The 57,671-nt window shown below is 65.6% G+C and carries 47 protein-coding genes (2 of these 47 only partly in view); 14 read left to right on the top strand and 33 right to left on the bottom strand.

Annotated elements, in window-relative coordinates:
- The 3 genes from H4W26_RS09080 to H4W26_RS09070 all read right to left on the bottom strand — a co-directional run.
- On the bottom strand, nt 1-225 hold the start of the coding sequence (locus H4W26_RS09080; RefSeq protein ID WP_192591730.1) for an ABC transporter permease. Its footprint begins 810 nt before the window's first position; the window shows 225 of its 1,035 coding nt (coding positions 1-225); its start codon is at nt 223-225; its stop codon lies beyond the left edge, outside the window.
- Nucleotides 222-1,751, bottom strand: coding sequence for a sugar ABC transporter ATP-binding protein (locus H4W26_RS09075; RefSeq protein WP_192591729.1), 1,530 nt, complete (start codon nt 1,749-1,751; stop codon nt 222-224). The genes H4W26_RS09080 and H4W26_RS09075 overlap by 4 nt, the downstream gene beginning before the upstream one ends.
- A 297-nt stretch (nt 1,752-2,048) precedes the next feature.
- The gene (locus tag H4W26_RS09070; protein ID WP_192591728.1) at nt 2,049-2,372 is read right to left on the bottom strand and encodes a hypothetical protein; all 324 of its coding nucleotides are present in this window, start codon (nt 2,370-2,372) and stop codon (nt 2,049-2,051) included.
- 149 nt (nt 2,373-2,521) lie between these two features.
- Between H4W26_RS09070 and H4W26_RS09065 the strand changes: the two genes are divergently transcribed.
- From H4W26_RS09065 to H4W26_RS09040, 6 genes are all read left to right on the top strand, one after another.
- Nucleotides 2,522-3,529, top strand: coding sequence for a LacI family DNA-binding transcriptional regulator (locus H4W26_RS09065; protein ID WP_192591727.1), 1,008 nt, complete (start codon nt 2,522-2,524; stop codon nt 3,527-3,529).
- Nucleotides 3,530-3,592: 63 nt separating this feature from the next.
- Nucleotides 3,593-4,726 carry an L-talarate/galactarate dehydratase gene (locus H4W26_RS09060; RefSeq protein ID WP_192591726.1) on the top strand — a complete coding sequence of 378 codons (1,134 nt, stop codon included), beginning with the start codon at nt 3,593-3,595 and terminating at the stop codon, nt 4,724-4,726.
- A gap of 78 nt (nt 4,727-4,804) precedes the next feature.
- On the top strand, nt 4,805-5,473 hold the full coding sequence (locus H4W26_RS09055; protein ID WP_192591725.1) for a FadR/GntR family transcriptional regulator: 669 nt from the start codon (nt 4,805-4,807) through the stop codon (nt 5,471-5,473).
- A gap of 118 nt (nt 5,474-5,591) precedes the next feature.
- Nucleotides 5,592-6,476: a LysR family transcriptional regulator gene (locus H4W26_RS09050; protein ID WP_192591724.1), complete on the top strand. Its 885-nt coding sequence runs from the start codon at nt 5,592-5,594 to the stop codon at nt 6,474-6,476.
- Between the two features lie 194 nt (nt 6,477-6,670).
- Nucleotides 6,671-7,621, top strand: coding sequence for a 5-dehydro-4-deoxyglucarate dehydratase (locus tag H4W26_RS09045; RefSeq protein WP_192591723.1), 951 nt, complete (start codon nt 6,671-6,673; stop codon nt 7,619-7,621).
- A 13-nt stretch (nt 7,622-7,634) separates the two neighbouring features.
- Nucleotides 7,635-9,263 carry an aldehyde dehydrogenase (NADP(+)) gene (locus H4W26_RS09040; protein WP_192591722.1) on the top strand — a complete coding sequence of 543 codons (1,629 nt, stop codon included), beginning with the start codon at nt 7,635-7,637 and terminating at the stop codon, nt 9,261-9,263.
- Nucleotides 9,264-9,330: 67 nt separating this feature from the next.
- Here H4W26_RS09040 and H4W26_RS09035 read toward each other — a convergent pair whose 3' ends face one another.
- From H4W26_RS09035 to H4W26_RS08915, 25 genes are all read right to left on the bottom strand, one after another.
- Entirely contained in the window at nt 9,331-11,484 is a 2,154-nt protein-coding gene (locus H4W26_RS09035) for a beta-galactosidase (protein ID WP_192591721.1), read from the bottom strand.
- A complete protein-coding gene (locus H4W26_RS09030; protein WP_192591720.1) occupies nt 11,481-12,569 on the bottom strand; it encodes a serine hydrolase domain-containing protein in 1,089 nt (362 codons plus the stop codon). The genes H4W26_RS09035 and H4W26_RS09030 overlap by 4 nt, the downstream gene beginning before the upstream one ends.
- A 142-nt stretch (nt 12,570-12,711) precedes the next feature.
- Entirely contained in the window at nt 12,712-14,268 is a 1,557-nt protein-coding gene (gene arfA, locus H4W26_RS09025; RefSeq protein WP_192591719.1) for an arabinosylfuranosidase ArfA, read from the bottom strand.
- 96 nt (nt 14,269-14,364) lie between these two features.
- Nucleotides 14,365-15,294, bottom strand: coding sequence for a carbohydrate ABC transporter permease (locus H4W26_RS09020; protein ID WP_192591718.1), 930 nt, complete (start codon nt 15,292-15,294; stop codon nt 14,365-14,367).
- Nucleotides 15,291-16,265 (bottom strand): carbohydrate ABC transporter permease, encoded by a 975-nt coding sequence (locus H4W26_RS09015; RefSeq protein WP_225939656.1) that lies wholly within the window; start codon nt 16,263-16,265, stop codon nt 15,291-15,293. Before H4W26_RS09015 ends, H4W26_RS09020 begins: the two co-directional genes overlap by 4 nt.
- Nucleotides 16,262-17,587 (bottom strand): extracellular solute-binding protein, encoded by a 1,326-nt coding sequence (locus H4W26_RS09010; RefSeq protein ID WP_192591717.1) that lies wholly within the window; start codon nt 17,585-17,587, stop codon nt 16,262-16,264. Before H4W26_RS09010 ends, H4W26_RS09015 begins: the two co-directional genes overlap by 4 nt.
- 111 nt (nt 17,588-17,698) lie before the next feature.
- Nucleotides 17,699-18,760 carry a LacI family DNA-binding transcriptional regulator gene (locus tag H4W26_RS09005; protein WP_192591716.1) on the bottom strand — a complete coding sequence of 354 codons (1,062 nt, stop codon included), beginning with the start codon at nt 18,758-18,760 and terminating at the stop codon, nt 17,699-17,701.
- An 87-nt stretch (nt 18,761-18,847) separates the two neighbouring features.
- On the bottom strand, nt 18,848-19,957 hold the full coding sequence (locus tag H4W26_RS09000; RefSeq protein ID WP_192591715.1) for a Gfo/Idh/MocA family protein: 1,110 nt from the start codon (nt 19,955-19,957) through the stop codon (nt 18,848-18,850).
- Nucleotides 19,954-20,646, bottom strand: a complete 693-nt coding sequence (locus H4W26_RS08995) for a ThuA domain-containing protein (protein ID WP_192591714.1) — start codon at nt 20,644-20,646, stop codon at nt 19,954-19,956. Before H4W26_RS08995 ends, H4W26_RS09000 begins: the two co-directional genes overlap by 4 nt.
- Nucleotides 20,647-20,678: 32 nt before the next feature.
- Nucleotides 20,679-21,836, bottom strand: a complete 1,158-nt coding sequence (locus H4W26_RS08990) for a Gfo/Idh/MocA family protein (RefSeq protein ID WP_192592106.1) — start codon at nt 21,834-21,836, stop codon at nt 20,679-20,681.
- Between the two features lie 168 nt (nt 21,837-22,004).
- Nucleotides 22,005-22,508: a DUF421 domain-containing protein gene (locus tag H4W26_RS08985; RefSeq protein ID WP_192591713.1), complete on the bottom strand. Its 504-nt coding sequence runs from the start codon at nt 22,506-22,508 to the stop codon at nt 22,005-22,007.
- A gap of 14 nt (nt 22,509-22,522) precedes the next feature.
- Nucleotides 22,523-23,794, bottom strand: a complete 1,272-nt coding sequence (locus H4W26_RS08980; RefSeq protein WP_318779820.1) for an FAD-binding protein — start codon at nt 23,792-23,794, stop codon at nt 22,523-22,525.
- Between the two features lie 87 nt (nt 23,795-23,881).
- On the bottom strand, nt 23,882-24,859 hold the full coding sequence (locus tag H4W26_RS08975; RefSeq protein WP_192591712.1) for an SMP-30/gluconolactonase/LRE family protein: 978 nt from the start codon (nt 24,857-24,859) through the stop codon (nt 23,882-23,884).
- A 116-nt stretch (nt 24,860-24,975) separates the two neighbouring features.
- On the bottom strand, nt 24,976-26,262 hold the full coding sequence (locus tag H4W26_RS08970; RefSeq protein WP_192591711.1) for an ABC transporter substrate-binding protein: 1,287 nt from the start codon (nt 26,260-26,262) through the stop codon (nt 24,976-24,978).
- A gap of 191 nt (nt 26,263-26,453) precedes the next feature.
- Nucleotides 26,454-29,135, bottom strand: coding sequence for a glycosyl hydrolase (locus tag H4W26_RS08965; protein ID WP_192591710.1), 2,682 nt, complete (start codon nt 29,133-29,135; stop codon nt 26,454-26,456).
- A gap of 153 nt (nt 29,136-29,288) precedes the next feature.
- Nucleotides 29,289-30,572: an ABC transporter substrate-binding protein gene (locus H4W26_RS08960; protein WP_225939655.1), complete on the bottom strand. Its 1,284-nt coding sequence runs from the start codon at nt 30,570-30,572 to the stop codon at nt 29,289-29,291.
- A gap of 253 nt (nt 30,573-30,825) precedes the next feature.
- Complete coding sequence (mmsB, locus tag H4W26_RS08955) at nt 30,826-32,007, bottom strand: multiple monosaccharide ABC transporter permease (RefSeq protein ID WP_192591709.1); 1,182 nt, start codon at nt 32,005-32,007, stop codon at nt 30,826-30,828.
- 3 nt (nt 32,008-32,010) lie between these two features.
- Nucleotides 32,011-33,552 (bottom strand): multiple monosaccharide ABC transporter ATP-binding protein, encoded by a 1,542-nt coding sequence (gene mmsA / locus H4W26_RS08950; protein ID WP_192591708.1) that lies wholly within the window; start codon nt 33,550-33,552, stop codon nt 32,011-32,013.
- Between the two features lie 133 nt (nt 33,553-33,685).
- A complete protein-coding gene (gene chvE / locus H4W26_RS08945; protein ID WP_192591707.1) occupies nt 33,686-34,843 on the bottom strand; it encodes a multiple monosaccharide ABC transporter substrate-binding protein in 1,158 nt (385 codons plus the stop codon).
- A 79-nt stretch (nt 34,844-34,922) separates the two neighbouring features.
- Nucleotides 34,923-36,446, bottom strand: a complete 1,524-nt coding sequence (araA, locus tag H4W26_RS08940; RefSeq protein WP_192592103.1) for an L-arabinose isomerase — start codon at nt 36,444-36,446, stop codon at nt 34,923-34,925.
- A 14-nt stretch (nt 36,447-36,460) separates the two neighbouring features.
- The gene (locus H4W26_RS08935) at nt 36,461-37,198 is read right to left on the bottom strand and encodes an L-ribulose-5-phosphate 4-epimerase (RefSeq protein WP_192591706.1); all 738 of its coding nucleotides are present in this window, start codon (nt 37,196-37,198) and stop codon (nt 36,461-36,463) included.
- Nucleotides 37,195-38,892, bottom strand: a complete 1,698-nt coding sequence (gene araB / locus H4W26_RS08930) for a ribulokinase (RefSeq protein ID WP_192591705.1) — start codon at nt 38,890-38,892, stop codon at nt 37,195-37,197. The genes H4W26_RS08935 and araB overlap by 4 nt, the downstream gene beginning before the upstream one ends.
- 184 nt (nt 38,893-39,076) lie before the next feature.
- Nucleotides 39,077-40,105: a LacI family DNA-binding transcriptional regulator gene (locus tag H4W26_RS08925; RefSeq protein ID WP_192591704.1), complete on the bottom strand. Its 1,029-nt coding sequence runs from the start codon at nt 40,103-40,105 to the stop codon at nt 39,077-39,079.
- Between the two features lie 132 nt (nt 40,106-40,237).
- Entirely contained in the window at nt 40,238-41,512 is a 1,275-nt protein-coding gene (locus tag H4W26_RS08920; RefSeq protein ID WP_192591703.1) for an ABC transporter substrate-binding protein, read from the bottom strand.
- Between the two features lie 193 nt (nt 41,513-41,705).
- Nucleotides 41,706-42,722: a LacI family DNA-binding transcriptional regulator gene (locus H4W26_RS08915; protein WP_192591702.1), complete on the bottom strand. Its 1,017-nt coding sequence runs from the start codon at nt 42,720-42,722 to the stop codon at nt 41,706-41,708.
- A 143-nt stretch (nt 42,723-42,865) separates the two neighbouring features.
- Here H4W26_RS08915 and H4W26_RS08910 point away from each other — a divergent pair, with 143 nt between their 5' ends.
- The 6 genes from H4W26_RS08910 to H4W26_RS08885 are packed head-to-tail and all read left to right on the top strand — an operon-like array spanning nt 42,866 to nt 49,915.
- Nucleotides 42,866-44,032, top strand: a complete 1,167-nt coding sequence (locus tag H4W26_RS08910; protein ID WP_192591701.1) for a Gfo/Idh/MocA family protein — start codon at nt 42,866-42,868, stop codon at nt 44,030-44,032.
- Between the two features lie 17 nt (nt 44,033-44,049).
- Nucleotides 44,050-45,264 (top strand): dihydrodipicolinate synthase family protein, encoded by a 1,215-nt coding sequence (locus tag H4W26_RS08905; RefSeq protein ID WP_225939964.1) that lies wholly within the window; start codon nt 44,050-44,052, stop codon nt 45,262-45,264.
- The gene (locus H4W26_RS08900) at nt 45,261-46,157 is read left to right on the top strand and encodes a sugar phosphate isomerase/epimerase family protein (RefSeq protein ID WP_192591700.1); all 897 of its coding nucleotides are present in this window, start codon (nt 45,261-45,263) and stop codon (nt 46,155-46,157) included. The genes H4W26_RS08905 and H4W26_RS08900 overlap by 4 nt, the downstream gene beginning before the upstream one ends.
- Nucleotides 46,154-48,271: a DUF6807 family protein gene (locus H4W26_RS08895; RefSeq protein WP_192591699.1), complete on the top strand. Its 2,118-nt coding sequence runs from the start codon at nt 46,154-46,156 to the stop codon at nt 48,269-48,271. Before H4W26_RS08900 ends, H4W26_RS08895 begins: the two co-directional genes overlap by 4 nt.
- Nucleotides 48,261-49,430: a M24 family metallopeptidase gene (locus H4W26_RS08890; protein ID WP_192591698.1), complete on the top strand. Its 1,170-nt coding sequence runs from the start codon at nt 48,261-48,263 to the stop codon at nt 49,428-49,430. The genes H4W26_RS08895 and H4W26_RS08890 overlap by 11 nt, the downstream gene beginning before the upstream one ends.
- 56 nt (nt 49,431-49,486) lie before the next feature.
- Nucleotides 49,487-49,915, top strand: coding sequence for a universal stress protein (locus tag H4W26_RS08885; RefSeq protein ID WP_192591697.1), 429 nt, complete (start codon nt 49,487-49,489; stop codon nt 49,913-49,915).
- 128 nt (nt 49,916-50,043) lie between these two features.
- Here the strand turns inward: H4W26_RS08885 and H4W26_RS08880 are convergent, their stop codons facing one another.
- The 5 genes from H4W26_RS08880 to H4W26_RS08860 form a co-directional block, all read right to left on the bottom strand.
- Nucleotides 50,044-51,330, bottom strand: a complete 1,287-nt coding sequence (locus tag H4W26_RS08880; RefSeq protein WP_192591696.1) for an ABC transporter substrate-binding protein — start codon at nt 51,328-51,330, stop codon at nt 50,044-50,046.
- Between the two features lie 184 nt (nt 51,331-51,514).
- Nucleotides 51,515-52,438, bottom strand: coding sequence for an NAD-dependent epimerase/dehydratase family protein (locus tag H4W26_RS08875; RefSeq protein ID WP_192591695.1), 924 nt, complete (start codon nt 52,436-52,438; stop codon nt 51,515-51,517).
- Entirely contained in the window at nt 52,431-53,789 is a 1,359-nt protein-coding gene (locus H4W26_RS08870) for a Gfo/Idh/MocA family protein (RefSeq protein WP_192591694.1), read from the bottom strand. The genes H4W26_RS08875 and H4W26_RS08870 overlap by 8 nt, the downstream gene beginning before the upstream one ends.
- 166 nt (nt 53,790-53,955) lie before the next feature.
- Nucleotides 53,956-54,804, bottom strand: coding sequence for a carbohydrate ABC transporter permease (locus H4W26_RS08865; protein WP_225939963.1), 849 nt, complete (start codon nt 54,802-54,804; stop codon nt 53,956-53,958).
- A gap of 124 nt (nt 54,805-54,928) precedes the next feature.
- Nucleotides 54,929-55,858: a carbohydrate ABC transporter permease gene (locus tag H4W26_RS08860; protein WP_192591693.1), complete on the bottom strand. Its 930-nt coding sequence runs from the start codon at nt 55,856-55,858 to the stop codon at nt 54,929-54,931.
- A 414-nt stretch (nt 55,859-56,272) separates the two neighbouring features.
- Here H4W26_RS08860 and H4W26_RS08855 point away from each other — a divergent pair, with 414 nt between their 5' ends.
- Complete coding sequence (locus H4W26_RS08855; protein WP_192591692.1) at nt 56,273-57,412, top strand: mandelate racemase/muconate lactonizing enzyme family protein; 1,140 nt, start codon at nt 56,273-56,275, stop codon at nt 57,410-57,412.
- A gap of 34 nt (nt 57,413-57,446) precedes the next feature.
- On the top strand, nt 57,447-57,671 hold the start of the coding sequence (locus tag H4W26_RS08850) for a glycerate kinase (RefSeq protein WP_192591691.1). Its footprint extends 966 nt past the window's final position; only the first 225 of its 1,191 coding nucleotides appear in the window; its start codon is at nt 57,447-57,449; the stop codon falls past the right edge of the window.

Here is a 57,671-nt window from a genome sequence, read left to right as displayed (position 1 = left end):
CACCACCGCGGACCCGACCGCCACCACCATCAGGATTGACGGTGTGAGCAGCAGGTCCCGCCAACCCTGACCAGTGAAGAGGAAGGATTGGTTGAAGGATGTAGCCACGGCGATGATCACCAGGATGACCAGCACGATTGCCGTTTCGCGGGAGGCGAGCAGCGATCGGACGGCGCGCATCGACGAGTTCTCTCGCTTGGCGGGGGTGAGAGTCTCGGCGGTCATGCGGCTGCCTCCTGTCGGTTCTTCTCATGTCGCGCCGTCGCGGCGTGCATGACCTTCTCAGCGGTGGCTTCGTCACGGTCGAGCTCCGCACTGATGCGTCCCTCACCGACGACCAGGATGCGGTCGGCCATGCCCATGACCTCGGGAAGCTCCGAGGAGATCATCAGGATGGCCATGCCCTCCCCTGCCAGCTGGGACAGCAGCCGGTGCACCTCCGCTTTGGTGCCCACATCGATGCCGCGGGTGGGCTCGTCGATGATGAGCAGGCTGGGCTCCGTGGCCAGCCATTTCGCGATGGCAACCTTCTGCTGGTTGCCGCCGCTCATCGTGGCGGCGTTCATGGACAGGGCCGAGGTCTTGACCTCCAGCTGGGATGCCCATGGTCCGGCGGCGCGGTTCTCCGCCGAGGTGGTGATCAGTCCGAAGCGGGAGAGCCGACGGCGTATCGCGGCACCGATGTTGCGCGCCAGCGAGGCATCGACCACGAGGCCCTGCTGGCGTCGATCCTCCGGGACCAGCGCCATTCCTGCGCGGATGGCGACCGAGGGCTGGCCTTTCGGAACGGGGCGCCCATTGAGCTTCACCGTGCCTGAGTCATAGGAGTCGACCCCGAAGACGGCCCGCACGATCTCGCTCCGACCAGCACCCACCAGACCTGCCAGACCGACGATCTCCCCGGCACGCACCGTGAAGCTGACATCGGAGAAGGTTCCTGCCGAACTGAGCTCCTCCACCTCCAGCACGACCTCGCCAAGCTCGGCGGGAGTCTTCGGGTAAAGGTCTGCGACCTCTCGCCCGACCATCATCGTGACCAGCTCATCGTTGCTGGTCTCGGCGGTCGGAGTGGTGGCCACATAGGAACCGTCGCGCATCACCGTGATGGTGTCGCAGAGGCTGAAGATCTCATCGAAGCGGTGGGAGATGAAGACGATCCCGCGCCCCTCGTCACGCAGGCTCCTCGCCACGGCGAAGAGGCGTTCCACCTCCACGCCGGAGAGTGCTGCAGTGGGCTCGTCCATGATGAGCAGGTGCGCGTCCAGGGAGATGGCCTTGGCGATCTCGATGATCTGCTGGTCCGCGATCGAGAGTCCGTCAGCAGGGCGGTTGAGGTCCAGGTTCACGCCGAGTCGGTCGAAGATTTCGGCAGCCTCCTGTTGCATCGCATGCTTGTCGATGCGCCCTCCGCGGGATCGCGGCTGCCGGCCCATGAAGATGTTCTCGGTGACGGAGAGGTCTGGGAAGAGCGTGGGCTCCTGGTAGATCACCGCGATGCCGGCATTCTTCGCTTCGGCGGTGGAGTTGAAGGCGGCGTCCGCGCCGCGGAAGCGGAAGGTGCCGCGATCGCGGCGGTGCAGTCCGGCGACAATCTTGATCAGCGTGGACTTGCCAGCCCCGTTCTCCCCCACGAGCGCGTGAATCGACCCGGGATAGACCGTGATGCTGCCGTCAGCGAGTGCTGTGACGCTGCCGAACGTCTTGCGCACGCCGGCGAGTTCCAGCACGGGCGTGGAATCGCTGAGCGACATGGGACCTCCAGAGACTGCAGAAATTAAATCGTTTCAATCTGTAGGTAGATCGTATGACTCGCATCACAAACTGTCAATGGCTCTGGAACGACAAGCGCAACTCACCAGACCAGGTAGTTCGGGCCATCGACGAGACGCGGGAGTCGGGCGTGGACTGACGTCATGGCGCGTTCGACGGGGAAGTGACACCACGTCATCATGAGGTCGACCGTGGTGCTCGCGAGCGAAATCGGAGCGCTAGCGCGGGATGGGCGACCTCGAGCCGCCCATCAGCACCCTTGCCAGGACCGCGGCAGCTCAGGCATCGTCGCGGGCGAGCTTCTTGTCCACCCGGCGGCCCGCGAGCGCCGCACCTGCTCCGATGAGGATGATCCAGCTGATCTGTGCCCAGGCCGCGAGCGGTGCCCAGAGCAGCCCGAAGGTACAGACGGCGCCGACGCCGGCAGCCGTGACGCCCGCGAGGACCGAAGTCCCGACATCTCCGGTGCCGGTTGACCAGCGCGAATAGGCCGCCACCCCGCCGCCGAGGGCACCAGCCACGGCCCCGACCGGGATCATGGCCACGGCGTAGGCGCCGACCGCCCCGAGCAGATCGCTTGCCTCGACAAACCCTTGCGCCACGTCGACGGGAATTGCGACCAGAAGTACCAGCACAGTGGCGAGGGCCGCGCCTGCTGCACAGGAGAGAACTCGTCGGCCGGGCGCGGGGGGTTGAAGCGGAGCATCCATGGCCCTCATGATGCCTGAACCTGCGATGTATTCTGAATCGCATGGCTCTGGCTCAAGTCCGGGACGTCGCGGCACGCGCGCAGGTCTCCCCGGCAACTGTCTCGAATGCGCTCAACCATCCCGACAAAGTCTCCGAAGCGACTCGGGAACGCGTGCAAGCCGCCATCTCCGAGCTCGGCTACGTGCGCAATGACGCCGCTCGACAGCTGAGACAGCAGCAGAATCTCGCCGTGGGCATGATCGTCCTCGACATCGGCAATCCCTTCTTCGCTGATGTCGCGCGTGGTGCCGAAAACAGCCTTGGGGCGCTCGAGCGCCCGCTGCTGCTGGGCAATTCCAGCCAGAGCCCCCAGCGCGAACTCACTCAGCTTCGCCTCTTCGAGGAGCAACGCGTGTCGGGAATCCTGATCACTCCCGTCGGGGACATCCTGGACCGGCTTCGCCAGATCAAGGACCACGGCATCTCCGTGGTGATCGTGGACCGCGAAGCCGGCGCAGACGAGATCTCGTCTGTCTCCACCAACGACGTCCATGGCGGTCAGGTGGCCGCCGAACACCTGCTCGAGCTGGGGCGGCGCAGGATCGCCGTGATCGGCGGACCGCAGAACATTCGCCAGGTGGCGCACCGATTCCAGGGCGCCCAGACCGCTGCCGAGACTCACGGCGACGCCGAGGTGCGCCTCTGGGACACCGGCGCGATGGACGCGAAATCAGGCCGCGAGGCCACCCGGGCGCTGCTTGAACTGCGCCCCGGACAGCGCCCGGACGCCATCTTCGCCGCCAATGACCTGGTCGCGCTCGGGGCGCTGCAGGAGCTTTCCCGCGCCGGAGTGCGGGTCCCGGAGGACATCGCGCTGATCGGGTATGACGATATCGCTTTCGCCGCTACAGCGACCGTCCCCATCAGCTCGGTCCGGCAGCCTGCGGAGGAGATGGGCGTCCACGCCGCCCAGCTCCTGGTCAAAGCCATCCAAGACCCGGAGTCCGCTGTCGGTCACGAGGTGTTCACCCCGACCCTGGTCGCGCGAGAGTCCACTCTGGGGCGCTGAACCCGTCGAACAGACTCGACTCGAACACTTGTTATACAAGTAGCTTACTTATACGATCACCGTATGACCTATGCTCCCGACACCATCCGGCACATCATCCTTTCGGCCGCCACACTGCCGCTGGCAGGCCCTATCTCGGACGCTAAGGTCTTCACCGGAAGACAGAAGCCGATGACCGAGGTCGAGATGCTCTTCGCGGAGATCACCACCGAGCAGGGATTCACCGGCCTGGGCTTCTCCTACTCCAAGCGCGCGGGCGGCCCCGCCCAGTACGCCCACGCCAAAGAGGTCGCAGAGCTGGCCATAGGCGAGGACCCGAACGACATCGCGAAGCTCTATGACAGGCTGCTCTGGGCCGGCGCCTCGGTGGGGCGCTCCGGGGTCGCCACACAGGCGTTGGCGGCGATCGACATCGCTCTCTACGACCTCAAGGCGCGCCGGGCCGGCCTGCCGCTGGCCAAGCTGCTCGGGGCCCACCGCGACTCGGTGCGCACCTACAACACCTCCGGCGGCTTCCTCCACGCCTCCATCGAGGAGATCCAGCACAACGCCTCACGCTCCCTGGAGGCGGGCATCGGAGGCATCAAGATCAAGGTGGGACTCCCCGACACCCGCGAAGACCTCCGTCGGGTCACCGCGGTCCGCGAACACCTCGGTCCCGACGTGCCGCTGATGGTTGACGCCAACCAGCAGTGGGATCGTGCCACTGCCCTGCGGATGGGTCGAGCGCTCGAGGAGTTTGATCTGGTCTGGATCGAAGAGCCCCTGGACGCCTACGACGTCGAAGGCCACGCGCGCCTGACACAAGCCTTGGACACTCCGATCGCCACGGGGGAGATGCTGGCCTCGGTCGCCGAGCACGAGAAGCTCATCCTGGGCCGCGCCTGCGACATCATTCAGCCGGACGCACCGAGGGTCGGGGGCATCACCCAGTTTCTGCGACTCTCCACCCTGGCCCACCAGGCAGGTCTCGCGCTGGCACCCCACTTCGCCATGGAGATCCACCTGCACCTGGCCGCCGCCTACCCGACAGAGCCCTGGGTGGAACATTTCGACTGGCTGGACCCGCTCTTCGAGGAGCGGCTCGAGATCGCCGATGGTCGGATGCTGGTGCCGGAGCGCCCCGGTCTGGGCGTCACGCTGAGTTCCCGGGCCCGTGAGCTGACCCATGCCAGTGCCGAGTTCGGACGGCCGTGAGCTCGAGCTGCACGAGGCTGCCGTGCAGTTGAATGCGGACGGACCCGAGCGCAGCCCGGCCTGAGGCAGAATCGAGGCATGACCCTGAATCGCACGGCCAGCCTCGTCGCCCGGCTGCGTCAGCAGATCCTGGAGGACATCCTCCCGATCGGCGCAAAGCTGCCCAGCGAGTCTGATCTGATCTCCATCCATGGCGTGAGTCGCACCGTGGTGCGTGAGGCGCTCCTTCAGCTGCGCACCGAGGGATTGATCCACACTCGACGCGGCACTGGAAGTTTCGTGCTGACCGCGCCGACCGAGTCCACCAGCAGAGCATCATCGCCGCCGCGGACCCCGGCAGAGCGACTTGAGCTCATCGAGTTTCGCATCGCCGTGGAGTGCGAGGCGTCCGCACTCGCGTCCCAGCGACGAAGCGCGTCGCAGCTCACGAGCCTCGGTGACGCGGTCGCAGCCTTCAGCGACGCCGCGGAGCATCCCGCCTCTGCCGTGGAACATGACTTTGCTTTCCACCGAGGCATCGCCGAAGCGTCCGCGAACCCCTATCTGCTGGAGGCTGTCACCACCATGGGGCCGACCATGATCTCCATGCCGCGCACGCGGCTTCAGTCCAGCAGCTCACGCCATCAACTGGCTGCACAGGAGCACCGCAGCATCCTTGAAGCCATCCGCGAATCCGACGCCACAGGTGCCGCCGCAGCGATGCGCGCGCACCTGTCAGCGTCTCGCCGCCGGGCCCTAGACCTATGAGGCAAGGCGTGATCCACTTTGCGCATGACCCACACCCTCACTTGAGCGGCTGTGAACCGCGTGACACGATGATGCTCAAACAATCTCTTTAAGCCCAAACTGATACTCGGAGCGCATTGTGTTCACGTTGGACCAGACCCGCAGCTTTGTCGCCGTGGCCGAAGAGCTTCACTTCGGACGCGCCGCCGAACGCCTCAACATGACCCAGCCCCCGCTGAGCCGCCAGATCCAGAAGCTCGAGAAATCAGTGGGCGTTCGCCTGATCGAGCGTGACAACCGCAAGGTATCGCTCACCACGGCGGGCCGGGCATTCCTCAGCGACGCTCGCAAGCTGCTCATCGCTGCGGATCAGGCTCCACTGACCGCACGCCGGATCGCACGCGGCCGTGCCGGGGTGCTGCGCATCGGATTCACGGCGACCTCGGCGCTGAGCATCCTGGGACAGGTCCTCGGCACGGCGGCGGAGCACCTTCCCCAGGTCGACGTCGACCTTCGTGAGATGGTGACCCGCGAGCAGCTTGCCGCACTGATCAGCGGCGGAATCGACCTTGGACTGGCACGACCCCCGATCGACCCTGAGCATTTCGACTCTCGACTGGTGCAGACCGAGTCGCTGCGCCTGGCCGTCCCGGCAGACCACGCGCTGACCCTGCTGGACCGCCCGGTCGAGGCCGCCGACCTCAGGGAGACACCCTTGATCATGTACTCGCCGCTCAAGGCGCGGTACTTCTATGACCTGGCAATCAGGCACATGCCGATCCAGCATGGGAACGTGGTCCATACCGTGAGCCAGATCCTCACCATGGTCTCGTTGGTCAGCGCCGGTCGTGGCGTCGCATTCGTCCCAGAGTCGGCTTCACGTCTCGGGATCACTGGAGTGACGCACCTGGACCTCGCCGAGAACGCCGAGGATGTGGTGGAGCTGCACGCCATCTGGCGCAGGAATCATCGCAACCCCGCGCTCACAAGCCTGCTCGAGGTCCTGGAAGACGCTCCCCGCTGAATCACCCCGGGGCAGCATCGACGATGCGTTCAGAGTATTAATCCATACGAAAGTAAGCTTAGACGGGTATCGCCTGCGGTATCTACAGTGGCTATGACTATGTCTTGAGCTATGGCTCAACAGCATTCCACCGCACCGCGAGCATCGCCTCCTCAGGCGGCCTGCGACCCAGAACCATGTTTAGGAAGGTCACCGTGGCCAAGTACACCCCTCAAGAACTGGCGGACCAGCTCAGGGACGGACTGCTGTCCTTCCCGGTCACCGCGTTCACCTCGGATCTTCAGGTCGATGAAGAGGCCTACCGCAAGCACCTGAACTGGCAGGCCCGCCAAGGTGTGGCTGGCCTCTTCGCAGCCGGAGGCACGGGAGAAGGCTTCAGCCTCTCGCCGGAGGAGAACGCCCAGGTGGCGCGCATGGCCGTGGAAGAAGCCGGTGAGGTCGTTCCAGTCCTCGGGTCAGCCGGCGGAGCCACCTACCTCGCGGTGGCCAATGCCCGGGCCGCGCAGGCGGCCGGCTGCGAAGGCGTGCTGCTGCTGCCGCCATATCTGACCGAGTGCGATCAGCTGGGTCTCGAGGCCCATGTGGACGCGGTCTGCTCCGCAGTCGACATCGGCGTGATCGTCTACAACAGGGCAAATGCCATCTACCGCGCGGACACGGTCGTCCGACTCGCAGAGAAGCACAAGAACTTCATCGGCTTCAAAGATGCCACGGGCGATATCGAGGCCGTCACGCGGGTGGTCGCCACCGCCGGGGACCGGCTCTTCTACCTGGGCGGTCTGCCCACGGCCGAGACCTTCGCGCTGCCGATGCTGCAGCTGGGCATGAGCACCTACTCCTCCGCGATGTACAACTTCGTCCCCGAGTTCGCCCTCGAGTTCTACGCGGACGTTCGCAGGCAGGACCGCGTGGCGGTGACCGAGAAGCTCAATCGTTTCGTGTTGCCCTATCTGGACATCCGCGATCGAGTGAAGGGCTATGGCGTGTCCATCGTCAAGGGGGGCCTCAAAGCGGTGGGGCGAGATGCCGGATCGGTGCGACCACCGCTGCAGGACATGACAGAACAGGACATCCAAGACCTGTCCGACCTGATCGATGCCGCCGGGATCCGGCCGGCAGAAGCGCCGGCTCTGGCCAGCGCCTGAAAGGAGCACACTCATGACCGCAGAAACCATGCAGACTCAGGACCTCACAGGACGCTCCATCATCGCTGGAGAAAGCGTGACCGGAGCAGGCAGGAGGGTCAACGGCTACAACCCCGCCACGAACGAGGCCCTGGAGCCGGAGTATTCGCTGATCGATGAGGCTCAGCTCGCCACCGCAACCTCGGCTGCGGCCGAAGCCTTCGAGACGTTCTCCCAGCTGGACCCCGAGACTCATGCCGCTTTCCTGGAGAAGGTGGCGGAGAACATCGAGGCCGCGGCTGAGCCGCTGACCGAACGGGTCATGGCGGAGACAGGTCTCCCGCAGGCCCGGGTCCAGGGCGAGCGGGGTCGCACCGTGAACCAGCTGCGCCTCTTCGCCTCGGTCATCCGGCAGGGCGACTTTCGCGGAACCCGCTGGGACACCGCGGACCCTGAGCGCAAGCCGCTGCCCAAGCCGGACGTGCGCCAACGCATGATCCCGCTGGGCCCAGTGGCAGTGTTTGGTGCCAGCAACTTTCCGCTGGCCTTCTCCGTGGCCGGTGGCGACACCGCCTCGGCCCTGGCGGCAGGATGCCCGGTCGTGTTCAAGGCACACAATGCCCATCCCGGCACTTCGGAGATCGTCGGAACTGCCATCACTGCGGCGGTCCGTGAGCTTGGGCTGCACCCTGGCGTCTTCTCACTGATCTACGGACCAGGTGCCTCCATCGGGCAGGCGCTGGCGAGCGACCCTGCGATCAAGGCCGTGGGCTTCACCGGATCCCGGGGGGCAGGCATCTCGCTCATGCAGGCAGCCGCGGCCCGTGAGGTCCCGATCCCGGTCTATGCCGAGATGAGCAGCATCAATCCGGTCTTCTTCTTCAACGGCCTTCTCGAAGACACCATCGCGCAGGGTGATCAGGCGCTCACCGATCTGGGCCAGGCCTATCTCAGCTCGGTCACCGGGTCCTCCGGACAGCTCTGCACCGCCCCGGGCCTGGTCTTCGTTCCCTCGGGCGCGCACGGCGATGCCTTCCTGGAGGCAGTGGCTGACGCCGCGAAGCCGGCACCCGGCCAGACCATGCTCACCCAATCCATCGCAGCCTCCTGGAACGAAGGCGTCGAGCAGCTCTCCTCCCAGGAGGGCGTGGCGCTGGTGGGCCGCGGCACCGACGGAGCTGGCGAGAACGCCCCAGCTCCCGTGGTCTTCCAGGCCTCCACCGCAGCGTTCCGCGACAACCCGGTGCTGCATGAGGAGATCTTCGGTGCGGCGTCGCTGGTCATCCGCTACGACTCGGCCGGGGACCTGGTCTCCGCGGCGCAGAACCTGGAGGGTCAGCTCACGGCCACGCTGCATCTGAGCGAGTCGGATCACGCCCGGGCGGCACCGCTGATCCCGGTGCTGGAGGGCAAGGTCGGCCGCATCCTCGCCAACGGCTGGCCCACCGGCGTGGAGGTCAACCACTCCATGGTCCATGGCGGGCCCTTCCCCGCCACCTCGGATTCACGCAGCACCTCCGTGGGCACGCGAGCGATCGAGCGGTTCCTGCGCCCTGTGGCCTACCAGAACCTGCCGGAGTCCCTGTTGCCGGCACCGGTGAAGACAGAGAACCCCTGGAAGCTGAACCGACGGGTCAACGGCACCATCACACTGGCTGACTGAGCCTGCGGAGCACTTCCGTGCAGCGTCGTTCGGCCCCGGTCCTCCTAGGACCGGGGCCGAACGCGTCTCATGCCTCGTGCACCACCGCCACGCCTCCGGCGGGAACCGTCAGCTTCCCGCGGACCTTCTGTCCGCTCAGCACCTCGAGCCCTCTGACCCTGAGCCGGACGTCGGTGCTGGTGTGGTTGAGCGCGAAGAGGAAGCTCTTCGGCTCCTCGCCGGAGGCGGCGCTGCGGCGGATCACCTCAACCCCCTCGGGGGCGTCCTCATGCACCGGAGACACTCCGGCCTCGATCAGCAGCTCCGCGGTCAGGGCACGTACTCCAGCATCGTCGGGCCGGGTCCCGACATACCAAGCGGCTCCTTCACCGACCTCGCGGCGTGTGACCGCGGGCCAGCCGGAGAGGGCGAACTCCCCCGTGGGCGCCGCTGTGGGTGCGACCGCCTCTGGAACGCCTCCAGGACCGACTTCGCCCGTGAGCCGGAGTGAGGCGAAGCGCCGCAGCGCCTGTGCGGCTCCCGCGCCGTCGTCGTGCAGGTGGATCTTCTCGCTCCACAGTGACCCGCGCGTGCCGTCGTCCAGGTGCACCTGCTCCTGGGCCTGGAGCGGCCAGAACTCCTCGGTGCGGATGCCCAGCAGCTCGCGAAATGCTCCGGGGTACCCACCGAGTCGAACGGCGTCGTGCTCGTCCACGATCCCGCTGAAGCAGGTGATCAGCACCGAGGCGCCGGCCTCCGCCGCCGCGGCGACATTGGAAGCATCGGCGTCGGTCACCAGGTAGAGCGTGGGCACGATGATCGCGCGGTAGCGGCTCAGATCAGCCGAGGGGTGGACGACGTCGACGCTCACCCCGGACTCCCAGAGGCCCCGGTACCAGTGCAGCACCTCCTGCGGATAGGAGAGGTCGTTGACCGGATGGGAGTCCAGCTCCGCGCCCCACCAGGCCGCATAGTCAAAGAGGACGGCGACTTCAGCCTCCACCCGTGACCCCTTGACCGGGGCGAGGCGGCGCAGCGCCTCCCCCAGGCTCACGCTCGTCCGCCACACGTCACTGTCGGTGCCTGCATGGGGCACCATCGCGGAGTGATACTTCTCCGCGCCTGCCCGAGACTGCCGCCACTGGAAGAACATCACCGCGTCGGCGCCGTGGGCGACATGGCTCAGTGAGTCGCGCAGCATCTCGGCAGGGCCCTTGGTGTGGTTGCGTGGCTGCCAGTTCACAGCAGAGGTGGAGTGCTCCATCAGCATCCAGGGCTTTCCCTGGGCGACGCCGCGGGTCAGGTCTGCGCTGAAGGCGAGCTCGATGTGCCGGTGCGGGTCATCGGCCACGGTGTAGTGGTCGGTGGCGATCACGTCCATCTCCGCCGCCCAGGAGAAGTAGTCCATGTTCTTGGACCGCGTGGTGCACATGAAGTTGGTGGTCACCGGCACGCCCGGGGTGAGCTCGCGCAGGATCGCCTTCATCTCCCGAAAGTAGTCGAGCAGCTCGTCCGAGGAATATCGGTGGAAGTCCAGCTGCTGGGTCGGGTTCACGAACATCGGGGCGGTGCGCGGCGGGAGGACCTCCTCGAAGCTCGAATAGCGCTGGGACCAGAAGGCGGTGCCCCAGGCCTTGTTGAGCTGTTCGACTGTGCCGTAGCGGGCGGTGAGCCACGTGCGGAAGGCGGCCGCCGCGTCCTCGGAGAAATCATGGGAGTTGTGGCAGCCCAGCTCGTTGTCCACATGCCAGAGCGCCAGCGCGGGGTGCGTGGCGTAGCGCTGCGCCACCGCCCAGGTCATCCGCAGCGCGTACTCGCGAAAGACCGGGTTCGAGACCGAATATGCCTGCCGCGCGCCGGGCCACAGCGTGACGCCCTCAGCCGTCTCCGGCAGGATCTGCGGGTGCTGGTGGGTGAGCCAGGGCGGCGGGGAGGCAGTTGCGGTGGCCAGTGCGACGCGGACCCCGGAGGCGTGAAGCCGGTCCATGGTCTCGTCCAGCCACTCCCAGTCATACTCTCCTTCGCGCGGCTCGAGCATGGCCCAGGAAAAGATCCCCACGCTGACCAGGTTCACGCCTGCGGCGCCCATCAGCTCCACATCCTCCGCACGGGTGGACTCAGGCCATTGTTCCGGGTTGTAGTCTCCGCCGTAGGCAAGCCCGGGGACCGAGCTCGGCCACTCCAGCGGATGGGGCCCCTGCGCGGCTGAGGGTGCGTCGGACGTGTTCTTCGGCGTGGTCATGAGGTGGCCCTTCCTGGGGCGTCCGGGTGGTCGAGTCTCAGTGTGGTCTGCGGTGCAGCCACCGGTTGCAGCGCGGGGAGCATCTCTTCCCAGACGGCATCCAGGATGATCTGGTGATCGTCGCTGCGGTCGAAGGTGCTGCCCAGTGTCACCAGGGCGAAGTCGCACCGGGGCAGGCACAGGACGATCTGGCCGCCTATCCCCCACGCAAGGAATCCGTCATGGCGAGTGCGCCAGAACTGGAAGCCATAGCCCTGGCGGTTGTCGAGACAGCGGAAATTGTCATCGGCGGTGGGCGTCTGCCAGCCGGTCGCAGCGGCCATGTACTCGGCGGAGATGATCTGCCGGTCCTGGTGACGTCCGCCCGCCAGACACAGCTGGGCGAAGCGCGCCAGGTCGCGGGCGGTGCAGAACATGGCCGATCCACCGTGGGTGACGCCGCGGGGGTTGGTCGGCACCGGCTCCCAGCTGGGATGACCGTCCAGGTCCTGCAGAGACATCCCCAGCGGACTGCGCCAGGCGTTCAGCGCGGGTCGGACCCCCCGCACCTCGTCGCCGAAACCGATCGGTCCGAGCACCCGCTCCAACAGATGCTCCTCCAGCCACCTGCCGGTGAGCTTCTCCACCAGCGCGCTGAGCACCACCGAGGCGGAGGTGTCATAGCTGAACGCGGTGCCAGGCTGCTGCGTGGGCGCCACGGTGAAGAAGGTCCGCACCCAGTCGGTGTCCTGGACCTGGGTGAAGCTGGTGGTCCGATGGGCCGTGCGCATGGTCAGCAGATCCCGCACCGTCATCGCCGCGATCCACGGATGCACCTGAGCCGGAAGCTTCTCCGGGAAGTGATCGACGATCCGGTCTTCGAGGCGCAGCAGTCCGTCATCACAGAGGGCGCCCACGGCGAGCGCGGTGAAGGACTTCGCCACTGAATACAGCCGGTGCGCGTCGGTGCGGCCGTGGCCGGGCCAGTAGCGCTCGGCCCTGAGCTCACCGCGGTGCAGCACCAGCAGCGCGTGCAGATTCAGCTGCTCAGTCTCGACCCGGTCCAGGAGTCTCGCCAGGGCGGCATCGAAGGAGGGAGAAGCCATCGCCGCCCTTCCGCCCGCCAGCGGGCAGGGTGTCTGTCGTCGGTAGAGTAAATCGTTTTACAGGCTAATGTGACCGGCCTCACCCGTCAATCCTGGCGACGATCCCCGGATGCCTCGCGCCCCCCTCATGGAGAGGCAGTCCTCAGCTCACCTTCAGCTGCACCACCGACCAGGACAGTGCTGGCAGGCTCAGCTGCACGCCGGCACCCTCGGCGAAGTCCTCGATCCGGACCCCTTCCAACGCCACCAGACCCACGGCATCCTGACTCGCCAGGTCATTGGCAGTGTGCCGGTCTCCCCCCTCGGGAATCCGCAGCACCTCGGCCCGCAGAATCTCCTTCGCCTCCAGTCCGCGCAGGTCCAGAGTCACTTCGGCGTCCTCGTCCAGCCCGCGGTTCGCCACGAAGATCGACACCGTCCCGGCCTCCGCGTCATAGGTGCTCGCGGCGTCGATGACGTCCACATTCCCGTACCGCTCGGTGTGCACCTGATCGGCCTGCACCGCAAGCCGCATGATCTCCCCGGTGGCCAGCTCCGCAATCCGCGCGAAGGGCCAGAAGATGGTCTGCCGCCAGGCGGGTCCGCCCTCCTCGGAACGGATCGGAGCGATCACGTTGACCAGCTGCGCCTGATTGGCGATCCGCACGCGATCCCCGTGGCGCAGGAGTGAATGCATGAGCGTCCCGACGACGACGGCGTCCGTGACCGAGTATCTGTCTTCGATGAGCCGCGGGTGGGTCTTCCACCCCTTGGCCACCTGGTCCGGCTGATCTTCGGAATCGAGTCCCTCCTGGTACCAGACGTTCCACTCGTCGAAGGAGATGTCGATCTGCTTCGAATGCTTGCCGGCCGCCTTGACGGCGTCGACGGTGGCAACCACGCCTTCGATGAAGCCGTCCATGTCAACCGCCTCTGCCAGGAACGAGGCGGCGTCGCCGTCGTGCTCCTGGTAGTAGGCATGCATGGAGATGTAGTCGACCTCCTCATAGGCGTGGGTGAGCACCGTGTGCTCCCAGGACCCGAAGGTCGGCATCCGCCGGTTCGAGGAGCCGACGGCGACCAGCTCGATGTCCGGGTCCACGAGCTTCATCGCCTTGGCCGCCTCCTGGGCGATCCTTCCGTATTCCTCGGCGGTCTTGTGACCGATCTGCCACGGGCCGTCCAGCTCATTGCCCAGGCACCACAGCTTGATCCCGAAGGGCTCCTCGCTGGTGCCCATCGCGGCGGCGTTCTTGCGGCGCAGATCAGACCAATAGGTCCCGGAGGGGTGGTTGGCGTACTCCACCAGCGCGCGTGCCTCATCGACCCCGCGCGTGCCGAGGTTGATCGCCTCCATGACCTCCATGTCAGCCCGCCGAGCCCATTCCACGAACTCATGCAGCCCGAAGGCGTTGGTCTCGATGGTGTGCCAGGCGCCGTCGATCCGTACAGGGCGGTCCTCCCGCGGTCCGACCCCGTCCTCCCAGTTGTAGCCCGAGACGAAGTTGCCGCCCGGGTAGCGCACCACGGTGGCCCCGAGCTCCTTGGCCAGGGCCATCACGTCCTTGCGGTATCCCTGGTCATCGGCCTCCGGGTGTCCCGGCTCATAGATCCCGGTGTAGACGCAGCGGCCCATGTGTTCCACGAAGGAGCCGAACAGGCGGGGCGGGACGTCGGCGATGGTGAAGTCGCGGTCAAGGGTGATGCGTGCGTGAGACATGAGGCTCCTTGGATCGGCGCTGATGAAGAGGGCAATGCGGTGAAGCGGGCGGTGCTGGTGATGAAGGGAACGTGGAATTCGGGAAGCTTCGGGGGCTCACTGTCCGCCGAAGCCGGTGGTGGCGACTCCCTTGACGATCTGGCGCTGGTAGAAGAGGAAGACGATGACCAGCGGGAGGGCCGCCAGCACTGCCTGGGCCATCACCTGGGAGTACTGCACCCCGTAGGCGCTCAGCACGGTCTGCAGACCCACCGGCAGCGTCATCAGCGTGGTGTCGTTGATGATCAGGAAGGGCCAGAGGAAGTTGTTCCAGGCCTGGATGAACACGAAGATCGAGACCGCCCCGAGGATCGGACGCGACAGGGGCAGCACCACGGAGAAGAACACTCGCAGCCGTCCGGCGCCGTCGACGCGCGCTGCATCTTCGAGCTCCACGGGGACGGCGTCGAAGAACTTCTTCAGGATGAAGATGATCGGTGCCATCACGATCTGCGGCAGGATCAGCCCCCAGTACGTGTCCACCATGTTGAACGTCAGCATCTGGTGATACAGCGGGATGATCAGCGCCTGCGGGGGCACGATGATCGAGGCGATGACCGCCAGGAAGATCCAGCGGCTGCCCTTGAAGTCCAGCCGGGAGAACGCATAGGCGGCGAGTGCGGAGATGGTCACCGTGATGAGCGTGATCACCGCGGATGTCCACAGGCTGTTGAGCGCCCAGACGTAGACGTTGCCCTCGGCGAGGATCGCTTCGTAGGCCTGAGTGGTGACCCCGTTGGGGCCGATGAGCTCCAGACCCCCGGACGCGGCGTCGGTCTCTGTCTTGAAGGAGGTGACGATGGCCCAGAGCATCGGCAGCAGCCAGAGCAGCGCCATGAGCGCCAGGGCGAGGAAGGCCAGGATCCGCGCCGGGCCCAGCGGCTTCTCCCCCGGCATCCGGTTCGTGCGTCTGACCTTGGTGACATCAATCGGCGCGACGTCGACCTGCGGGTCGTCGGTCCTCGTGGCGGTGGCTGTGGAACTCATGAGTTTCCCTTTCGATTCCGAAGCACGACCATCTGGAAGATGCCGACGATGAGGATCAGCACGAAGAAGATGTACGAGATGGCGGAGGCGTAGCCGAATCGGTACCCGACGAAGCCCGCCTCAAAGATGTACTGGACGATGGGACGGGAGGTCTCCGAGGAGCCGCCCTCCATCATCTGATAGGCCTGGTCGAAGAGCTTCAGCGAGGCCAGCATCTGCAGCACCAGGATGACTCCGGTGACCGGTCCCAGCTGGGGGATGGTGATCGAAAACAGCTGACGCCAGCGGCCCGCGCCGTCCACGGCCGCAGCTTCGTACTGCAGATCGGGGATGTTCTGCAGCGCCGCGAGATAGAGCAGGAAGTTGAACCCCACGGTCCACCAGATCGTCGCGATGGCGATCGAGATCAGATCGACGTGCGCAGTCTGCAGCCAGGCGATCGGCTCGAGGCCGACGGCAGAGAGGATCTCGTTGGCCGCGCCGATCTGTGGGTTGAAGATCCACACCCAGATCTGCGAGATCACCGTGGAGGCGAGCAGGAAGGGCATGAAGAAGGACAGCCGCCAGAGCCACTGTCCCGGGAGTCCGGTGTTGACCAGCAGCGCCATGATCAGTGCGAACAGCACCAGTGGCACCGTGGTGATGAGCGTGAACCAGACGGTGTTCCCGATGGAGGTCCACATGACCGGGTCGGAGAGCGCCTCGGAGTAGTTCTCGAGTCCGATGAAGCTGCCACCCGCTCCGGTGAGCGACTGGTCGGTCAGAGAGAGGTAGATTCCGTGGATCAGCGGCCAGATCACGAAGAGCAGGAAGGCCGCCATGAACGGGCCCAGGAAGGCCCAGGCGACCAGCTGCCCACGTCGACTCGCCTGCCCTCGGGTGGGTGAGGTGCGACGCCCCTTGGAATCCTCTCCTGGAGTCGCGCTGGGCTCGGGACCCGCAGCGCTGCGACTTGCCATCACGTCGGTCATGACCGTCCTCCCTGTGGATTGGCGGGATTGGGCTGGGCAAGAAGGTTGTTGACGTAGCGACGGAACTCCTCCAGCGCCTGGTCGTACCCGCTTCCGGAGGTGATCGCACTGCCGACGATCTGACCGAACTGCTGGACGAAGTTGGACCCCGAACCCGTGAACCAGGCCACCGGGTCATAGACCAGGTAGTCCGCCGCCTCGGCGTACTCCGCCTGCGGAGTGAGGTCGGCGTAGTCCTCGTTCTCGGTGACGGGAAGGTAGGCGGGTATATGCCCGGCTCCGGCCCAGGTGATCGAGTTCTTCAACAGCTCTGCGACCACGGTGTAGGTGTCGCGGCGCATCTGTTCATCAGGATCGGCCTGGTGCGGCAGGACGAACGAGTGTGAGTCCGCATAGACCGCCTCGTCTCCGAAGATGGGAGGGATCATGGTCGCCCCCAGCGGGACCCCGGCCTCCTTCATCGGGGGAAGTTCCCAGACGCCTGTGAAATGCATTCCCGTCCGCTGCGCGGCGAATTCGGCGACGGCGGCGTCGATGGTCCCGCGTTGAGAGGCGACCTCACCATCGACAAGTCGGTGCATGAACTCCAGCACAGCGACGAACGCGTCGCCGTCCACTTCGACAGATCCTCCCTGGGGGAAGGTCATCTGTTGCCCGTGCTGACAGTAGAGCGTGTAGAAGAGCCGCCACATCTGGTTTCCGTCCCCGATGAACCCGTAGGACAGCCCATAGGTGCCGGTGACGCCGGCGATCTCCCGACCCATCTCGAGGAAGTCCTCCGGATTGTCGGGCCGCATGAGCTGCCCGTCGGAGTTCAACACTCCGGCTTCCTCGCAGATCTCGGTGTTGTACAGCGTGATGAAGGGGTGCGCATCCAGTGCGACACTGTAGAGCTCCCCATCCACCACGCTGGAGTTCCAGACGGGATCCGTGAAAGTGGACTCCGAGACCCCCAGCTCATTCAGCTGTGTCAGGTCCCAGGGGTCGAGAAGTCCGCCGGGGACATACCCGGAGACCCGGGAGGAGTGCATGACTGCGAGATCCGGTGCCCGCCCACCCGCACCGGCCATGGCCAGCTTGGTGTAATACGGGGCACCCCAGGCCAGCACGGTGGGCCGCACGTGGAAGCCACCGTGAGCCGCATTGATGCGGTCGATCATGCCCTGCATCGTGATGCCGTCACCGCCGCTGAGCAGATGCCAGAACTGCAGTGTCGTGGTCTGTGAACCCTGCGCCGGAGTGCAGCCCGCGAGGGCCGCCAGACCTGCTGTCGCCAGGCCCCCGGCAAGGACGCTTCGGCGGTTGATGCGTGTGTCGATCATGAGTCACCACTTATGGACGAACGCGGAGTCAAGCTCCGCCACCCGGAGCCTGTGCCTTTTACATCGTTGTAAAGACTGCGCCCATCCTACATAAATGTGTGCTGAATCACACTACTTCTGAGATTTTCTTCTGCCGGATCCCGCGGGAGGGCCGAGCGTGCTCGATCGGATCAGCAGCTGGTGGGGGATCTTGTGCGCCCGGGGCTCCAGGGTTCGGTCCCCCATCCGCGAGGAGAGCAGATCCAGGGCGGCGCTGGCGTAGCGCTCGTGATCGAAACCGATGGTGGTCAGTGGCGTCCCCGCGTATCGGGCATGTTCCACGTCATCAAACCCGCAGATCAGGACGTCCTCGGGCACGCGGATGCCGGCACTGTTGAGCTCATGCAGCGCCCCCAGGGCGATCGAGTCGGTGAAGGCGAGCACTGCGTCGAACTCGACTCCGCTGGCAAGGAACTCGCGCATGCCGATCGCACCGCCAGAGATCGTCCAGTCCGGCACTTCCAGCTCCAGCGCAGGGCTGGAGACCAATCCCGACTCCCTCAGCGCGTCCCGGTAACCCTGGAGACGCTGCCCCACCGTGGCTTTGCCCAGCACCGCCCCGGCTTCCGCGCCGCCGAGCGCCAGGATGCGCTGCGCCCCACTGGACACCAGGTGGAGCACCGCCTCCCGGGCGGCGGCCCGGGAATCGATGAACACGCGGTCGGTGCGGTGCTGCTCCACCTCACCGATCAGCACGATCGGGGGCAGATGGTCCAGATGCTCGACCACGCTGTCCTCGAGCCGCACCGGGTTCAGGATCATCCCGTCGATCTGGTGCGTGCGTGCGCGCGTGACGAGGTCATGCTCACGGGCAGGCTCGGCCGCGGTCTCCTCCACCTGGACCACCCATCCACGCGCGTGAGCGGCCTCCACCACCGCGTGGGTGATGCTCGCGGAGAAAGCCGTCGCCAGATCAGGCAGCGCGAGACCGATCACCCCGGTCTTGCCGTTGCGCAGTCCGCGAGCGCTGAAGTTCGGGACAAAGTCCAGCTCCCGCATCGCCTGCTCCACCCGAAGTCGAGTGGGTTCGCGGACCTGCGCGGTGCCGGTGAGCACATTGGAGACCGTCTTGGGAGAGACTCCCGCACGCTCGGCAACATGGCGCATGGTCGGCCGAGCGCTCGGTGGAGTCATGGGCTCAAGCTTATGCGCGTGCGACGGCGCCAGCGACGCCAGCCCGCTGCGTCACCACTGGCGCACGGATCACCGTTGGTCGCTGCCTCACCGCTGATCCAGCGGCACCGCGCTCGGGCGCTCCGCGCGGGAGGTGATCGCCACGGAGGCCCCGGTCTCGGCGGCGGTGAGCACGCCGGCCATCACCTCGAGCACATGCAGTCCCAGCGCCCCCTGTGCCCGGCCGAGCCTGGGGTCGCCGTCGAAGGCTCCCGACCACAGCAGATCCGCGAGACCGTAGCCGCGCGCAGCGCCGACATAGCCTCCGGCCACCTCGAGCGACTCCCATGCACCCCGTTCCTGGGCCAGCTGCACCTCCCCGGCGAAGTGGTTGGGATCCGGGACCGCCAGGGAGGCCTCGGTGCCATGCACCTCGATCGGCGGAGCCTGGCTGGCAGTGCCGTCGAAGCTCATCACCAGTGTGGAGATGGCGCCCGACTCATGGATCAGTGCACCGGTGATGTGGCTGGGAGTGGAGACCGGCAGGCGTTCTCCGGCGCGCGGGCCGGAGCCGATCTCGCGTTCGGTGCGCAGGGCACTGGCAGCACCGATGACAGAGACGACAGGGCCGAGCAGGGTGACCAGACTGGTGACGTAGTACGGCCCCATATCCAGCAGCGGACCACCCCCGGGCTGGTAGTAGAAGTCCGGATTCGGGTGCCAGCGCTCATGGCCCGGAGTGACCATGGTGGCCACCGCGCTCATCGGTGTCCCGATCCGGCCGGCATCCACAGCGGCGCGGGCGGTCTGGATGCCCGTGCCGAGCACGGTGTCCGGGGCGCTGCCCATCACCACGCCGGCAGCCTCTGCTGCGGCGAGCATCGCCTGGCCCTCGGCCACGGTGGCGGCGAAGGGCTTCTCCACATAGACGCCCTTGCCTGCAGCGATCGCGGCAAGCGAGGTTTCGGCATGGGCGCGTGGGATCGTCAGATTGATCACGGCCTCGACCTCGGGGTCGGCCAAGAGCTGATCCACGCTCACCCCGCGGGCTCCCCCGGTCTCCGCGACCTGCCGGGCCCGGTCGAGATCCAGGTCCGCCACGGCGAGCAGGTTCAGATCCTCCACCCGGTTCAGCGTCTCGATGTACTGGCTGCTGATGTTGCCGGCGCCGATGAGACCGACGTTGAGCCGCCGTGCGGCTGAGGCTGCGCCGCTCATCGGCTCGCCCACAGCATGCCGCGCTCGATCATGGTGCGCACATTCGGGTTCTCCAGCACCTCGACCCGGTGGCCCGGGGTGGAGACGAACACTCGACCGCTGCCCCAGCGTCGGGTCCAGATCGCCGGGTTCACATGCGGCTTCTCCCATTCATCGAACTCGCGCTTGGGCAAAGTGGTGGTGGCGAGCACGTCGATGAGCTGATCGTGGAGCACCCAGTACTGTTCGGTGACCAGATCGAAGCTCTCGATTCCCCGGGTGATGGGATGATCCGCAGCCTCGGGAAGGATGTCGATGCGGTGAGGGGTGTAGTAGTCGGACTGCTCACCCGTGCGCTCATCGGGGTGCACGGCAGGATGGTGGGCGAACTGCCCGCCCACCAGCTGCAGGTACGCATCGCTCGCACGGTAGGAGTCAGCGATTCCGCCATGCCATCCGGCCAGCCCGGCACCACCGGCCACGGCGGCACGCAGCCCCGCGACCTGGTCTTTCTCAATGGTGGACATGGTCATGCACTGCACGATCAGATCGACCGAGTCCATGGTGGAGGCGTCGGCGTAGACCTCCGGGGACTCGTGGATCTCTGTCTCGTAGCCGTTCTCCTGCAGGAATGGCAGGAACATCTCGGTGGCCTCCACGGGCTGGTGCCCGTCCCAGCCGCCGCGGACGATGAGTGCTCTCTTGGTCATGTTCTCTCTCAGTGTCGTGTTCTCGCTGCTGATCAGTTGCCGGCTCGTAGCTCTGCGGTCTGGTCCACCGGGGTGTATCGGCTGCCGTCGCCGGCGCTGGCTTCCACGGCGTGGAGCACGCGCTGCACGGTCAGCGCGTCGCTGAAGTCCGGGCGTGGGCTGGCGTCTGACTCCAGTGCGGCGACGACGTCGGCCACCTGGTGCACGAAGAGGTCTCCGTAGCCCAGGCCATGTCCCACCGGCCACCAGTGATCGGTATAGGGGTGGACCGCGTCGGTGACCTGGATCGTGCGGAATCCCTGTGCCGCCTGGTCATCGCGACCGTCGAAGTATTCGAGCTGGTTCATCCGCTCGAAATCGAAGGCGATGGAGCCGAGGCTGCCGTTGATCTCCAGGCGGTTGGCGTTGCGTCGTCCCAGCGCGAAGCGGGTGGACTCAAAGACGCCGATGGCTCCGCCGCTGAACCGTGCGGTGAAGGCTGCGGCGTCGTCGACCGTCACCGGGCCGCGCTCCGCTCCTGCCGCCGCGCTGCCGCCGAGGCCTTCGGCGGTGCCGGCCACGGGACGAGACTCGACGAAGGTGTGCATCATGGCCGACACGCCCTCGATCTGCTGCCCGCAGACCCACTGGGCGGCGTCCACCGAATGCGCGCCGATGTCACCCAGCGCGCCGCTTCCTGCCTTGTCCTTGTCCAGCCGCCAGTTCAGCGGGGCGTCAGCGTCGCTGAGCCAGTCCTGCAGATACTGCGCGCGCACGTGGCGGATGTCGCCGAGCCGGCCTTCCTCCACAAAGCGCTTCGCCAGGGCCAGCGCGGGGGTGCGGCGGTAGCTGAATCCACAGAAGCTGCGCACACCGTGGACGGCGGCCTTCTGAGCCGCGGCGGTCATCGCTTCGGCCTCGCTGACAGAGTTCGCCAGCGGCTTCTCACAGAGCACATGCTTGCCGGCCGCCAGTGCCGCGAGCGCGATCTCCGCATGCGTGTTGCCCGGGGTGCAGATGTCGACGATGTCGATGTCCTCGCGTTCGACGGCGCGGCGCCAGTCGGTCTCGATCTCGGCGATCTGAAGCCGCGCAGCGGCCTCACGGGTGCGCGCCTCGTCGCGACCGACCAGCAGCGCCACTTCCGGGGTGCGGGTCATCGGGAAGAAGCGTGGCGCGGTGCGCCAGGCGTGGGTATGCGCCACTCCCATGAACGCATGACCGATGATCGCGACGCGCAGGCCTGATCCTTCGGCTCGTGCGCTCGACGACTGGTCTTTGATGTGGTCAGTCACTCAGACTCCCTTGCAGCGGCAGAACTGTTCTCTGTTTCAACCTTACGCTGTGTGGCGCGAGACACGTCGCCCCGAAACCCAGACTCAGGCCAGGTCCTCCAGCGCCGAGCCGTCGCCGAGGTTCTGCGCTGAGATGACGCTGAGTCTGCCGTTGGTCTCGAGCACCACCGCGGCGACCGAGGAGAGATCGCCGGCACCGCTGCTGCGCACCGCCTGGTAGACCTCGGACTCCGCCAGCCGGTTCCTGCGCAGCGCGTCGTGGCGCAGCTCTCCGCGCCAGAGGACCACCGCCGGCCGCGCCGTGATGACAGTGCGGAAAGCAGGTACCCGGGAGGAGATCCACGCCAGCACGAACTGCAGGCCGGCGAGCAGGATCAGCGCGAAGGCGCCTTCGGTCCAGGAGACGTCGCTGCTGAGCAGGATGGTGGCCAGCGTGGAGCCCAGGGCGACCGTGACGATGAAGTCGAAGGCGTTGAGCTGGCTCAGGGTTCGCTTGCCCGAGAGCCGGATCACCAGGACGAGCACCGCGTAGGCGGCGACTCCGACGAACAGGATCCGTCCCAGATCCGCCCAGGTGTCAAACCACATGGTGCCCCGTCCTTCTAGTCTGTGGGCCCGGAGCTGAAGAGCATCCGCTCCAGGAACTCATTGCGGAAGGTGCCGGTGGGATCCAGGCGCCCCGCGAGTTCCGTGAACTGATCCAGCTTCGGGTACAGCGCGGCGATGTCGGTGGTGACGAAGCGCTTGCCCCAGTGCGGCCGTGCGCCCAGCGGAAGCAGCTGCTCCTCGATCTTCACCAGCACCTCGGCGACCTCCTCCGGCAGCAGGCGCCAGGTGAAGTGGAAGCCGACCGTGTCGCGGCCCGAGGCCCCGCTCATCCACTGTTCATCGGCAGCCATCGTGCGGATCTCGGTGATCAGCAGCAGGGGCTCGATCTCCGCGGCGAGCTGGCGGACCTTGCGCAGCCCCTCGGTCGCGTGCTCGCGCGGCAGCAGGTACTCGCTCTGCAGCTCCTCGCCGTTGCTGGGCGTGAAGTCCAGCCGGAAGTGCGGCAGGCGCTGGTCCCAGCTGCCCCACTGACCGCACTGATCCGTGGCGTATTCGGCGGGTCCCTCGGCGAGACCGATGTCCTGGGTCAGAGCCGAGACCCCGAGCACCTCGGCGGGCGGCTCCTGGGTGGACTTCATCCACACCATTCCGAAATCCTCACCGGTCCACCGGGTGAACAGACTCACGCTGTACGCCGAGCTGGTCAGCGCATCGAACTCGGCCAGCACGCCGTCCCAGCTGACTCCGGCATAGACGTCCTGGCGCACCTCGAAGCTCGGGATGACATAAAGGGTGAGCTGGGTGACCACGCCCAGGGCGCCGAGGCTGACCACCGCGCCGTCGAAGTCTGGTTCTCCGCGGGTGAAGGTGCGCACGCTGCCATCGGCAAGGACCATCTGAAGGCTGCGCACGGAGGAGGCCAGCGGCTGATTGCCATCCCCGGAGCCGTGGGTTCCGGTGGCGACGGTGCCCGCCACGGTGATGTGCGGGAGGGAGGCCATGTTCGGCAGCGCCCAGCCTTCGGCCTGCAGCGCGGCAGCGAGGTCGCCGTAGCGCGTGGAGGCGTCCAGGGTGACCGTACCCGCAGCCGCGTCCAGTTCGAAGATCCGCGGCATGTCGATGAGCTCGATCAGCGTGCCGGTCGTGTCAGCCACGGAGCTGAAGCTGTGCCTGCTGCCCAGGGCCTTGACCCGGTCGCAAGCGGCGACGATCTCGCTGAGCTCGGCCACGGAGCGCGGCCGCTCGAGTCGGCTGGCGGAGTACGTCAGGTTCTTCGCCCAGTTCATCTGGGTCTGCTGCGGGTCCTGGCTGCTGCTCTTCTCCACGCGGTTCCTTCCTGGAACGTTCTGCTCGTCTGGTGCGTCAGGCCGACCGCCGCTCATCTCCGGGACCGAGCCGGGGGTGCGGCGGATCTACTGCGGTCTGCGGTTGTAGCTTACGGCGGGCAGGCCCCCGACGCTGACCTCGGCCGTGATCACGCGCCCATCATGACGCGTGGCGGAATCGAGATGCTGCGTGGCGGAGGTGACGATGGCTCGGTAGGGAGCCACGGAGCTGATGGCGATGCTGGTGGGCTGACGCACCGGCACCTCGATGCGCTCGAGAAGCTCGCCCGCCGGAGAGTACCGATGCAGGCAGGATCCGCCCCAGACCGCGGACCACAGGCAGCCCTCGGCGTCCACGGTCATTCCGTCGGGTCCGCCCTCGCACACGTGGACGAACTTTTCACCCGGGCCGAGGTCACCGGTGGCCGGGTCCACGGGGAAGCGGCGGATCCAGCCAGTGGTGGTCTCCGCGAGGTACATCGTGGCTCCGTCGGCGGTGAAGGCCGGCCCGTTCGGGATGGCCAGGTCCTCCAGCATGATGTGGATCGAGCCGTTCCGGTCCAGACGCAGCAGGAATCCATCGCCGGGGTCGCCGTCGTAGGTCATCGCGCCGGCCCAGAACCGTCCGTGCGGATCGGCGACGGCGTCGTTCATGCGCAGCGGAACCTCGGCGCGGCCAGCCGCTGGCTGGCCGAGTCGCTGCACGATCTGCAATCCTGCGGCATCCCGCTGACCCAGCAGCACGAGACCCGCTCCGAGCGCGGCCACCCAGCTCGCCGACGATTCGGTGGGGGCACCCTCCTGGTGCACGGGCGCGACGGCGCCGAGCGACTCACTCAGCGCGGCGAGCTGCGTGAGCCCGGATCCCGGCAGACCGGTGGTGGAGTAGAGGCCGCCGTCGATGATGTCGACGACCACGAAGTGATGTTCTTCGCCGGCACCAGCGTCCTGCCCCGGGAGGCCGACCTCGAGGAAGCGTGCGCCCTCCCCGAGGTGGAGCCGTCGGTCATCCACGGGCGACCATTCCCCCACCATTACTGACCGGTCTGCATCTTGAGTATTCACATGGCCATCTTTGCAGACGCGAGGGAGACCGAGGACACATAGGTGAGGGGATGGCCCTGTGGGCCACCCCCTCACCACCACTGCGCCTCTTGAGGTTCAGCGAGCCTGCCTTCGGATCACTGGAGTTCCTGTTCCATCTCTCCGATCATGGCCTCGGCAGCCTCCTCGGGGGTCATCCGCTCGAAGAAGACTTCAGACTCATAGCGGTAGAGGATCTCCTGCAGGGAGGAGAAGCCCAGTGCGGGAACCGGCTCCACCTCCTGCGCCTCCACCTCAGACTCGATATCCGTGATGAAGTCGGCAGTCTTCTGATCCGGCTCCGAGGCATCCTCGAGAACGTATTCCCGGATGGAGGCGTTCGCTGGCAGGCCTCGGTCGAAGCCGTTGAAGTCTGCGGCCTCCTCGGAGTTCACGAACCAGTCGATGAAGGTCTGCACCTCCTCGGGATGATCAGTGCCGGCGTAGCCGGAGAGCATCATCGAGGACTTGTACCACATGCCGCTCTCCTCAGGATTGCCACCCTCGGTGGGGAAGCGCAGCAGTTCGAGCTCCGCACCGGAGGCCTCGGTGAGACCGCCCAGCTGGTTGGTCCACCAGGAGGCCATGGCTGCCTCACCGGTGCCCATCATGGACTGGTCCGGTCCGGCGCTCTGATTCTCTGCCAGCTCCGAAGCCGACGCCATGCCGTCACCGACCATGTCGAGCCAGTACTGGAAGTACTCGGCAGCCTGGGCCTGATCGAAACCGAGCTCACCCTCAGCAGTGGTGAAGTTCGTGCCCTGCTGGCGGAGCCAGATCTGGAAGGAGCCGGGCTCGTTGGGGTTGTTCGTGCCGTAGACGCCGTCGCCGCTCTCGCTGATCTCGGCCGAGATCTCTGCGAAGTCCTCCCAGGTCCACGAGGTGTCATCAGGCATCTCCACCCCCGCCTCCTCGAAGATGTCGGGGTTGGTCACCATGGCCAGAGAGTTGATGCCCGTGGTGATGCCGAAGAGACCGTCCTCCGTGCGACCGTTGTCCAGAGTTCCCTGGTCGAACTCGGCGGTGTCTACATCCGAGAGGTCCAGCAGGCTGCCGCGGTCGGCGTACTCGCGCAGGTACTTGTCGTCCATCTGGATGATGTCGGGGGCATCGTTGCCCGCGGCCTGGGTGGCCAGCTGATCCCAATAGCCTCCCCAGTCCCCGTACTCACCTTCCACGGTGATGCCGTCGTGGGATTCGTTGAACACTTCGATGGCTTCCTCGGTGGCCTGGTGCCGCGAGTCTGAACCCCACCAGCTGAACCGCAGGGTGACCTCGCCATCCTCGCCCTCGCCTCCGCCGTCGGCGTCCCCGCCGCAGGCGGTCAGTGCCACTGCGCCGACCAGTGCGGCGGCGGCAAGCTTGGTGTACCGAAAGTTCTTCATGGTGTCCTCTTCATTGAGTGAAACGGTGCGAATGCTGCGCCCACCCAGATGCAGAGCATTTTGTGAGTCACATCACTGGGCAAGCGGTTGCCATTGACTGTAGGTCTGTGACTCAAGACACGTCAACGCAGTTTGGGCCCATCACGTGACCGGTTCGACATGCGTTGATACCGCAGACGTATCACTTCAGCTCAAGTGATGCTCAGAACAGGTTCGCCGAGAAGTCCCGATGCGACATCTGCGAGCGCCAGGTCCAGAGTCTGGATGCCGAAGCGTGCCCCGTAGGCCTCGTGAGACTCAGCGACCATACACGGGAGGCCAGCGTCTGCGGCCAGACGATGGCTGGTCACATTGGAGACCACGAGCGAGAGCAGGTGCATCCTCCCGGGCATCACGGCGGCGCTGAGATCAAGCCGGTAGGGGGTCTTCCACAGCAGGCCGACCGGCTGATCGTCGATCAGGACCCTTGCCACCGCACCGACGGGAGGCAGCACCTCGGCGCTGAAGGAAGCTTCCATCAGCCCCGCAGCCTCAGGGTCCACGAGCTGATGCGCCCGCACTTCCCCGAGATCCAGCACCACGCTGTCGGCGCCCTCGGGGACAGAGATCTCTGCCGTGTAGGTCGCTGTTCCAGAGAAGTGGCTGCGGGATGTCTCCTGCTCCCACTGGTGCGGGAGGCCCACCTCCCGCGGCTCATGCTCGTCGGAGAACTGCACACGCCACCCCTCGATGCCGAGCCGGAGAGTCTCGCGACGGCGCCCCGGCGCGGCGACCAGCTCCATCTTCAGGCGCGCTGGGTCTTCGTGCTCCACGAAGACGGCAGCCTCATAGGGCTCCAGCTCGAGGTCGATCCCGCCGGTGAGGGCGCGCACTTCTCGCACTGCACCCGTCTCGGCGTCCCAGCGCTCCAGCACGCGCGGGCCAGCCTGCCCCTCCGGTGCTCCCTCGCCTTCGCCTGCGCCTTCTCTCTCGCCGGCGAAGTGCAGCGTCACCGCTGCGGGATGCTGACCGGTGTTGGCGACGAAGTGGATGCGCGCCCCGTCCAGGGCGCGCGTGGTGACCGCGACGGTCTCGTTCCCGACGGTCCCGCTCTCTGTGTCAGCCCATCCGCTCAGGCGCACCGGAACCTCCGCCGCGGAAGGCAGACGGTCGGGGACAGTCTGCGGGTCCATGACGGGCTCCCCCAGTCCTGCGGTGCCCCCGAGGTCCAGCACGACGCCGCCGGCATTCTGGACGGCATGCAGCCAGCTGAACGTCTCGGCAGGGATGTCGACGGCATGGGGCAGCACCACCAGGGGGAAGCGCGCGGGGTCGAGGACCGCGGCGGCGTCGTCGTCGAAGAGGTCGAAGTCGAGCCCGGCCGTGCGCAGAGCGTGGGGCAGCTCCTCGCCGATATGCAGCCGCGATTCCTTGTAGAGGTCCACCCTGCCCGCGTCACCGAACCCGGTGGAGATGTCTCGGGCCGGGAGATAGATGCCCACCTGGGAGAGCCGGCCCCCCTGGCGCATGAGCCAGCAGAGCCGGTGCAGCGTGCCCCAGAGCGAGGGAGCGGCGTCCCACCAGGCGTTGCGCGAATCAAGGGCTGCCGAGGCGTAGAAGACGCGCCCGAGCTCGGCGGGCTCGGAGGAACTCGGGGAGGCCTCCGGGCGAGGCGAGTTCGGCCATCCGTGGCCGAAGAACTGGTTGATGCCCATCAGCAGGTGGTCATGGGCCTCACCGAGGATGTCCAGCGGCGTGGAGCGGAACGACGGGGAATGGTTCCAGGTCCAGGTCTCCGAAGAGACCACATCCCTGCCGTAGATCTGTGCCGCAGAGCTCGCCCAGCGGCACGCGGTGATGGCATCCCAGCCCCATCCCTCACCTTCAAAGGCATCCGCATGGCGATAGGAGCTGATCGTCACGGGCGGCTGCCCGTAGCACTGGAGTCGGAAGCTCAGTCCCTTGGACCGGGCCCAGTCTCCGAAGACCCGGATGAAGTTCTCTTCCACCAGCTCGGTCAGTGTGCGATGGAAGTCGGCTTGAAACTCTCGCCCGGCCTCCTGGTTGGTGGTGAGCCGCCAGAGCTGCGGCAGCGGGTCATATCCCCGTCGCGCCTCGAACTCTCGCGGCAGCATGCCGGTCCAATCGGCGTTGAACACCTCAAGGCTGTCGCAGAACACTGTCCCGAGCCGGTGCACGCCGGCGGCCGCCACGAGGGGTTCGGCAACGGCCTCGATATGCGCACGCGCAGCGGCAGGATTCATGTGGTCGAGAACCCACCCCTCGGCGCCGCTGGCTGCGCGCTTGAGCGTCTGCCCGCTGAGCCGACTGATCGCCAGCAGCAGCACCCGCGGCCCACGGCCCGCCGGGACGATGAGGTGATCGCCCTCGCGCTGGAGCTGGACATAGTTCTCCGCAGGCTCCGCGCCGGTGCCCTCACCGATATAGCCGGCGATGAACTCGTCACGGGGCCACAGGTGCGGGATGGGAATGCGCTGAGGCTGCATCAGGACCTCATGGCGCTCCCAATGCAGACACCGGGAGGCGGTGGACTCATCGATGTGCGGTCCTCCGTAGGGCCATCCCGATCCCAGCGTGAGATCAAAGCGCAGATCACGGTCCTGGGCGGCCTCCGCCGCGAACTGCACATCGCCGAGGAAGGTCTCGGAGAGAAAGGTGTCGCTGTCCGATCCCATCGGATAGACGAAGGAGCACTCGACTCCACCGAGGCCCGCAGCCGCCATGTCATCGAGATCGCGCAGCAGATCGCCGCGCTGGACGTCGGGGCCGAACCACCACCACCGCATCATCGGTCGGGCCGCAGGGTCGGGCTCGCGGAACCCAGCGTGGAGCATCTCCACTGTGCTCATCATCATCCCGGTCTGGGTCTCCATCGGTGATGTCTCCTCACGTCGGCCGCTGGGACAGCCGGTCACTGACACGTCGGCCTCGGACAGAGCCGCCGTCGTCCCCTCCGGTGGCGCCGGAGGGGACGACGGCGGACTGCTCAGCTGGATCTGCCGATCAGATGCTCAGCTGCTCATTCGTCACTCGTTGTTCGCGAGGATGTCCTCGACTTCGGTGACGAAGGACTCGGCCGCCTCCGCGGGAGTTGCTCGATCGAAGTACACGTCCTGCTGGCGGTTGGTCAGCGCATCGGAGATACCAGTGAACCCGACTGGTGGGAGCACCTCGGAGTCAGTGATCTCTCCATCCAGGTCCGCCACGAACTCAGCAGCCACGAGGTCTTGTCCCTCGACCTGCTCGATCACGCTCTCTCGGACATCGGCGTTGGAGGGAAGGCCGCGGTCCATGAGGTTCGCCTGGCCAGCTTCCTCGGAGTTGACCATGAAGTCGATGAACATCTGGGCCTCTTCGGGGTAGTCGGTGGAGGCAGTGGCAGCGACAAGCATCGTGTTCTTGAACCAGAGACCGTTGTCCTCGACATTGCCGGTCGGGCTCGGGAAGCGCAGCGGGATCAGATCATTGCCGGAGGCTTCGGACATCACGGGAAGCTGGTTGGTCCAGGACATGCCCATCGCCGCCTGGTTTGTCGCTATGAGAGCCGCTTCGAGATTGGCTGACTCTTCCTCCACCAGCTCTGAGGCGCTGGCCAGGGCATTGGAGTCCATCATGTCGCTGAGTAGGGTGAAGTACTCTTCAGCGTCCTCCTCGTTGAAGCCGATGCCTCCATCCTCGGTGAACATCGACTTGTCATGCTGGCGCAGCCAGATCATCATGGTCTGTGCAACCGGCTTGTTCGTGCCATAGGCGCCGGTCTCCTCGTGGATCGTCTCACTGATCTCCAAGTAGTCATCCCAGGTCCAGGTGGTGTCATCCGGGATCTCCACGCCTGCCTCCTCGAACAGCTGCGGATTCGCCATCATAACGAGGGCGTTGACACCGGTGGGGATGGCGTACTGCGTGCCGTCAGCCTGGCCGCCTTCGACCACAGCAGGGTCGATGTTCGAGGTGTCGACGTCGGTGAGCTCCAGCAGGGAACCGCGGTCGGCGTACTCGCTGATGAACTCGTCGTCGAGCTGCACGATGTCGGGGCCATCGCCGGAGGCGACCTGGGTGGCGAGCTGGTCCTGGTAGCCGGTCCAGTCGTTGTAGCTGCCCTCCACGGTGATCCCTGGGTTCTCCTCTTCGAATGCCTCAATGATCTCCTGGGTGCTCGCGTTGCGGTCTTCGGAGCCCCACCAGGCGAACCGCAGCTCCACGGGATCTTCTTCGGTCCCCTCAGCGTCGCCGCCTCCTCCGCAGGAGGTCAGGGCGAGTGCGCCGATGGTCGTGGCAGCTGCCAGCTTGGTGAACTTCTTGATTCTCATCAGATCCCTCATATCGGTGGGCAAGTGGTAAATCGATTCAATTTCCAGGTGCACATTTCCTTGAAACCTCTGCAGATCAGACTACGTGTGATCTGGGACACGTGCAATAAATCGATTCAAAGAATGTCAGATGGCTATCATCTGATGCTTCTCGGGCATGAATCAGGGACAAATTCGTCCGCGCGCAAAGAAGGCCGCCGCCCCGACGACGAGATCGGGACGGCGGCCTTCTTCTGGTGAGAGCGCTCACTGATCAGCTGCTCACAGATGCCCTCTTCTTGCTCCAGACGTCGTAGGCCACGGCGAGCACCAGGACCACGCCGCGGACCACGTTCTGCGTGGACTGGTCGATGCCCATGATCTGCATGCCGTTGGACATCACGGCCATGATCAGGCCGCCGATGATGGCGCCCTGGACCTTGCCGACACCGCCGGTGACCGCTGCGCCGCCGATGAAGGCCGCCGCGATCGCGTCCAGCTCGAACATGTTGCCCGCCGCAGGCTGCGCGGAGTTCGACCGAGCCGAGTAGACGATGCCGGCGATGGCGGCCAGCACGCCCATGTTGACGAAGAGCAGGAAGTTGACCCGCTTGGTCTTCACACCGGAGAGCTTGGCGGCGTCGAGATTGCCGCCCATGGCGTAGATGTGGCGGCCGAAGACGGTGCGCTGGGTGACGAATCCGTAGATCAGCACCAGTGCGGCCAGCAGGACCAGCACGTAAGGCATGCCGCGCGAGTTGGCGAGCTGCCACCCGAAGGCCATGATGACCGCGACCACCAGCAGCACCTTGACGGCGAAAAGCCACAGGGCCTCCACCGGCTGCTTGTATTCGAGCTTGCGCATCCGTGCCCGCCACTGCTGCACGGCGAAGCCGACCGAGGCAAGCGCGAAGATCACCAGCGTGAAGAGGTCATAGCCGGGTCCGCCGAGCAGCCCGTTGGAGAAGCCGCCGGCGATCTGCCGGTACTCCTCGGGGAATGGGGAGAGCGAGACGTTGTCCAGCACCTGCATGGCGAGGCCACGGAAGATCAGCATGCCTGCGAGGGTCACGATGAACGCGGGAATTCCGACGATCGCCACCCAGAAGCCCTGCCAGATCCCGACCAGCACACCGGTGATCAGCGCGGCGATGATGCCGACCCACCAGGGCATGCCCTCTCGGATCACGACGACGGCCGCCACACCGCCGGTGAGTGCGACCACCGAGCCCACCGAGAGGTCGATATGACCGGCGACGATGATCATCACCATGCCGATGGCGAGGATGAGGATATAGGAGTACTGCAGCACCAGGTTCGTGATGTTCCCTGGGCTCAGCAGCGTGCCGCCGGTGAGCACCGTGAAGAGCAGGACGATGAGCACGAAGGCGATGTAGATGCCGCTCTGACGCAGATTCCGCGTCAAGAGCTCGATGATATTAGATGTACCGGTCATGCCTCAGTCCTTCTCCATTGTCATGAGCTCCATGAGGCGCTCCTGGGTGGCATCTTCCACGGGTACCTGCCCGGTGATGCGGCCAGAGGACAGCGTGTAGACGCGGTCGCACATGCCGAGCACCTCGGGCAGCTCGGAGGAGATCACGATGATCGCCTTCCCGGAGGCCGCCAATTTATTGATGATTGAATAGATCTCGTATTTCGCGCCGACGTCGATGCCGCGGGTGGGTTCGTCGAGGATCAGCAGCTCGGGCTCGGTGTAGAGCCATTTGCTCAGCACCACCTTCTGCTGGTTGCCTCCGGAGAGCTTGCCGAGGACCGACATGACCGTGGGCGCCTTGATGTTCATCGAGCCGCGGTAACGCTCGGCCACCGCGATCTCTTCGTTCTCATTGATCCATCCGCGGGGGGCGACGCGCTTCAGCGCCGAAGAGCTGATGTTGCGGCGAATGTCATCGATCAGGTTCAGCCCGTAGCGCTTCCGGTCCTCACTGACATAGGCGATGCCCGCCTTGATGGCATCCGAGACGCTCTCGATCTTCACGGGCTTCCCGTGCATGTACACGGTGCCGCTGATGTCACGGCCATAGGATTTCCCGAACACACTCATGGCCAGCTCGGTGCGTCCTGCGCCCATGAGTCCGGCGATGCCGACCACTTCGCCCGCGCGGACGTTCAGCGCGGCTCCGTCGACGACTTTCCGCTCGCGCTGGGTGGGATGGCTGACATGCCAGTCCTCGATGCGGAACACCTCTTCGCCGAGGGTCACGTCACGTGCCGGGTACATGTTCTCCATGTCGCGCCCGACCATGTCGCGGATGATCCGCCGCGTGAGGTCCTCACCATTGCGGGAGGCTTCGGCCATGTCGATGGTCTCCACCGTGCTGCCGTCACGGATGACAGTGGTGGAGTCCGCCACGGCGGCGATCTCGCCGAGCTTGTGCGAGATGATGATGCAGGTGACGCCCTCCTCGCGCAGGTCTCGGATGAGGCCGAGCAGGTGAGCGGAGTCATCGTCGTTCAGTGCGGCGGTGGGTTCGTCCAGGATCAGCAGCTTCACATCCTTGCTCAGCGCCTTGGCGATCTCCACGAGCTGCTGCTTGCCGACGCCGAGGTGGCCGACCGGTGTCACCGGGTTCTCGTGGAGCCCGACCTTCTCCAGCAGGGCTGCGGCCGCCAGGTTGACCTCGTGCCAGTTGATGATGCCGCCGTGGCTCTTCTCATTGCCCAGGAAGATGTTCTCCGCCACCGAGAGATGCGGCACGAGCGCGAGCTCCTGGTGAATGATGACGATCCCCAGGTGCTCAGAATCATTGAGCGAGGAGAAGCTCACCGCCTTGGATTCGAAATGGATCTCCCCCTCGTAGGTGCCAGCGGGGTGCACGCCGGAGAGCACCTTCATCAGGGTGGACTTGCCTGCTCCGTTCTCCCCACAGACGGCGTGGATCTCTCCGCGGCGAACCTGCAGGTTCACGTCTTGAAGCGCCACCACACCGGGGAATCGCTTGGTGATGGAGCGCATCTCAAGGATGTTCTCATTCATGGGCCCTCCTTAGGACCTCTGCCGAAAGTCGGGCCCGGGGCTTTCACCCCGGACCCGACCGGCGAAACTGGTGAGCAGTGCTCAGCTCAGTGATGGATCAGGATCCCTGCCTGAGCAGGGGCGCTGATCGGAATCACTGCTGACCGGACTCGACCTGCTCCTCGGTGTAGAAGTCGGATTCCACGAGGATCTCCTCGTAGTTCTCCTCGAGGATCATCTCCACCGGCAGCAGGTAGGAGGGGATCACTGCGGAGCCGTTGTCATAGCTCTCGGTGTCGTTGGCCTCAGGCTCTTCCCCGTTGAGGAAGGCGTCGGCTGCGTTGACAGCTTCGTCCGCGAGGTTTCGGGTGTCCTTGAAGATGGTGGAGTGCTGCACGCCCTCCGCGATCAGCGAGACAGACGCGATCTCAGCATCCTGGCCGGTCACGATCGGCAGGCCGCTTTCGATGTCGTCACCCATGCCCGCGCTGCGCAGCGCATTGATGATGCCGCGTGAGAGCGGGTCTGCTGGGGAGAGCACACCGTCAAGCTCGGCATCCGAACCGCGGTAGTCACTGGTGATCAGGTTCTCCATGCGCTCCTGGGCGGTCTCCTGCTCCCAGCGCTGGGTGGCGGCCTGTTCGATCGTGGTCTGGCCGGAGGGAACTGCAAGCGTTCCATCCTCGATGTAGGGCTCCAGCACATCCATCGCACCGTCCCAGAAGAAGCGGGCGTTGTTGTCATCCAGCGAGCCGGCGAAGAGCTCCACGTTCAGCGTCTCCTCAGGAGCATCCTCGGCTTCCTCGAAGTTCTCGTCGAGGACCCCGAGGCCGTAGAGCAGCGCCCTGGCCTGCTCCTGGCCCACCGCGAAGTTGTCGAAGGTGACGTAGAAGTCGACGTTCTCGCTGTTGGTCAGCAGTCGGTCATAGGAGATCACCGGGATGTCTGCCGCTGCCGCGGCATCGAGCTGACTGGTCAGCGCCGAGCCGTCGATGGAGGCGATGATCAGCGCGTCATACTCCTGGGTGATCATCTGGTCGATCTGCTGCTGCTGGGTGGGGATGTCATCATCGGCGAACTGCAGGTCGGCGGTGTAGCCGAGCTCCTCCAGGCCCTCCTCCACGGAGGCGCCGTCGTTGAGCCAGCGCTCGTAGGTCTGCGTCGGCATCGCGACGCCGACTGTCATGTCCTCCGGTGCAGCGTCCCCTCCGCCGTCACCCTCGTCGCTTCCGGCCCCTCCGCCTGAACAAGCGGTGAGTCCCAAAACCAGGGCAGCCGAGGCGCCCAGCATCTTCATTGATCGGTTTTGCATCGTGTTTTCCTCCTGATTTGGTGCCTGCCCCTGCGGTAGGCACTTGGTGCGAATGAGTGGGTCTGTGGTGCGCGAGGGGTCAGAGACCCTGCGCAAGTCGGTAGTACGCCGCGTTGTGTCGCAGCTCCCGGGCGAAGCCGCGGGCGGTGGTGTCGGCATCGATCACTGCCAGCTCCATTCCGGCGATCTCGGCCAGATCTTCGAAGGCTTCAAGTCCGGCCGCAGTGGAGAGCACCGTGTGGTGCGCCGCCCCTGCGGTGAGCCAGCAGGTCGCTGAGGTCGCGAAGTTCGGCCGCGGCTCCCAGACCGCGCGCGCCACGGGAAGGTTCGGCAGCGGCTCATCCGGGGCCACCACGTCGACCAGGTTCGCGGTGAGCCGGAAGCGTTCGCGCAGGTCAGACATCGCGACGACGACTCCCTCACCGGGGTCCGTGTCGAAGACCATGCGGACCGGGTCCTCGCGGTCGCCGATGCCCAGCGGGTGGATCTCGATCCGGGGAGTGGTGGTGGTCAGTGAGGGGCAGATCTCGAGCATGTGCGCACCGAGGATCTTTTCCTTGCCCGGCGTCATCTCGTAGGTGTAGTCCTCCATCAGCGAGGCACCCCCAGGAAGACCGTGTCCCATGACCTTCGCGGCGCGGACCAGCAGGGCCGTCTTCCAGTCGCCCTCCGCGCCGAAACCGTAGCCGGCGGCCATGAGTCGCTGCACTGCCAGTCCGGGAAGCTGACGCAGTCCGCCGAGGTCCTCGAAGTTGGTGGTGAAGGCCTCGAATCCGCCCTCCTGGAGGAAGGACCGCATTCCGGCTTCCTGGCGGGCCGCGTAGGCGAGCGCCTCGCGGCGGGCGCCGCCTTCCTGCAGCTCCTCGGCGACGTCGTAGTCTGCGTCGTATTCAGCCAGCAGCGCGTCCACCTGGTCCTGGCTGACCGCCTCGACCCGTTCAACCAGGTCGTTGACCGCCCAGGTGTTGATGGAGGTGCCCAGCCGGATCTCGGCCTCGGTCTTGTCTCCCTCGGTGACCGCGACGTTGCGCATGTTGTCCCCGAACCGGCACACCCGCATGTTCTGCAACGCGTTCCATCCGGCGGCCGCACGTGCCCAGCTGGCCACTTCGCCGTGGACCCGCGGGTCGGTGCTGTGCCCGACCACGGTCTTCCTGCGCACCCCGGTGCGGGTGGCGATGTAGCCGAACTCGCGGTCGCCATGGGCGGCCTGGTTCAGGTTCATGAAGTCCATGTCGATGTCCGCCCAGGGCAGCGTCATGTTCGCCTGGGTGTGGAAGTGCAGCATCGGCTTGGCCAGGGCTTCGAGTCCGCTGATCCACATCTTCGCCGGAGAGAAGGTGTGCATCCACACGATCACGCCGAGGCAGTTCTCATCAGCGTTGGCTTGAAGGGCGGCGGAGCGGATCGCGTCACGCTCGGTGAGCACCGGCTTCCAGACGATCTCGACCGGCACCTCGCCGGCAGCGTCGAGGGCAGCGGCGACCTGCTGGGACTGCTCGGCGACCTGATCCAGCGTCTCGGGCCCGTAGAGACCCTGCGATCCGGTGAGGAACCAGATGGTCTTCGCTTCGAACGGAGAGGTGCTGGGGTTCGTGGTCATGGGGGTGCCGGCGCTCATGTGTTGTCTTTCTGTCCATAGACGTTCTGATACCGCGCATAGAGCGCGTCGATCTGATGCTGGGCGATGCGTTCGGGTTCCCCGTAGGCACGGGCCAGGTGCACGGTGCGCGCGACCTCTTCGCAGAGGACCGCCGCCTTGACCGCGTCCTTGGCATCTGTGCCGATGGTGAAGGGCCCGTGGCGGTCCATCAGCACCGCGCGGGATCGGGAGTCCTGGAGGGTCTCCACGATTCCGCGACCGATGGAGTCATCCCCGATCAGCGCGAACGGCCCGATGGGGATGTCGCCGCCGAACTCGTCGGCCATCATGGTCAGCACGCAGGGGATGGGCTCGCCCCGGGCCGCCCAGGAGGTCGCATAGGGCGAGTGGGTGTGCACCACACCGCCGACGGCTGGCATGTTCCGATACACGTAGGCGTGGGCTGCCGTGTCCGAGGAGGGCGAGAGGCCGATGGAGGTGTCGTCGTCGATCTTGGTGCCGTCCAGCGTGCAGACGACCATGTTCGCCGCGGTCAGCTCGTCATAGCTGACACCGGAAGGCTTGATGACGAAGACACCCGCCACGGGTTCCTCGGCTCCGGGGAACTCGACCTTCTGGGAGACGTTGCCCGCGGTCCAGGCCACCAGGTCGTTGCGCGGCAGCTCGGCATGCAGGGCGGCCACGGTCTTCCGGGACGCCGCGATGGCCTGGCTCGCCGAGTCGGAGAAGTTGTTCAGATGCAAGGTGCTCATGCGGCCACCGCCTTGTCGTGGGTCCCACGGTTGTTGTGGGCGTTGCGACGGATCGCCTTGAGTCGACGCATCACGTCATTGGTTCCGCGCCCGAAGTAGTCATGCAGGGCGCGATATTCAGCGAAGAGCTCGTCATAGGCGGCCTCCGCCTCGGGCTGGGGCGTGTAGGCATTCTTGCGCCGTCCGCCCATGAGTGAGCCGGCGGTGGGGACGTCCGGGTGGGCGCCTGCTGCCACAGCGGCATGGATGGCCGAGCCCAGCGCTGGTCCCTGCGTGGAGGTGATGGTGGAGATCGGAAGTCCGGTGATGTCGGCGTAGGTCTGCATCAAGAACGAGTTCTTGAGCAGTCCTCCCGCGACCACCAGCTCGGTCACCGGGACGCCTGAGGCGTTGAAGGCTTCGATGATGGTGCGGGTGCCGAAGGCGGTCGCCTCGAGCAGCGCCCGGTAGCCGTCCTCGGGCTTGGTGGCGAGAGTGGCGCCGAGCATCAGCCCGGAGAGCTCATGGTCCACCAGCACGGAGCGGTTTCCGGAGTGCCAGTCCAGCGCGATCAGGCCGTGTGCTCCCACGTCCTGTGTCGCGGACTTCTCGGTGAGCAGCTCATGGATGCTCATGCCGCGGGACTCTGCCTCTGCGCTGTAGCTGCCCGGGACCTGATTCTCCACGTACCAGGCGAAGATGTCTCCGACGCCGGACTGGCCAGCCTCGTAGCCCCAGAGTCCCTCCGTGATGCCGCCCTGTACGGCGCCGCACATCCCGGGCACCTCGGCGAGGCGCTCTCCATTCATCACGTGGCAGGTGGAGGTGCCCATGATCGCGACCATCTGGCCCGGGGCGACGGCATCGGCCGCCGGTGCGGTGACGTGCGCGTCGACGTTGCCCACCGCCACGGCGATGCCCTCGGGGAGGCCTGTCCATCCGGCGGCCTCGGCGGAGAGCCCGCCGGCGCGTGCACCGAGCTGACCGATCTCGTGGTCCAGCTTCTCGGCCACGAAGCCGGAGAACTCGGGGTTCAGTGCGCGCAGGAAGTCGGCATCCGGGTAGGACCCGTCCTGGTAGATGCCCTTATAGCCCGCGGTGCAGGCGTTGCGCAGGTATTCACCGGTGAGCTGCCAGACGATCCAGTCGGCTGCCTCGACCCAGTGATCCATCGCGGCGTAGATCTCTGGATCTTCTTCCAGGATCTGCAGGCCCTTGGCGAACTCCCACTCGGAGGAGATGAATCCGCCGTAGCGCCCGATCCAGGGTTCGTTTCTGGAATGGGCGAGTTCGTTGATGCGGTCAGCCTGGGCCTGCGCCGCGTGATGCTTCCAGAGCTTGACGTAGGCGTGGGGCCGGTCGGCGTATTCGGGCAGTTCGCTCAGCGGCGTGCCGTCCGTCGTCGTCGGCACCATGGTGCAGGCGGTGAAGTCCGTGGCGATGCCGATGACGTCCCCGGGGTTGACGCCCGCTTCGCGCAGCGCCTCAGGCACTGCGTTCTTCAGCACATCGACGTAGTCGCTGGGGACCTGGAGGGCCCACTCAGGGGGCAGCGCCTCCCCGCGATGAGCGGTGAGGCGATCATCCATCACCGCGTGGGAGTAAGGGTGCACGGCCGAACCCAGCTCTGCGCCATCGCTGACCCGGACCACAAGTGCGCGTCCGGAGAGCGTCCCGTAGTCGACTCCGATGACGACCGCATCCGCAGCTGGCATTGAACACCGTTCTTCCTTGCACTGAATCAGACCGCGGACGGCCCTGCGTGAACTGACTGTTTGACGTGTGGCCTGGGACCTTGAACTCCCCCTGCCGACATCGTGAGCTGAGTCACGTGATTCACGTCTCAGTCATGTTAACGTTAACATCACAGGTTTCGTCAAGCCACGCCCAAGTTTTTTTTCAGCTGCGGAATGCGGTGGAACCACGCTCGATGAGTTCGGGTGAGATGAAGTTCGGCACATGGGTCAGGCCGTCACTGACATCGAGCAGCAGCTCCAGGGCGGCCCGCCCCGCTTCTTCAAAGGGCTGACGCACGGTGGTCAGCGGCGGAGAGAAGTAGCCGGCGGCGTCGACATCGTCGAATCCGACCACGGAGATGTCATCCGGGACGCTGAGGCCGTGTTCCTGCAGCGCCCGAATCAGCCCCAGCGCGATGAAGTCGTTGGCCGCAAAGACCGCGTCGGGCAGCTCGTCGACCTCGAGGAGCCGTTGGGCAGCTTCGTAGCCGGCTTCGGCGGTCCACCCTCCGGCGCGGATCATCTGTGGCGCGCTGAGATCCGCGACGGCGAGCGCCTGCCGCCACCCGACCACTCGGCCGCGCGCATCGAACCAGTCCATCGGCCCGGCGATATGGGCGATCGAGCGGTGGCCGCGGTCGATCAGGTGCTGGGTGGCGCGGCGCGCACCGAGCTCCTGATCGATTCCGGCCACGTTCATGTTGTCCGCAGGCCACAGCCCGGAGGTCACCAGGACCAGCGGCAGCCGGGTGGAGAGCTGTTTCGCGGCCTCCGCCAGGGCTGGGACCGGGGTGATGACCACGATCCCGTCGATCCCATGGCTGAGAAAGAAGTCGAGGGTGGAGTCGATGGTCTCCGGACGCGGATCGCGCACCACGCTCAGCGCGGTGGCGTAGCCCCGCTGCCGGGCAGCGTTCTCGATGGCCCAGGTCATCCGGGTCGGTCCGAAGTCGGTGTCCCCCTGACCGACGACGCCGATCAGTCCGTTGCTCTGCGTCTTCAGCGCCCGGGCCTGGCTGTTGCGCCGGTAGCCCAGCGCCGCCATCGAGCGTTCGATCCGTTCGCGGGTGTCGGGAAGCACCGCCTCAGGGGTGTTCAGCACCCGGGAGACGCTCTGATGAGAGACGCCAGCATGCTTGGCGACGTCGACCATCGACGGCCGCCTGGCACCTTTGCGCTTCGCCCCACTCACCGGCGGCTCCTCTCCCTCGCTGCTGATGATCCTGCCATACGCTCAGCGAGGGAGAGGGCCGCTGCATCCCGGTAGGACACCCGCACCGAAGACCGTGGCGGGGCACCACTGCGAGGGCGCTTGACAGCGGGCCTACTGAAGCTGTGACTGCATCTCTGAGTACATCGCCTCAGCGGCCTCTGCCGGGGTGACCCTCTCGAAGAACAACTCATCCTGGTAGCGGTAGAGGATCTGTGAGAATGAAGAACCGCCCTGCGCAGTCGCCGGCTCGGCTGGACCCAGCTCAGGCTCTATGGCTTCGATGTACTCCGCGCTCACGGCCTCCATGCCCTCGAGGTCTTCAGAGAGATCCGCAAGTATCTCGGTGTTCGGCGGGAGGCCTCGTTCCACGCCCAGGATCTCTCCAGCCTCCGGGGAGTTCACGAAGAAGTCGATGAACTGTTGGACCTCTTCTGGGTGATCGGTTCTTGAATACCCCGAGAGGTACTGGGAGGACTTGTACCAGGGCTTCGCATCTTCGGGCGAGCCGGATTCCGTGGGAAACCTCAGCAGGTCAAACTCGACCCCAGCGCCGTCGGAGAGGGCCACGGACTCATTGGTCCACCATGTCCCCAGAGCCAGCTGACCACTGCCGCTGAGGGACTGCTCGGTCCCGATGTTCTGGTCCTCGCTCATGGCCGATGCCGGCGGGGTGCCACCGGCATTCATCAGCTCCAGATAGAACTCGAAGTACTCTTCGGCATCCTCGGGCTCGAAGCCCAGTGTCCCCTCATCTGTACTCAGACTCTTGTCGTGCTGACGCAGCCAGGACTGGAAGCCGGAAGGCTCGCGCGGCGCGCCGGCCCCGTACGCACCCTCCAGATTGTCGCTGAGCTCCACAGCGATGTCTGCGTAGTCATCCCAGGTCCACGAGGTGTCATCGGGCATGTCCACACCCGCCTCCTGGAAAAGTTCAGGATTCGCCACCATGACGAAAGAGTTCACTCCGATGGTCACTCCATACTGCGCATCATCGAGACGCCCGTTGGCCGCCACCGTCTCATTGAGGCCAGAAAGGTCGACCTGATCCAGATCCATGAGTGCGCCGCGGTCCGCGTACTCCCTGATGTACTGCTCGTCCATCTGAATGATGTCGGGAGCATCTCCGCCGGCCACCTGGGTTGCCAGCTGATCCCAATACCCGTCCCAGTTTCCGAACTGGGCCTCCACGGTGATTCCCGGGTTCTCCTCCTCGAAGAGGTCGATCACGTCCTGTGTGATCTGCTGGCGCGTGTCCGAACCCCAGAACGTGAAGCTCAGCGCGACATCCTCACCCTCGCCGCCGCCATCCCCGCCTCCACACGCACTGAGGCCGAGAGCGCCGATGAGCAGCAGGGCCGATACCGATGTGGGTCTTGAATGCCTCATGGTGAATCCTTTGACTATGGGCGGCTTCCTGCAGGGCTCCAGGCCCGGACTGTTGAAGCTCGACGCGAAAGCTGATCACCTGAGGTTATGACGTGATCCGAATCACGGACCCACAAAATCCACCAGGTGACCATGCCGGCTCACTATGGCGCGATGCCGCGCTCGCCCACCGGTGCATCAGACGCCTTCTCATTCACCTCAGCCGCGTGGACTCGCGCAGCACCGGGGACCCTTCGACGACCAGGCGTCGATCCATATCGCCATCGGCCAGCAGCATCTCCGCGCTCATGCGTCCGATCTCTTCCAGCGGAAGTCGCACCGTGGTGACGGTGGGGTGCTGATCTGCCAAGGTCGGAATGTCGTCGAATCCTGCCAGCGCGATGTCACCCGGCACAGAGAGTCCGGCGGCCCGCACCGCTGCGAGTGCTCCCAGCGCCATCACGTCATTGACGCAGAACACACACAGCGGACGTCGTGACTCCGCCTCCAAGGCACCCGAGTCGATGAGCTCAGCCATCATGAGGTAGCCGCCGTCGCGCGTGAAAGCGCCTTCCAACACCCGTTCAGGGGTTACTCCGGCCGAGCGCAGCTTCCCCAGGAATCCGGCTGCTCGCTGCGAGGATGTGGACAGCGTGGAGGCTCCTGAGAGCACAGCAAACCTTCGGTGACCCTCATGCAGCAGGGCTTCCGCCAGGTCAGCGGCGCCTGACTCGTTGGCGATCTGCACCCCGCCCGCGTTGGGCAGCGGCTGACCGATCATCGCGACGCGTCCGCCATTGGCTCGATAGGTGCGCAGCACCTGATCCAGCAGCGCATCATCAGCCAGGCCACGAGAACCCGCAAGAAGAATCGCGTCAGTCCGATATGACATGAACGTGCGCACCGCCTCGACCTCCGCCTCCGCGCCGCGCTCTGTGGACGCCAGCATGAGCTGAATTCCGGAACCACTGAGTCCACGCTGGGCCCCGCGTGCGATCGAGGAGAAGTACGGGTCCGCGATGTCGTGGACCACAAGCCCCATCAACCCGGCACTGGAACGAGCAAGCGCCTGGGCCTGGGCATTCGGGAAGTACCCGAGGCTTTCGGCCGCCACCCGCACGCGCGCGGCGATATCGGGTTGGGGGCTGCGTGCCGAGCCGTTGAGGACTCGGGAGGCGGTTGAGGGAGAGACTCCCGCAGCCTCTGCCACATCTGCCAGACGAACCGCCATCGCACGTCCTTTCAGGGTCACGTTCTTCGGAGGCTGAATGTTGCCGACCACGACGGCGAGCAACTGTGATGGTTGACACACTACAGCCCCCGCGCTAGCTTGGAAAGCGCATTCCATGCCTCTCGACCAAGGAGTCCTCCACTATGTCTGAACCCCGCGTCCTGCGCATCGCCATGAACGGCATCACCGGCCGGATGGGATACCGCCAGCACCTGCTGCGGTCGATCCTGCCGATCCGCGACCAGGGCGGAATCACCCTGGCGGATGGGTCTAAGGTCACCGTCGAGCCGATACTGATCGGACGCAATGAGGCGCGCATCAAGGAGCTGGCAGCTCTGCACGACGTCGAGCACTACACGACCGATCTTGACGGCGCCATCAATGACCCCACCGTGGACATCGTCTTCGACGCCTCCATGACCTCGCTGCGCCACGCGACACTGTCCAAGGCGATCCGCGCCGGCAAACACATCTTCACCGAGAAGCCCACTGCCGAGACCCTCGAAGAGGCCATCGACCTGGCCCGTCAGGCTGAGAAGGCTGGAATCACCGCCGGCGTCGTGCACGACAAGCTGTACCTGCCCGGGCTGGTGAAGCTGCGGCGACTGGTGGAGGAGGGCTTCTTCGGCCGCATCCTCTCGCTGCGCGGAGAGTTCGGCTACTGGGTGTTCGAAGGTGATCACCAGCCCGCCCAGCGCCCCTCGTGGAACTATCGACTCGCCGACGGCGGCTCGATGACGACCGATATGTACTGCCACTGGAACTACGTGCTGGAGGGCATCATCGGCAAGGTCAAGACCGTCACCTCCAAGACCGCCACGCATATCCCCCAGCGCTGGGACGAGAAGGGCGAGCGCTACGAGGCAGACGCCGACGACGCCGCGTACGGCATCTTCGACCTGGAGACCCCTGCGGGCGATCAGGTCATCGGACAGATCAACTCGTCCTGGGCCGTGCGCGTCTACCGGGATGAGCTCGTGGAGTTCCAGATCGACGGGACCCACGGCTCGGCGGTGGCAGGGCTGAACAAGTGTGTCGCCCAGCAGCGTGCCCACACCCCCAAGCCTGTCTGGAACCCTGACCTTCCGGTGACCGAATCCTTCCGTGATCAGTGGATGGAAGTCCCGAACAACGGTGATCTGGACAACGGGTTCAAGGCGCAGTGGGAAGAGTTCCTCACCGACGTCGTCGCGGGTCGTGAGCATCGATTCGGCCTGCTCTCAGCAGCGCGCGGCGTGCAGCTGGCCGAGCTCGGCCTTCAGTCCGCCGCGGAACGCCGCACCCTTGACATCCCGGAGATCACCCTGTGAACGCCACCACCTCTACGCTGCCCACCCTGGACCTGCCCTCACCCGAGGGTCAGCTGATCAGCTACACGATGAGCGGACCCGGTGACTTCCCGCGCCCGGAGAAGCCACTCACCTCACGGAAGGTCTACGCCGCAGCACACGTTGTTCCCGTGATGACCGCAGAGAACGTGCCCGGCGCACCCGCCCAGCTGGACTGGGAGGCAACACTGGCCTACCGCCACGAGCTTTGGTCCTACGGGCTCGGCGTGGCCGATGCCATGGACACCGCCCAGCGCGGCATGGGACTCGATTGGAAGGCCACCCAGGAGCTGATCCGTCGCTCGGCGGCCGAGGCTGCCGCCGTCGTCCGCTCACAGCGCCACCCGGCACTGGCAGGGCGTTCCGTCCGAGACCTCATCGCCTGCGGCGCCGGCACCGACCAGCTGGACCCCGCCGGGGTCGAGGCGGGAGGGTCGGGACTCGAGGCCGTGCTCGCCGCTTATCAGGAACAGCTGCAGGTGGTCGAGGATTCGGGCGCGAAGGTCATCCTGATGGCTTCCCGCGCGTTGGCCAAGGTGGCCGCGGGGCCTGAGGATTACCTGTTGGTCTACTCCCAGCTGCTCGAACGGGCCAAGGAACCGGTCATCCTGCACTGGCTGGGCCCAATGTTCGATCCGGCTCTTGCCGGGTACTGGGGCTCCGATGACGTCCCGGCGGCCACTGACACGTTCCTTCAGCTGATCCAGTCGAATGCCGCCAAGGTCGACGGCGTGAAGGTCTCGCTGCTCGACGCCGAGCATGAGAAGCAGCTGCGGGCCGCGCTTCCGATGAATGTGCGCCTCTATACCGGAGACGACTTCAACTACCCCGAGCTCATCGACGGCGACGAACACGCCTACTCAGACGCACTGCTGGGGATCTTCGCCGCCATCTACCCGGCGGCCTCCGCTGCCCTGCAGGCCTACGACGCCGGCGAGTCCGCGCGGGGACGCGAGATCCTGGACTCAACCCGAGCTCTGGGCAAGCACATCTTCGCCGCACCCACCTTGTACTACAAGACCGGCATCGCCTTCCTCTCCTGGCTCAACGGCCACCAGAGCGGCTTCCAACTGGTCGGCGGGCTGCATTCCGGGCGCTCACTCACCCATCTGGCGCATACCTTCGTGCTCGCCGATCAGGCGGGACTGCTGCGCGATCCACAGCTGGCCGCCGCGCGGATGACCTCACTGCTGAAGACCGGGGGCCTGGCATGAGCTTCGAACTCTCGCTGAACACCGGCACCACGCCCACGCTGAGCCTCGAACAGGCAGCGGAGGCAGTCGCCGAGTCTGGACTGCAGCACATCGGCCCCTGGCGGCACCTGCTGGAGCAGGCTGGTGGCGCCGAGAAGGCGGCGTCGATCATTTCGGCGGCGGGGCTGAAGGCGACCACGCTGTGCCGTGGCGGGTTCCTCACCCCGGCCGATGTTCAGGGGCGACGCGCGGCGCTGGAGTCCAACCGGGCAGCGATCCGCGAGGCGGCGGCCATCGGCGCCGGTGAGCTGATCATGGTGGTCGGGGGTCTGCCCGCCGCGGCACACCTGATCGGAGGATCCGGTGACCCCGCAGACAAAGACATCCTCGGTGCCCGAGCACGCGTAGCCGAAGGCATCGCCGAGCTGGTTCCGTACGCCGCTGAACACCAGGTCAGGCTCGTGCTGGAACCCCTTCACCCGATGTACGCCGCAGACCGAGCGGTCCTCTCCACCCTGGGTGAGGCGCTGGAACTCGCCGCCGACCACCCTGCAGAGACCCTCGGAGTCGTGGTCGACACGTTCCATGTGTGGTGGGACCCGCAGCTGGAGGCGATGATCGCCCGTGCCGGCGCGGAGAACCGCATTGCCAGCTACCAGGTCTGCGACTTCAATCTGCCTCTGGCGGCCGATGCGCTGAAGTCTCGGGGCATGATGGGCGACGGATACGTGGACTTTCCGACGATCAGCCGCTGGGTGGCCGCGGCGGGATACACCGGTCCCGTGGAGGTGGAGATCTTCAACGAGAAGATCAACAACCAGGATGCACGCCTCACTCTGGAGACCATGAGGCAGCGCTACGAGGAGCTGGTGCTCCCGTCGCTGCGCGAGGCCGAGGCAGGGGTCCGGTCATGAACTCGCCCCACGCCGTGGCCTCCACGGCGGCGACCGAGGCGGAAGAACCCGTTCGAACCGTGGTGCTCATCGGCCTGGACGGCTTCGGCCGTCAACACCTCTTGAACCTGGCACGGCTCACCGCAGGTGGGCGCGCAAAGTTGATCGCGGGGGTGTCGTTCTCGGATCCGGGCCCCGAGATCCGTGGAGACATCCCGGTGTACCAGACCTTGGCCCAGGCATACGAGGCGGGGCACCACCCAGACATCGTGATCGTTTCCACACCGATCAACACCCACTTCGAACTCGCCGCCGAAGCGCTGCAAGCCGGGGCAGACGTGTTGTTGGAGAAGCCACCCACGGCGACCCTGGACCAGTTCACCCAGCTCATGACCGTGGCAGAGACGTGCGGCCGTCGAGTACAGGTCGGCTTCCAGTCGCTGGGCTCCCATGCGCTTCCAGCGATCACAGAGCTGCTGACCGGCGCTCAGGGGGAACCGGGACTCATCGGAGAGCTCCGGGCCGTCGGCGCCACCGGGCTCTGGCTGCGCACAGTGTCGTACTACCAGCGCTCACCCTGGGCCGGAAGGCGTGAGATGGACGGCGTGCCCGTGGTGGACGGCGTGGTCACCAATCCGCTCGCGCACGCGGTCAAGACCGCACTGCACATCGCCGGCGCCAAGACGCTGGACGACGTGGCAGAGCTGCACACCGAGCTGCATCACGCCCACGACATCGAGGCCGATGACACCTCCATCGTGCAGCTGCGCACCACTGCGGGCATCCCCGTGACCGCCGCGCTGACCCTCTGCGCTGCAGAACAGCAGGACCCGTGGATCACCATCTCCGGAACCGAGGGTGAGGCCATCTTCTACTACACCCGCGATGAACTTGTGGTGCGTCCGAACACTCAGCGACCTGGATACGCCGAGATCGGACCCCAGACATACCAGTTCGAGCGGACCAACTTGCTGGAGAATCTCATCGACGTCCAGGACGGGGTCACGCGACTCGACGGCACATCCGCGCAGCTGCTCTCCCCGCTGGCGGATCACGGAGCGTTCATGCGAGTGCTCGAAGCCGTGCGCACCGCGAAGGCCCCCCAGGGCATCGCGGAGGAGCATCTGAGCTGGTCCGGCGAGGGCGAGGATGCTCATCCCGTGCTGACCGACATCGAGCTTCACCTTGCGCGGGCGGTCAAGGCAGCCCCCAGCTCGTTCTCCTCACTAGGTGTGCCCTGGGCAGCACCTCCGGCCTCCACGGGTCAGTTGAGCGTCCATCTCAATGGCAGTTCGCTGCCCGTGATGGACCTGCGCTCCGGGTCCGACATCTCTCCCACAGACTCACCACGACCCTTCCTCGACCAGATACGGACCCTCGGGGGTGTGGTGGTCACGGACCAGCAGCCCCTTGACCACACGTGGCATCTGGGGGTGGGCGTGGCCCTCCAGGACGTCAACGGCACCAATTTCTGGGGCGGTCGCACCTACACCCGCGAGACGGGACGCTATGTCTGGCGTGATGACCACGGAAGGATCGAGCCCACCTCCGAGCAGGTCACCGAAGCTCCCCTGGGTCAACGGTTGGACCAGCAGCTGACCTGGGTCGACCCGCCGGGGGCGGCGGTTCTGCAGGAGCGCCGGGAGACCAGCGTCAGCATCGACGCCGCACATCCGTCCGGCTGGATCATGGACTTCGCCTCAACGCTGAGCCCGGCCGGCGCTCAGGCGGTCTCGCTGGGAAGTCCTGGTTCCAACGGAAGGCTCCAGGGCGGCTACGGCGGCTTCTTCTGGCGACTGCCGGCCCTGGGCGAGGCGGAGTTCTTCACGGCCGAGGCCAAGGGGGAGGAGGCCGTCCATGGCAGTCACACCTCGTGGCTGGCGGTCAGCGCGGACTTTCTGCCCCTTCCCAGCCGCGCAGGACGCGCAGGACCAGCCACCCTGATCTTCCTGCGCGAGGAGGGCAACCCCGATCCGTGGTTCGTGCGGCACGCGTCCTATCCAGGTGTAGGCATGTCCCTGGCATGGGACGAAGCAGTGCTGGCCACGCCGGGGGAAAGCGTCCGACGTGCGCTCCGCGTGATGGTCCTCGATTCACGGCTCAGCTCCGCGCAGGTGGCCGACCATGTCGGCTGACGCCCCTCGCCCAAGGCGGCGCAGCAGTCCCACAGAGCTCGAAGCCGCACAGGACGAATTCGAGACCAAGCATGCCCGCCTGGTCCAGATCCTCGAAGACCGTGAGGCCGACGCCCTCGTGCTCAACACCGCGGGGGCGCTGTCCTGGCTGCTGCTTGGGGCGCGGGTACACGTCTCCCTGGCGGGACCGCCGATTCTGAACGCCGTGGTGCACCGCGAAGGGGTGGAGATCGGCGTCTTCGCGAATGAGTCCGACCGCATGTGCGAGGAGGAGCTGGACACTCTGCTGCTCGCCGGGGCGCCGGTGCAGGTCCATGAGCTCCCCTGGTACAGCGATCTGGCCGCCATCAGCGAGTGGCTGCCCGTGAGCGGTGCCTGGACGCTGCTGAGCGAGACCTCCGCGGCGCTCGAGCTCCGAGCAGCGCGCGCCTCATTGCTGCCCCCGGAGATCGAACGGTACCGCGGACTCTGCACGGACGCCGCCTCCGCGCTGACAGAGGTTCTCTCTGCGGCGACCCCAGAGACCACAGAGCGTCAGCTGAGCGCGGGCCTGGCCCCGCTGATCATCACGGCTGGAGCCGATCCGGTGGTCCTGCTCGCCAACGGTGCCTCGAGGGCGGCACACCGGCACCCCCTCCCCACCGACGCCACGCTGGGCCGGCGGGCCATGGCCGTGGTCTGCGCGAGACGCGGCGGGCTGATCGCCAATGTCACCCGCTGGGTGGCGTTCGAGGATCCACTCCCCGGCGAGGAAGCGCTGGACGAAGCGATCGCCCGAGTGGAGGCAGACGCGCTCGGCGCGCTCGCTCCCGGAGTCGCTCTCGAGGCGGTGCTCGAGGAACTCATGGCCGCGTATCCTCGTCACGGTCTGGACGTCCAGGAGTGGACGCGCCACCACCAGGGCGGGGCTGCGGGGTACCAGGGAAGAGACCCCCGACTCAGTCCTGGAGTCCGCGATCTCATCCATCCGAACCAGGCGTTTGCGCTGAACCCGAGTGGGTTTGACCCCGCACGGCGTCTGGCGGCGAAGATCGAAGACACTGTGGTGCTGCGCAGCGAAGGCTCTGCCTCCCCATGGGTGGACGTGCTCTCGGTGGATTCGCGCTGGCCCACGGTCCAGATCGACGGCAGGGCACGGCCGAGCGTTCTGCGCCTCTGAATCACCTCGACTACGCTGAAGCGTGGCAAGGCTCACAATCACTGAAGGAGAACAAGATGACCGGACCGATCGTCGTCGGCGTGGATGGAAGCCCCACAGCCCAGCGAGCAGCGCACAAGGCGCGAGACCTCGCGATCCGACTTGGAGTCCCGCTCCACGTGGTCTCCGCTCATACCGATGCCACCATCGAACATGTGAACAGCGGGTCGGACCAGTGGGTGGTCTCCGGTGCTGACAACGCCCTCTACATCGCCGAGCAGGTGGTCAAGGGGCTTCGCACTCCTGGTCTCAAGATTCAGGCTGGGTCGGCACAGGGCAAGCCCTCGGAGGCCCTGATCGACTACGCCGACAAGGCCGATGCCGAGATGATCGTCGTCGGAAATCAGCGCATGCGCGGCGCCCGGAGGGTGCTGGGCAGCGTGGCCAACTCGGTGTCGCACAATGCCACCTGCGATGTCTACATCGCGAACACCTACGCCGACTGATCGCTTCGAGCGGCGCATGAGCCGCACAGCATGACCAGGCCCGCCCCACGAGCTAGGAGGCGGGCCTGGTCATGCCGAGTCGCGACCCGCTGAGGACGTCGCGGCTCTCCGACTGTTCTGCTCGTCGGCTATTCGATCGCGGCCTGCATCTCTGTGATCACTGCGGCAGCTGCCTCCTCGGGACTGAGCCGCTCGAAGTAGAGCTCATCCTCGAAGCGCACCATCGTCTCTTGGATGGCGGAGAATCCCAGAGCCGGCACCGGTTCTGGTCCAGCGATCTCCTCGCCGATCTCAGCGACGAATTCGGCAGACTTGAGATCCTGACCCTCTATCTCGTCGAGGACGGCCGCTCGCACCTCCTGCTGAGAGGGCAGACCTCGATCAGTGAGACCGAGAAGACCTGCGTCCACGTCGTTGATCATGAAGTCGATGAACGTCTGCACCTCCTCCGGGTGTTCCGTGCTGGCAGAGGCGGACATGAACATCGAGGACTTGGACCAGGCCCCGCTGTCCTCCGCCTCCCCGGTCTTCGATGGGAAGCGCAGCAGCTCCATCTCCACACCGGCCGATTCTGAGATTCCCGCCAGAGAACTGGTCCACATCGGCGCGAGCGCGACCCGGCCGGTATGGATGAGCTGCTGTTCCGGACTCGCCCCTCGATTTTCCGCCATCACATCCGCGGGCGGCATTCCGCCGTCGCGTGCGAGCTCCAGCCAATACTCGTAGTACTCGACGAGGTCCTGCTCCTCGAAGCCGAGCTCACCGTCTTCGGTGGTGAGGTGTTTTCCGTCTTGACGAAGCCATACCTGGAAGCCCCCAGGTTCATTGGTCTCGTTCGTGCCATAGGAGCCATCGAGATTCGCGCTGAGCTCAGTGGTGATCTCGGCGAAGTCCTCCCACGTCCAGGTCGTGTCGTCCGGCACGTCGACGCCGGCCTCTTCGAAGAGTGCCGGATTCATGCCCAGCGCCAGGGAGTTCACCCCGGTCGTGATGCCGAAGAGTCCCTCTTCGGTGCGACCGTTGTTGGCAGCATCCTCGTCCATCTGGGAGACATCGACATCTGTGAGATCCAGCAGCACTCCACGGTCCGCGTACTCCCGGAGGTACTTGTCGTCCATCTGGATCAGATCCGGCGTATCACCGCCGGCCGTCTGTGTGGCCAGCTGCTCCCAGTGTCCACTGAAGTCGGAGTAGGCGCCGGTGACCGAGATGTCGGGATGTTCCGCCTCGAAAGCCTCGATGATCGCCTCGGTCTGCTCCACACGCAGACCGCCACCCCAGTACGCAAGGCTGAGCTCCACCGGTTCGTCTCCCTCACCCCCGGCCTGAGCATCTCCAGAACCACAGGCGGTGAGGCCCAGCAGGGCGGCCAGTCCGACGGCCGTGAACTGAGCAGATCGAAGGTGTACTTGCATAGCTTCTTCCCTGAAGGCTCATTGCTCGGCCGTGCCCAAGGTCTGGAAAACGGCCGAACTTGTGAATAAAACGATTCAATAGGAGCCTAGATGTGATTCTGTTCACACTCAAGGGAATGAGCATGCCCGGGTCGCATCGTGGGATGCCGGGCAGTCAGGCCTAAGGGGTCGGGCCGGACAAACCTCAGGTTGAGGTGTCCGGACCGGAGCCCGGCTCGGTCCTCAGCTCGGACCGCCAGGAGCGTGTGGGCTCCCACCCGAGCACCTCTTTGGCCTTCTGCACGGAGAACGCCGGGGCATCCCCTGTGAGACCTGTGGCCAGGTGCGACAGTGCGGGGAAGTGCTCCGGGATGAGCTCAGCCAACGGTCGGCGGGCCATCGCATCCTTGGCACCGACGAAGAACACAGCACCGTTCTCCACCCGGTCGATGTTCGCGAGGGCGGTGAGCAGAAAGTCGGTCACGTCGCGGGCGTCCACATAGTTGAACAGCGCCACCGCCGAGAGCGACGGGTCGTCCAGCCGCTCGGCGATCGTGTGTCCCTGCTGAGTCGCAGCACCCTCCCATTCCTCGGGTGCGATCACATAGCAGGGCCTGAAGCTGATGAACTTCACCTCATCGGTCTGCTGAGCGAACATCGCCGCCACCTGCTCCGCCACATACTTGCTCAGCCCATAGGCGTGCCACGGCTGAGGGACGACGTCCTCGTCAAGCGGCAGCCGCGGCGGCACCCAGCCGGCGGGCGAGCCATAGCCCATGATCGACGGGCTGGAGGCGATGATCACCTTCTTCGCACCGGAGGCCACTGCTGCGGCCGTGACATTGTGCGCGATCCCCGCGTTGGTCCGCAGGATCACATCCTCGGGGGCGCTGAAGGGCACCGCGATGGCAGCCAGAGAGACCACTGCGCCAGGTCGCAGCTCCTCGAAGAGAGCCTGGGTGGACGCAGCGTCGAGCAGATCGATGCTGCGATATGTCACACCCCTCGCGGGGTTCTCAGGCAGCGTCTGATCGATGCTGACGACATCGTGGCCCGCCGCGGCGAAACCGGCTACGACGCTGCGCCCAAGTCGGCCAGAGCCTCCGGTGATGATGACTCGCTCAGACATGGGCGGCAGCCTCCAATCCCAGATTCAGGTCCCCAACCCTGATCGCAGTCCCCGTGGCGAGGGACTCATTGCCGCAGATTCCGACGGCGATGGCCTGGATCCCGTCCACCAGTCCGGCAGGGCGTTCGTAGGGGTCCTCGCCGGCGCCGCGGAAGATATCGGCCAGCAACAGCCTGTCCCCACCGCCGTGGGCGCCTTCGCCGTTGATGATCTCCACCTCCCGAGCCTCCTCCCAATGGCGCTGCAGCAGCAGCCGTTCTCCCTTTGCGCGCAGCTGGTTCGACTGCGCGTCGTCGCTGACCGACGGATCCACGGGAGATCCGCCGGCTGCGGGCAGGACGGCGGCGCGTTCGATCACCTCAAGCTCAAGGCGCCCCTCAGTGCCGTTGACGGCGACCCGGTAGCCCTCCCAGGGACTGTGCGCGTTGAGCGAGTAGTTCAGGATCGCCCCGCGGGAGTAGTCCACGACCAGCGCGAGGTTGTCCTCGATGGTGATGCCCTCGGAGAAGACGTCCTGGTCACGTCGGTAGCCGTCATGGTGTTCGTTGTTCAGGTAGAGCCCCTGCAGCCGTTCGTCCGAGCGCAGGTCCAGCGCAAAGGGGTCAGCCTCGGAGCCCTCTCGAGTGCCACGTTCGGAGGCGGTGATGCCACGCTTGGCGGCAGATTCAGCCCCGTAGAACTTCAGGCCGCCCGAGGCGTAGACGCGTTGTGGGACGTCGTGGATCCACCAGTTCACCAGGTCGAAGTGGTGGCTGGCCTTGTGGATCAGCAGTCCCCCGGAATTCTCTTTGATGCGGTGCCAGCGGCGGAAATAATCGGCGCCGTGGACGGTGTCCAACACCCAGGTGAAGTCCACCGAGGTGACGTCGCCGATGGTTCCGTCTTGGATCGCGGCTTTCAACGCGGTGTTGCGCGGTGAGTAGCGGTAGTTGAAGGTGACGATGACCTCACGTCCGGTCTCTCGGACCGTCTTCGCGATCCGTGCGCTCGCCTCCGCACTGACCGTGAGCGGCTTCTCCACGATGACATCGGCGCCGGCTGTCAGGCTCTCCACGATGTAGTCGGCGTGGGTGAAGTCGGGACTGGTGATGATGACCCGGTCGATCGCCTCGCTCCGGATGAACTGCGTGAGCGCGGCCGGGTCGAAGCTGGCGGGACGCTGCCCTGAGTCGGACGCCACCTGGTCCTGGTAGTACTGGACCCGGCCCGGGTTGGTGTCTGCCAGGGCGACAAGCTCGGCCACGTCGGCATGTGGACCGGAGATGGCGTTGATGTACATCTCACAGCGGTTGCCCATCCCGATGATCACATAGCGGGTGCGTGCGGTCTCTGTCCTGGTTGTTGAGCTCATCGTGAGCCGCTCCTTCGTGCTGGTAGGGCGTGGGGGCTGTCGCGGATTGGAGGGGGCGGATAGGGGTATCGCAGTGTGTCGATCCGGTATCGACCGGCCTCACCGAAAAGCGACCGCCCGCCGTCGTGGACGGGGGACGGTCGCTTCTCGGTGAGCCGACATAGGCCTACTTGATGCCGGTGGTGGCCATGCCCTTGATGAGGAACCGCTGACCAAAGAGGAAGATCAGGAACAGCGGCAGGATCGAGACGATCGACATCGCGAACATCCCGCCCCAGTTGGATTCGCCGGTGGAGTCGATGAACGCGGAGAGCGCCAGTGGCACTGTATACATGTCTGGTGAGGTCAGGAAGATCAGCTGACTGAACAGGTCGTTCCAGGTCCACATGAACGTGAAGATCGTGGTGGTGGCCAGCGCTGGAATCATCAGCGGCAGGATCACCTGCAGGAAGATCCGGATGTGGCCCGCCCCGTCGATGCGCGCAGCCTCATCGAGGTCCTTCGGAATGCCGCGGATGAACTGGATCATCAGGAAGATGAAGAAGGCGTCCGTGGCCAGCATTTTGGGCACGATCAGCGGCAGGAAGGTGTTCACCCAGCCGAGGTTCGAGAACAGGATGTACTGCGGGATGATCACCACGTGCACCGGCAGCATGATCGTCAGCAGCATGAGCGCGAACATCGGCTTCTTGAACCTGAAGTCCAGTCGGGCGAAGGCGTAGGCCGCCATGGAGCAGGAGACCAGGTTCGCCAGGATGGACCCGAAGACCACGATCGCGGAGTTCCAGAGGAAGTGGCTGAAGGGATGGCTCAGCGCGTTCCACCCCTGGACGTAGTTGCTGAACTCCAGGGTGGTGAGCAGGATGCCGGGTTCTCGGAAGATCAGATCATTGGGCCGCAGCGAGGAGACGAGCATCCATAGCAGCGGATAGATCATCACCAGCGAGGCCAGGACCATCACGATGTGCTTGATCGTCGCCCTGACTCCGCGTTCGCGGTTGGAGACGGAACGCATCGGCTTCTTGGAGCCGGTCGTGGCGGCATCAGCCAGAGAGGACGTCGCGACGGACATTTCCTTCTCAGCACGGGTATCCGTGATCGCGCCGGACTTCGTGCCGGTGGAGGAGGTGAAAGTTGAATCAGTCATCGTAGTGCACCCAGTATTTCGAGAGCCAGAAGTTGACCACCGTGATGGCGGAGATGATCAGGACCAACAACCACGCCATGGCCGAGGCATAGCCCATGTCGAATCGGTTGAAGCCCTGCTGGTACAGATACAGCGTGTAGAACAGCGTGGAATCTGCCGGGCCGCCCGTACCACCCGAGACCACGAAGGCCTGAGTGAAGTTCTGGAAGGCTCCGATGAGCTGCAGCACCAGGTTGAAGAAGATGATCGGTGTGAGCAGCGGAATGGTGATCGTGAAGAACTGCTTGAACCGGCTCGCTCCATCGATGGAGGCCGCTTCGTAGAACATGTCTGGAATCTGACGCAGCCCGGCAAGGAAGATCACCATGGGTGCGCCGAACGTCCAGACATGAAGAATGATCAGTGTGGCAAGAGCGGTGTCGGGACTGGAGACCCAGCCACGCCCCTCGATGCCCACCATCTCGAGCAGCTGATTGATCAGACCTGAATAGCCGAAGATCTGACGCCACAGAACCGCGATGGCCACAGAAGCACCCAGCATGGAGGGCAGGTAGAAGACCGAACGGTAGAACGGAAGCGCCCTCATCCCCCGGTCCAGCAACATGGCGATCGCCAGCGACACTGCCAGCTGGATCGGCACGCCGATGAAGACGTACGTGAAGGTCACCTGGAGTGAATTGTGCAGACGATCATCACTGATCATCCGCGTGATGTTGTCGATTCCGATCCACTCGGGCGACTGGAGCAGGTTGTAGTCCGTGAAGGCCAGGTAAAGAGAAGCGGCCATCGGAAACAGTGTGATGCCGAACAGGCCGACGGTCCACGGCAGCAGGAACAGGTGCCCCGGAAGGTTGTCCTTGTTCTTGCGCCGTTCGCCCTTGGGCGTCTTGCGCAGCTGCTGGAGCTCAGCGACGACACTCATGGCGCCACCTTTCCTGCCACGCGAGGTAGGCACTCATGGTGCGAACCCCTGTGATGAGTCTGGGACAGCATGGCTGCCTCCTTGGGAGTGATTGGGAAATCGCTTTCCGAACTGGGTCGTGTCCACCGTAAGATAGGTCACATGTGAGGTCAAGCACATGTAGGAACCTGGACGAAAAATTGCTCAGCTGCCAGACCTTCGCCGAGGGACATGCCCCAGGGCGTGATCGGGGATCCGCCGAAGGGCGCGGATCGCTGTCTGGCAGACTCAGAGGGCATGTCCAGTGATGCATTTCCTGTATCACTGTATGCACTGAGATCCTGTGGACTGCATCACTGACCCTGGATAGGCTCGATCACACCGCAGCCGACGGGCCGCCGCAGGCCGAGACGATGGAGGAGCGTGAGGAGCACGATGTCCCAGAATAAGCCCGACGTGGCGCGGATTGAGCTGATCCTCGTATCAATGCCGTTCAGTGCATCGCGCCGTGTGGTGGGGGACGAATCCGTGGATGAGTACAACGCATCCTCCCAATCCTTCACCGCCATGGAGTCACTCATGGTCAAGGTGACCGACACCGATGGCCGGACGGGGTGGGGGGAGGCTTTCGGCCACCGCACCAACCCAGCCTCATGGGCCGCGTTGGAAGAGATCGTCGGACCGTACTATCTGCACCGGGTCGCCGATCCACTGACCACGCGACACGATGCGGAATACGCATTCCACGCATTTGGGCGAACAGGACCTGTCCACTTCGCCCTTTCGGCGATGGACACGGCCCTGTGGGACCTTCGTGCGCAGCGGGAGGACACGCCGTTGCGACACCTTCTCTCGTCCTCTGCTCGGGATGCTGTGGACTGCTACGCCTCCCTTGTCCACTACGCAGAGGATCCCGTGGAGGTCGCCCACCACATCGCTCGGGCACAAGCACAGGGCTACTCAGCGTTCAAACTCCACGAGTCCACGCCCGAGGCGATCGCGGCAGCCCGCCGACAAGCTGGCCCCGGGGCGGATCTCATGACCGACGTCAACTGCCGCTGGAGCGAAGAAGAGGCGACGATCGCCCTCGAGGCACTGTCTTCCTATGAGCTGCTGTGGATGGAAGAACCCGTCTTCCCTCCAGACGACAGAGCTGCACTGACCCGATTGAACCAACGGTTCGGGAATATATCCGCTGGTGAGAATGCCTCAGGAGTGGCCGGTCTGATTGACCAGATGCGCAGCGGGGCGCTCTCCTGCGCGCAGCCCAGCGTGGGGAAGATCGGTGGAGTCTCAGCCATGCTGGAAGTCATCGAGGCGGGCGCGGAGCTCGGGGTTCCCGTGGTTCCCCACTGCTTCTACTACGGGCCCGCCCTGCTCGCCTCAGCACAGATCACCGCCTCGCTTCCCACGCCCACTCGGTTGGAAGTCCCGTTCCTGCAGTGGCCGGAGGCGCTGCACCCACTCCATGGCGCTGGACCAGAGCTTCGGCTCGGCAGCGCCCCGGGACTGGGGTTCGAACCAGACGAGACCATGCTACAGAAGCACCTCATCCGACAGTACGTCCTAGAGTGAACCGATCGGCCGTCCCTTGAAAGGTCCTTCCGCTATGAGCACACTCGCCGTCGACCTTCAACGCTCCCACGGACCACGCCGCGTCGTCTGCGTGCCGGACTCCTTCAAGGGATCTGCCTCGGCGTCCGAGGCCGCGGCGGCGATGGCGCGCGGGGTCCACCAAGTCTTCGCTGAGGCAGAGATCCTGCAGCTGCCCTTCGCCGACGGTGGTGAGGGCACGCTGGACGCGCTGCTCGCGGCCTGGGGGACGGCGGCGGAG

This window comes from Nesterenkonia halotolerans (assembly GCF_014874065.1).
In the GTDB taxonomy this organism is placed as follows: domain Bacteria; phylum Actinomycetota; class Actinomycetes; order Actinomycetales; family Micrococcaceae; genus Nesterenkonia; species Nesterenkonia halotolerans.
Note: the sequence above shows the minus strand (reverse complement) of the source record. Positions and strands in the feature narration are given on the sequence as shown.

Excerpts from the sequence above, each read along its gene's own strand:
- H4W26_RS08990 (WP_192592106.1), bottom strand. The coding sequence starts at position 21,836 with ATGGGAGTGGCGCATACCCACGCCTGGCGCACCGCGCCACGCTTCTTC.
- H4W26_RS08900 (WP_192591700.1), top strand. The coding sequence starts at position 45,261 with ATGAGCTTCGAACTCTCGCTGAACACCGGCACCACGCCCACGCTGAGC.
- H4W26_RS08935 (WP_192591706.1), bottom strand. The coding sequence starts at position 37,198 with ATGAGCACCTTGCATCTGAACAACTTCTCCGACTCGGCGAGCCAGGCC.
- H4W26_RS09005 (WP_192591716.1), bottom strand. The coding sequence starts at position 18,760 with ATGACTCCACCGAGCGCTCGGCCGACCATGCGCCATGTTGCCGAGCGT.
- chvE (WP_192591707.1), bottom strand. The coding sequence starts at position 34,843 with ATGCAAAACCGATCAATGAAGATGCTGGGCGCCTCGGCTGCCCTGGTT.
- araB (WP_192591705.1), bottom strand. The coding sequence starts at position 38,892 with ATGCCAGCTGCGGATGCGGTCGTCATCGGAGTCGACTACGGGACGCTC.
- H4W26_RS09000 (WP_192591715.1), bottom strand. The coding sequence starts at position 19,957 with ATGAGCGGCGCAGCCTCAGCCGCACGGCGGCTCAACGTCGGTCTCATC.
- H4W26_RS08995 (WP_192591714.1), bottom strand. The coding sequence starts at position 20,646 with ATGACCAAGAGAGCACTCATCGTCCGCGGCGGCTGGGACGGGCACCAG.
- H4W26_RS08885 (WP_192591697.1), top strand. The coding sequence starts at position 49,487 with ATGACCGGACCGATCGTCGTCGGCGTGGATGGAAGCCCCACAGCCCAG.
- H4W26_RS08920 (WP_192591703.1), bottom strand. The coding sequence starts at position 41,512 with ATGAGGCATTCAAGACCCACATCGGTATCGGCCCTGCTGCTCATCGGC.
- arfA (WP_192591719.1), bottom strand. The coding sequence starts at position 14,268 with ATGTCTCACGCACGCATCACCCTTGACCGCGACTTCACCATCGCCGAC.
- H4W26_RS09060 (WP_192591726.1), top strand. The coding sequence starts at position 3,593 with ATGACCTATGCTCCCGACACCATCCGGCACATCATCCTTTCGGCCGCC.
- H4W26_RS09055 (WP_192591725.1), top strand. The coding sequence starts at position 4,805 with ATGACCCTGAATCGCACGGCCAGCCTCGTCGCCCGGCTGCGTCAGCAG.
- H4W26_RS08860 (WP_192591693.1), bottom strand. The coding sequence starts at position 55,858 with ATGAGTGTCGTCGCTGAGCTCCAGCAGCTGCGCAAGACGCCCAAGGGC.
- H4W26_RS08915 (WP_192591702.1), bottom strand. The coding sequence starts at position 42,722 with ATGGCGGTTCGTCTGGCAGATGTGGCAGAGGCTGCGGGAGTCTCTCCC.
- araA (WP_192592103.1), bottom strand. The coding sequence starts at position 36,446 with ATGACCACGAACCCCAGCACCTCTCCGTTCGAAGCGAAGACCATCTGG.
- H4W26_RS08865 (WP_225939963.1), bottom strand. The coding sequence starts at position 54,804 with ATGCGTTCCGTCTCCAACCGCGAACGCGGAGTCAGGGCGACGATCAAG.
- H4W26_RS08970 (WP_192591711.1), bottom strand. The coding sequence starts at position 26,262 with ATGAAGAACTTTCGGTACACCAAGCTTGCCGCCGCCGCACTGGTCGGC.
- H4W26_RS08870 (WP_192591694.1), bottom strand. The coding sequence starts at position 53,789 with ATGAGCTCAACAACCAGGACAGAGACCGCACGCACCCGCTATGTGATC.
- H4W26_RS08895 (WP_192591699.1), top strand. The coding sequence starts at position 46,154 with ATGAACTCGCCCCACGCCGTGGCCTCCACGGCGGCGACCGAGGCGGAA.
- H4W26_RS08910 (WP_192591701.1), top strand. The coding sequence starts at position 42,866 with ATGTCTGAACCCCGCGTCCTGCGCATCGCCATGAACGGCATCACCGGC.
- H4W26_RS09035 (WP_192591721.1), bottom strand. The coding sequence starts at position 11,484 with ATGACCACGCCGAAGAACACGTCCGACGCACCCTCAGCCGCGCAGGGG.
- H4W26_RS09015 (WP_225939656.1), bottom strand. The coding sequence starts at position 16,265 with ATGACCGACGTGATGGCAAGTCGCAGCGCTGCGGGTCCCGAGCCCAGC.
- H4W26_RS08965 (WP_192591710.1), bottom strand. The coding sequence starts at position 29,135 with ATGGAGACCCAGACCGGGATGATGATGAGCACAGTGGAGATGCTCCAC.
- mmsA (WP_192591708.1), bottom strand. The coding sequence starts at position 33,552 with ATGAATGAGAACATCCTTGAGATGCGCTCCATCACCAAGCGATTCCCC.
- H4W26_RS09065 (WP_192591727.1), top strand. The coding sequence starts at position 2,522 with ATGGCTCTGGCTCAAGTCCGGGACGTCGCGGCACGCGCGCAGGTCTCC.
- mmsB (WP_192591709.1), bottom strand. The coding sequence starts at position 32,007 with ATGACCGGTACATCTAATATCATCGAGCTCTTGACGCGGAATCTGCGT.
- H4W26_RS08855 (WP_192591692.1), top strand. The coding sequence starts at position 56,273 with ATGTCCCAGAATAAGCCCGACGTGGCGCGGATTGAGCTGATCCTCGTA.
- H4W26_RS08880 (WP_192591696.1), bottom strand. The coding sequence starts at position 51,330 with ATGCAAGTACACCTTCGATCTGCTCAGTTCACGGCCGTCGGACTGGCC.
- H4W26_RS08960 (WP_225939655.1), bottom strand. The coding sequence starts at position 30,572 with ATGAGAATCAAGAAGTTCACCAAGCTGGCAGCTGCCACGACCATCGGC.
- H4W26_RS09040 (WP_192591722.1), top strand. The coding sequence starts at position 7,635 with ATGACCGCAGAAACCATGCAGACTCAGGACCTCACAGGACGCTCCATC.
- H4W26_RS09030 (WP_192591720.1), bottom strand. The coding sequence starts at position 12,569 with ATGGCTTCTCCCTCCTTCGATGCCGCCCTGGCGAGACTCCTGGACCGG.
- H4W26_RS08985 (WP_192591713.1), bottom strand. The coding sequence starts at position 22,508 with ATGTGGTTTGACACCTGGGCGGATCTGGGACGGATCCTGTTCGTCGGA.
- H4W26_RS09010 (WP_192591717.1), bottom strand. The coding sequence starts at position 17,587 with ATGATCGACACACGCATCAACCGCCGAAGCGTCCTTGCCGGGGGCCTG.
- H4W26_RS09075 (WP_192591729.1), bottom strand. The coding sequence starts at position 1,751 with ATGTCGCTCAGCGATTCCACGCCCGTGCTGGAACTCGCCGGCGTGCGC.
- H4W26_RS08875 (WP_192591695.1), bottom strand. The coding sequence starts at position 52,438 with ATGTCTGAGCGAGTCATCATCACCGGAGGCTCTGGCCGACTTGGGCGC.
- H4W26_RS09020 (WP_192591718.1), bottom strand. The coding sequence starts at position 15,294 with ATGAGTTCCACAGCCACCGCCACGAGGACCGACGACCCGCAGGTCGAC.
- H4W26_RS08890 (WP_192591698.1), top strand. The coding sequence starts at position 48,261 with ATGTCGGCTGACGCCCCTCGCCCAAGGCGGCGCAGCAGTCCCACAGAG.